51 protein-coding genes and 1 pseudogene (1 of these 52 only partly in view) are annotated in these 56,844 nt (G+C 71.9%); 14 read left to right on the top strand and 38 right to left on the bottom strand.

Annotation, left to right across the window (positions count from 1 at the left end; genetic code table 11):
• Positions 1-1,225 carry the 3' portion of a M1 family metallopeptidase gene (locus M1E25_RS24135; RefSeq protein ID WP_251419164.1) on the top strand. Its footprint begins 173 nt before the window's first position, so 1,225 of the gene's 1,398 nt are visible here — the last part of the coding sequence; the start codon falls outside the window, past its left edge; its stop codon occupies positions 1,223-1,225.
• Between the two features lie 10 nt (positions 1,226-1,235).
• Here the strand turns inward: M1E25_RS24135 and M1E25_RS24130 are convergent, their stop codons facing one another.
• The 6 genes from M1E25_RS24130 to M1E25_RS24105 form a co-directional block, all read right to left on the bottom strand.
• Complete coding sequence (locus M1E25_RS24130) at positions 1,236-2,018, bottom strand: class I SAM-dependent methyltransferase (RefSeq protein ID WP_251419163.1); 783 nt, start codon at positions 2,016-2,018, stop codon at positions 1,236-1,238.
• A gap of 104 nt (positions 2,019-2,122) precedes the next feature.
• On the bottom strand, positions 2,123-2,617 hold the full coding sequence (locus tag M1E25_RS24125; RefSeq protein WP_251419162.1) for a hypothetical protein: 495 nt from the start codon (positions 2,615-2,617) through the stop codon (positions 2,123-2,125).
• A complete protein-coding gene (gene ilvD / locus M1E25_RS24120; protein ID WP_251419160.1) occupies positions 2,610-4,463 on the bottom strand; it encodes a dihydroxy-acid dehydratase in 1,854 nt (617 codons plus the stop codon). The genes M1E25_RS24125 and ilvD overlap by 8 nt, the downstream gene beginning before the upstream one ends.
• Before the next feature lie 233 nt (positions 4,464-4,696).
• Positions 4,697-5,314: a TetR/AcrR family transcriptional regulator gene (locus tag M1E25_RS24115; protein ID WP_251419157.1), complete on the bottom strand. Its 618-nt coding sequence runs from the start codon at positions 5,312-5,314 to the stop codon at positions 4,697-4,699.
• A complete protein-coding gene (locus M1E25_RS24110; RefSeq protein ID WP_251419155.1) occupies positions 5,311-6,153 on the bottom strand; it encodes a sugar phosphate isomerase/epimerase family protein in 843 nt (280 codons plus the stop codon). The genes M1E25_RS24115 and M1E25_RS24110 overlap by 4 nt, the downstream gene beginning before the upstream one ends.
• A gap of 186 nt (positions 6,154-6,339) precedes the next feature.
• Positions 6,340-7,269, bottom strand: coding sequence for a Ppx/GppA family phosphatase (locus tag M1E25_RS24105; RefSeq protein ID WP_251419153.1), 930 nt, complete (start codon positions 7,267-7,269; stop codon positions 6,340-6,342).
• A gap of 175 nt (positions 7,270-7,444) precedes the next feature.
• On the opposite strand from M1E25_RS24105, the gene M1E25_RS24100 reads away from it, so the two are divergent.
• Both M1E25_RS24100 and M1E25_RS24095 read left to right on the top strand, forming a co-directional pair.
• Positions 7,445-8,197 carry a DUF3109 family protein gene (locus tag M1E25_RS24100; protein ID WP_251419189.1) on the top strand — a complete coding sequence of 251 codons (753 nt, stop codon included), beginning with the start codon at positions 7,445-7,447 and terminating at the stop codon, positions 8,195-8,197.
• A 230-nt stretch (positions 8,198-8,427) separates the two neighbouring features.
• Entirely contained in the window at positions 8,428-9,201 is a 774-nt protein-coding gene (locus tag M1E25_RS24095; protein ID WP_251419151.1) for a hypothetical protein, read from the top strand.
• Between the two features lie 99 nt (positions 9,202-9,300).
• Here the strand turns inward: M1E25_RS24095 and disA are convergent, their stop codons facing one another.
• The gene (gene disA / locus M1E25_RS24090) at positions 9,301-10,446 is read right to left on the bottom strand and encodes a DNA integrity scanning diadenylate cyclase DisA (RefSeq protein ID WP_251419149.1); all 1,146 of its coding nucleotides are present in this window, start codon (positions 10,444-10,446) and stop codon (positions 9,301-9,303) included.
• A gap of 115 nt (positions 10,447-10,561) precedes the next feature.
• Positions 10,562-12,004, bottom strand: a complete 1,443-nt coding sequence (gene radA, locus M1E25_RS24085) for a DNA repair protein RadA (protein ID WP_251419147.1) — start codon at positions 12,002-12,004, stop codon at positions 10,562-10,564.
• 168 nt (positions 12,005-12,172) lie between these two features.
• On the opposite strand from radA, the gene M1E25_RS24080 reads away from it, so the two are divergent.
• Entirely contained in the window at positions 12,173-13,798 is a 1,626-nt protein-coding gene (locus tag M1E25_RS24080) for a BACON domain-containing protein (protein WP_251419145.1), read from the top strand.
• A 236-nt stretch (positions 13,799-14,034) separates the two neighbouring features.
• The gene (locus M1E25_RS24075) at positions 14,035-14,934 is read left to right on the top strand and encodes an iron-sulfur binding domain-containing protein (RefSeq protein WP_251419143.1); all 900 of its coding nucleotides are present in this window, start codon (positions 14,035-14,037) and stop codon (positions 14,932-14,934) included.
• A gap of 73 nt (positions 14,935-15,007) precedes the next feature.
• On the opposite strand, the gene M1E25_RS24070 is transcribed toward M1E25_RS24075, so the two are convergent.
• Positions 15,008-16,585 carry an MDR family MFS transporter gene (locus M1E25_RS24070; protein ID WP_251419141.1) on the bottom strand — a complete coding sequence of 526 codons (1,578 nt, stop codon included), beginning with the start codon at positions 16,583-16,585 and terminating at the stop codon, positions 15,008-15,010.
• 164 nt (positions 16,586-16,749) lie between these two features.
• Here M1E25_RS24070 and M1E25_RS24065 point away from each other — a divergent pair, with 164 nt between their 5' ends.
• A complete protein-coding gene (locus M1E25_RS24065; RefSeq protein WP_251419139.1) occupies positions 16,750-17,334 on the top strand; it encodes a TetR/AcrR family transcriptional regulator in 585 nt (194 codons plus the stop codon).
• A gap of 35 nt (positions 17,335-17,369) precedes the next feature.
• Here M1E25_RS24065 and M1E25_RS24060 read toward each other — a convergent pair whose 3' ends face one another.
• Positions 17,370-18,095 carry a M23 family metallopeptidase gene (locus M1E25_RS24060; RefSeq protein WP_251419137.1) on the bottom strand — a complete coding sequence of 242 codons (726 nt, stop codon included), beginning with the start codon at positions 18,093-18,095 and terminating at the stop codon, positions 17,370-17,372.
• Between the two features lie 812 nt (positions 18,096-18,907).
• Between M1E25_RS24060 and M1E25_RS24055 the strand changes: the two genes are divergently transcribed.
• Positions 18,908-19,912: a zinc metalloprotease gene (locus tag M1E25_RS24055; protein WP_251419135.1), complete on the top strand. Its 1,005-nt coding sequence runs from the start codon at positions 18,908-18,910 to the stop codon at positions 19,910-19,912.
• 76 nt (positions 19,913-19,988) lie between these two features.
• Here the strand turns inward: M1E25_RS24055 and M1E25_RS24050 are convergent, their stop codons facing one another.
• The 4 genes from M1E25_RS24050 to M1E25_RS24035 all read right to left on the bottom strand — a co-directional run bounded on the left by M1E25_RS24050 (position 19,989) and on the right by M1E25_RS24035 (position 24,907).
• Entirely contained in the window at positions 19,989-22,514 is a 2,526-nt protein-coding gene (locus M1E25_RS24050) for an ATP-dependent Clp protease ATP-binding subunit (RefSeq protein ID WP_251419133.1), read from the bottom strand.
• A 982-nt stretch (positions 22,515-23,496) separates the two neighbouring features.
• Positions 23,497-23,832: a histone-like nucleoid-structuring protein Lsr2 gene (locus M1E25_RS24045; RefSeq protein WP_251419131.1), complete on the bottom strand. Its 336-nt coding sequence runs from the start codon at positions 23,830-23,832 to the stop codon at positions 23,497-23,499.
• A 142-nt stretch (positions 23,833-23,974) separates the two neighbouring features.
• Positions 23,975-24,493: an amino-acid N-acetyltransferase gene (locus M1E25_RS24040; RefSeq protein ID WP_251419129.1), complete on the bottom strand. Its 519-nt coding sequence runs from the start codon at positions 24,491-24,493 to the stop codon at positions 23,975-23,977.
• Positions 24,494-24,502: 9 nt separating this feature from the next.
• Positions 24,503-24,907, bottom strand: coding sequence for a BlaI/MecI/CopY family transcriptional regulator (locus M1E25_RS24035; protein ID WP_251419127.1), 405 nt, complete (start codon positions 24,905-24,907; stop codon positions 24,503-24,505).
• A 169-nt stretch (positions 24,908-25,076) separates the two neighbouring features.
• On the opposite strand from M1E25_RS24035, the gene M1E25_RS24030 reads away from it, so the two are divergent.
• Positions 25,077-25,256 carry a hypothetical protein gene (locus M1E25_RS24030; protein ID WP_251419125.1) on the top strand — a complete coding sequence of 60 codons (180 nt, stop codon included), beginning with the start codon at positions 25,077-25,079 and terminating at the stop codon, positions 25,254-25,256.
• A gap of 34 nt (positions 25,257-25,290) precedes the next feature.
• Here the strand turns inward: M1E25_RS24030 and M1E25_RS24025 are convergent, their stop codons facing one another.
• From M1E25_RS24025 to M1E25_RS24000, 6 genes are all read right to left on the bottom strand, one after another.
• Positions 25,291-26,058, bottom strand: a complete 768-nt coding sequence (locus M1E25_RS24025) for a hypothetical protein (protein WP_251419123.1) — start codon at positions 26,056-26,058, stop codon at positions 25,291-25,293.
• Positions 26,059-26,198: 140 nt separating this feature from the next.
• Positions 26,199-26,996 (bottom strand): type III pantothenate kinase, encoded by a 798-nt coding sequence (locus M1E25_RS24020; protein WP_251419121.1) that lies wholly within the window; start codon positions 26,994-26,996, stop codon positions 26,199-26,201.
• Positions 26,996-28,045 (bottom strand): carboxylating nicotinate-nucleotide diphosphorylase, encoded by a 1,050-nt coding sequence (gene nadC, locus M1E25_RS24015; protein WP_251419119.1) that lies wholly within the window; start codon positions 28,043-28,045, stop codon positions 26,996-26,998. The genes M1E25_RS24020 and nadC overlap by 1 nt, the downstream gene beginning before the upstream one ends.
• Positions 28,042-29,886 (bottom strand): L-aspartate oxidase, encoded by a 1,845-nt coding sequence (locus M1E25_RS24010; protein ID WP_372501390.1) that lies wholly within the window; start codon positions 29,884-29,886, stop codon positions 28,042-28,044. Before M1E25_RS24010 ends, nadC begins: the two co-directional genes overlap by 4 nt.
• Positions 29,883-30,752, bottom strand: a complete 870-nt coding sequence (gene panC / locus M1E25_RS24005; protein ID WP_372501389.1) for a pantoate--beta-alanine ligase — start codon at positions 30,750-30,752, stop codon at positions 29,883-29,885. Before panC ends, M1E25_RS24010 begins: the two co-directional genes overlap by 4 nt.
• Positions 30,749-31,660 (bottom strand): Rossmann-like and DUF2520 domain-containing protein, encoded by a 912-nt coding sequence (locus tag M1E25_RS24000; RefSeq protein ID WP_251419117.1) that lies wholly within the window; start codon positions 31,658-31,660, stop codon positions 30,749-30,751. Before M1E25_RS24000 ends, panC begins: the two co-directional genes overlap by 4 nt.
• A gap of 277 nt (positions 31,661-31,937) precedes the next feature.
• Here M1E25_RS24000 and M1E25_RS23995 point away from each other — a divergent pair, with 277 nt between their 5' ends.
• Positions 31,938-33,179 (top strand): threonine aldolase family protein, encoded by a 1,242-nt coding sequence (locus M1E25_RS23995; protein WP_372501388.1) that lies wholly within the window; start codon positions 31,938-31,940, stop codon positions 33,177-33,179.
• 18 nt (positions 33,180-33,197) lie between these two features.
• Here the strand turns inward: M1E25_RS23995 and M1E25_RS23990 are convergent, their stop codons facing one another.
• Together M1E25_RS23990 and M1E25_RS23985 are read right to left on the bottom strand one after the other, a co-directional pair.
• On the bottom strand, positions 33,198-33,890 hold the full coding sequence (locus M1E25_RS23990) for a response regulator transcription factor (RefSeq protein ID WP_251419115.1): 693 nt from the start codon (positions 33,888-33,890) through the stop codon (positions 33,198-33,200).
• A complete protein-coding gene (locus tag M1E25_RS23985) occupies positions 33,875-35,149 on the bottom strand; it encodes a sensor histidine kinase (RefSeq protein WP_251419113.1) in 1,275 nt (424 codons plus the stop codon). Before M1E25_RS23985 ends, M1E25_RS23990 begins: the two co-directional genes overlap by 16 nt.
• Positions 35,150-35,281: 132 nt before the next feature.
• Here M1E25_RS23985 and M1E25_RS23980 point away from each other — a divergent pair, with 132 nt between their 5' ends.
• Together M1E25_RS23980 and M1E25_RS23975 are read left to right on the top strand one after the other, a co-directional pair.
• The gene (locus M1E25_RS23980) at positions 35,282-36,331 is read left to right on the top strand and encodes an SAM-dependent methyltransferase (protein WP_372501385.1); all 1,050 of its coding nucleotides are present in this window, start codon (positions 35,282-35,284) and stop codon (positions 36,329-36,331) included.
• A 163-nt stretch (positions 36,332-36,494) separates the two neighbouring features.
• Complete coding sequence (locus tag M1E25_RS23975) at positions 36,495-37,637, top strand: NADH-quinone oxidoreductase subunit D (RefSeq protein ID WP_251419109.1); 1,143 nt, start codon at positions 36,495-36,497, stop codon at positions 37,635-37,637.
• 117 nt (positions 37,638-37,754) lie between these two features.
• Here M1E25_RS23975 and M1E25_RS23970 read toward each other — a convergent pair whose 3' ends face one another.
• The 4 genes from M1E25_RS23970 to M1E25_RS23955 all read right to left on the bottom strand — a co-directional run bounded on the left by M1E25_RS23970 (position 37,755) and on the right by M1E25_RS23955 (position 41,351).
• Positions 37,755-38,738 carry a hypothetical protein gene (locus tag M1E25_RS23970; protein WP_308290474.1) on the bottom strand — a complete coding sequence of 328 codons (984 nt, stop codon included), beginning with the start codon at positions 38,736-38,738 and terminating at the stop codon, positions 37,755-37,757.
• Between the two features lie 133 nt (positions 38,739-38,871).
• Positions 38,872-39,846: an ABC transporter substrate-binding protein gene (locus tag M1E25_RS23965; RefSeq protein ID WP_251419105.1), complete on the bottom strand. Its 975-nt coding sequence runs from the start codon at positions 39,844-39,846 to the stop codon at positions 38,872-38,874.
• Between the two features lie 31 nt (positions 39,847-39,877).
• The gene (locus M1E25_RS23960) at positions 39,878-40,609 is read right to left on the bottom strand and encodes an ABC transporter permease (protein WP_251419103.1); all 732 of its coding nucleotides are present in this window, start codon (positions 40,607-40,609) and stop codon (positions 39,878-39,880) included.
• A gap of 4 nt (positions 40,610-40,613) precedes the next feature.
• Complete coding sequence (locus M1E25_RS23955) at positions 40,614-41,351, bottom strand: ABC transporter permease (RefSeq protein ID WP_251419101.1); 738 nt, start codon at positions 41,349-41,351, stop codon at positions 40,614-40,616.
• 197 nt (positions 41,352-41,548) lie between these two features.
• Here M1E25_RS23955 and M1E25_RS23950 point away from each other — a divergent pair, with 197 nt between their 5' ends.
• Positions 41,549-42,718, top strand: coding sequence for an ABC transporter ATP-binding protein (locus tag M1E25_RS23950; protein WP_251419099.1), 1,170 nt, complete (start codon positions 41,549-41,551; stop codon positions 42,716-42,718).
• A 3-nt stretch (positions 42,719-42,721) separates the two neighbouring features.
• On the opposite strand, the pseudogene M1E25_RS23945 reads toward M1E25_RS23950, so the two are convergent.
• The 12 genes and pseudogenes from M1E25_RS23945 to dacB form a co-directional block, all read right to left on the bottom strand.
• Positions 42,722-43,420, bottom strand: a pseudogene (locus M1E25_RS23945) (nucleotidyltransferase domain-containing protein); the annotation flags it as partial.
• A gap of 98 nt (positions 43,421-43,518) precedes the next feature.
• Positions 43,519-44,004 carry a DUF3180 domain-containing protein gene (locus M1E25_RS23940; protein ID WP_251419097.1) on the bottom strand — a complete coding sequence of 162 codons (486 nt, stop codon included), beginning with the start codon at positions 44,002-44,004 and terminating at the stop codon, positions 43,519-43,521.
• Between the two features lie 72 nt (positions 44,005-44,076).
• A complete protein-coding gene (gene folK / locus M1E25_RS23935) occupies positions 44,077-44,670 on the bottom strand; it encodes a 2-amino-4-hydroxy-6-hydroxymethyldihydropteridine diphosphokinase (RefSeq protein WP_251419095.1) in 594 nt (197 codons plus the stop codon).
• Positions 44,667-45,026, bottom strand: coding sequence for a dihydroneopterin aldolase (folB, locus tag M1E25_RS23930; protein ID WP_251419093.1), 360 nt, complete (start codon positions 45,024-45,026; stop codon positions 44,667-44,669). The genes folK and folB overlap by 4 nt, the downstream gene beginning before the upstream one ends.
• Positions 45,027-45,275: 249 nt before the next feature.
• Entirely contained in the window at positions 45,276-45,749 is a 474-nt protein-coding gene (locus M1E25_RS23925) for a nuclear transport factor 2 family protein (protein ID WP_308290473.1), read from the bottom strand.
• Entirely contained in the window at positions 45,746-46,600 is an 855-nt protein-coding gene (gene folP / locus M1E25_RS23920; protein WP_251419091.1) for a dihydropteroate synthase, read from the bottom strand. Before folP ends, M1E25_RS23925 begins: the two co-directional genes overlap by 4 nt.
• 85 nt (positions 46,601-46,685) lie before the next feature.
• Entirely contained in the window at positions 46,686-47,291 is a 606-nt protein-coding gene (gene folE / locus M1E25_RS23915) for a GTP cyclohydrolase I FolE (protein WP_251419089.1), read from the bottom strand.
• A gap of 104 nt (positions 47,292-47,395) precedes the next feature.
• Entirely contained in the window at positions 47,396-49,408 is a 2,013-nt protein-coding gene (gene ftsH, locus M1E25_RS23910; RefSeq protein WP_251419087.1) for an ATP-dependent zinc metalloprotease FtsH, read from the bottom strand.
• 260 nt (positions 49,409-49,668) lie between these two features.
• On the bottom strand, positions 49,669-50,208 hold the full coding sequence (gene hpt / locus M1E25_RS23905; RefSeq protein ID WP_251419178.1) for a hypoxanthine phosphoribosyltransferase: 540 nt from the start codon (positions 50,206-50,208) through the stop codon (positions 49,669-49,671).
• 89 nt (positions 50,209-50,297) lie between these two features.
• Entirely contained in the window at positions 50,298-51,341 is a 1,044-nt protein-coding gene (tilS, locus tag M1E25_RS23900; RefSeq protein ID WP_251419085.1) for a tRNA lysidine(34) synthetase TilS, read from the bottom strand.
• A 234-nt stretch (positions 51,342-51,575) separates the two neighbouring features.
• Entirely contained in the window at positions 51,576-52,712 is a 1,137-nt protein-coding gene (locus M1E25_RS23895; protein WP_251419083.1) for an Rv3626c family coenzyme F420 biosynthesis-associated protein, read from the bottom strand.
• Positions 52,713-52,782: 70 nt separating this feature from the next.
• Positions 52,783-54,273: a D-alanyl-D-alanine carboxypeptidase/D-alanyl-D-alanine endopeptidase gene (gene dacB / locus M1E25_RS23890; protein WP_372501380.1), complete on the bottom strand. Its 1,491-nt coding sequence runs from the start codon at positions 54,271-54,273 to the stop codon at positions 52,783-52,785.
• Between the two features lie 86 nt (positions 54,274-54,359).
• Here dacB and M1E25_RS23885 point away from each other — a divergent pair, with 86 nt between their 5' ends.
• Both M1E25_RS23885 and M1E25_RS23880 read left to right on the top strand, forming a co-directional pair.
• Entirely contained in the window at positions 54,360-54,854 is a 495-nt protein-coding gene (locus M1E25_RS23885) for an inorganic diphosphatase (protein ID WP_251419174.1), read from the top strand.
• 191 nt (positions 54,855-55,045) lie between these two features.
• Positions 55,046-56,764, top strand: coding sequence for a threonine/serine exporter family protein (locus M1E25_RS23880; protein ID WP_372501378.1), 1,719 nt, complete (start codon positions 55,046-55,048; stop codon positions 56,762-56,764).
• Positions 56,765-56,844 lie beyond the last annotated feature (80 nt).

Raw genomic sequence — 56,844 nt, 5'->3', positions numbered from 1 at the left:
CCGCCTCCGGCTGGCCTACGACCCGCACTCCGGCCGGCTGGACGCCTCTGCAGTGATCACCGCAGAGGCCCGGCGGACCCTGCGCACGTTCGGCCTCGACCTCTCCGGGCTGACCGTGCGCCGGGTCACCGTGAACGGCGCCGCGGCCCGGATCCGGCGGGTCGGCGACAAGCTGACCGTCCGGCCGGCCCGCCCGGCCGCCGCAGGGCGGGAGTTCACCACGCGGGTCGAGTACCGCGGTAAGCCGCGGGCGATGACCGACCCGGACGGCTCGACGGAGGGCTGGGTGCGCACCGACGACGGCGCCCTCGTGGTCGGCCAGCCGGCCGGTGCGATGACGTGGTACCCGGTGAACAACCATCCGGCCGACAAGGCCTCCTACGACTTCCGGATCACCGTCCCGCAGGGGTACTCGGCCGTGGCCAACGGCGAACTGCGAGATCGGCGGACCGCACGCGGCCGTACGACGTTCCACTGGCGCAGCGCGGAGCCGGTGGCGAGCTATCTGGTCACGTCCACCATCGGGAGGTTCCGGCTGAGGGAGTCGCGGACGCCCGGTGGCGTGCGCCTCTACACGGCAGTGGACCCGCGGGAAGCGGCGGCGAGCCGGGACGCGCTGGACGGTCTGGGCGGGATCGTGGACTGGGGGACCAGGATGTTCGGCCCGTATCCGTTCTCCTCCGCCGGCGCGATCGTGGACCGCGGCCCGCGGAGCATCGACTACGCGCTGGAGACCCAGACCAAGCCGGTCTTCCCGGGGCCGCCGGACCGGCTGACCCTCGTCCACGAGGTGGCCCACCAGTGGTTCGGCAACTCGGTGACCCCGAGGACCTGGCGGGACCTGTGGCTGAACGAGGGGTTCGCCACCTACGCCGGGTGGTTGTGGTCGGAGCAGCACGGCGGGCCGGATGCGCAGCAGGCGTTCGACGACGCGTACGCCGGGCGCGGCGACGGCTTCTGGAACCACCCGCCCGGTCGTCCGCGCCCCACGACGGTCTTCGGCGACCCGGTGTACGAGCGCAGTGCGATGCTGCTCCAGCAGCTGCGCCGGGCGGTCGGCGATACCGCGTTCTTCCGGATCCTCAAGGGCTGGCCGGCCCGGTACCGGCACCGGAACGCGGCCACGGCGGACTTCGTGGCCTATTGCGAACGGGTCACCGGCAAGGAGCTGAGCGAGCTGTTCGACGTGTGGCTGTACGCGGAGCAGCGGCCCGCCGTGCGCTGAGGGGCCGTCGTCAGCCGGCGGTGTCCGCAACGGCGGCCCGCGGCCGGCGGGCCACCACGAGCTGCAGGACGTACGGCTCGTCGAGCATCCCGTCGGGGAACTCCGCGAGCAGCACGGCCCGCTCGTCGCGCAGGATCTCCGCGGCGCCGTCGTCGCCGAGCATCGCGATGAACGAGTGGCTGGAGAGGCATTCGAGGTGCTGGTCGATCGTGATCCGCCGGGACCACCTCACCGAGCGGGTCGCGATCCGCAGCCCGAAGGGGGCCAGCAGGCCGGGAACGGTGTCCGGGAAGCCCGACGGGCGGTAGGTCGCACACCGCTCGGTGAGCCGTCGTTCCTGCTCGGCCACCCACTGGTGTGCGAGATCGGGCACGTTCCACCACAGGGCGAGCGCGCCGCCGGGACGCAGCACGCGCAGGGCCTCGGGGACGGAGCGAGCCGGGTCGGTCCAGTGCCACGCCTGGGCGTAGGTGACGAGGTCGGCGCTCGCGTCGCGGAACGGCAGGGCGTTGCCGTCGGCCCGCACCACGGGGACGTCCGGCTGCGCGGCCCGGAGCCCGGCGGCCATGCCCGTCGTGGGTTCGGCCGCGGTGACGCGGGCACCGCGCTCCCGCAACAGGGCGGTGGCGATGCCGGTCCCGGCGCCGACGTCGACGACGTCAGCCCCGGCGAGCGGCCGCCCGGTCAACTCCTCGACTGCGTCGAACAGTTCGGTGGGGTAACCGGGACGGGACGCGGCGTACTGGTCGGCGACCGCGTCGAAGGAGAGGGCCTGCGCTGATGACGGCGTCATGGCTCCATGGTGCCGTGGCCGTCGGGGAGAAACGAGGTCTTTCCGAGACCTCGGGCCGGGCCGCACGCATGCGCCGTACCGGGCGGCCGTGCCCGCCCGGTCGGTCAGCGTCGTTTGCGACTGCGGACGGCCGGGTTGCCTGCGCGGGAGACCCGGCGGCGGGTGTGCAGCTCCCGCTCCCGGTCGTACGCGGCGCGATGCAGCTTCTCACCCGGCGCCTCGACGAAGCAGCGGACGAACCAGGCGAGCAGGACCCCGAGGAACCCGATGGTCCGGACACTGGCCATGGACCGCTCCACGGACGCGTCGGCCGGCTCCGGACGGCGGCCGAACCCCTCCCAGGTGCGGCGGAAGGCGAGCGCGCTGCACGCCGCGAACATCACCACCACGAGCATGCTGACCAGACCGCCGACGGCGGCGATGGCCAGACCCTCGTAGGCGAGGCGCAGCAGAAACGCTCCCGCGGCCGCGGCCAGCAGGGACCCGGCCGCGACGACGACGCGGCGCAGCGCGTACGTGCCGCCGCGCTCGACCCAGGTCGTACCGAAGAAGCGCAGCGGTTCCGGCGCCGGCCCGGTGTCCGCGTCGACGTCAGCCATCGGCCCTGCTGACGTCCCGGACAGCGCCCTTGTCGGCACTCGTCGCCATGGCGGCGTACGCGCGCAGCGCGAGCGACACCTTGCGCTCGCGGCCGGCGGGACGGTAGCCGCCGAGGTTCTGTTCCAGCTCGGCCCGGCGGTCGTGCAGTTCCTCGGACGACACGTCGAGGCTGATGGTGCGGTTCGGGATGTCGATGGAGATCCGGTCGCCGTTGCGGACCAGCGCGATGGCACCTCCGGACGCCGCCTCGGGGGAGACGTGGCCGATGGACAGGCCCGAGGTGCCACCGGAGAAGCGTCCGTCGGTGATCAGCGCACACTTGGCGCCGAGCCCGCGGCCCTTGAGGAAGGCCGTCGGATAGAGCATTTCCTGCATGCCCGGGCCGCCCTTGGGGCCCTCGTAGCGGACGACCACGACGTCGCCCTCCTTGACCCGCTTGTTGAGGATCGCGTCGACGGCCTCCTCCTGGGACTCGACGACCACGGCCGGGCCCTCGAAGACCCAGATCGACTCGTCGACGCCCGCGGTCTTCACCACGCAGCCGTCCTCGGCGAGGTTGCCGTACAGCACCGCCAGGCCGCCGTCGGCCGAGTAGGCGTGCGCGGCGTCGCGGATGCAGCCGTTCGCCTCGTCGGTGTCCAGGGACTCCCACCGCTCGGACTGGGAGAAGGCGGTCGCCGAGCGGACGCAGCCGGGGGCCGCGTAGAACATCTCGAGGGCCTCGGGGGAGGGTGAACCGCCGCGGATGTCCCAGCTCTTGAGCCACTCGGCGAGCGAGTCCGCGTGGACGGCGTGCACGTCCTCGTGCAGATGGCCCGCGCGCTGGAGCTCGCCGAGGATGGCGGGGATGCCGCCGGCCCGGTGGACGTCCTCCATGTGGTAGTCGCCGTTCGGGGCGACCTTGCAGACGCAGGGGACGCGGCGGGAGACGGCGTCGATGTCCGCCATGGCGAAGTCGAGCCCGGCTTCCTGGGCGGCGGCGAGCAGGTGCAGCACGGTGTTGGTCGAGCCACCCATGGCGACGTCGAGGGCCATGGCGTTCTCGAACGCCGGGCGGGAGGCGATGCTGCGGGGCAGGACCGTGTGGTCGTCCTGCTCGTAGTGACGCTTGGTGATCTCGACGACCGTGCGGCCCGCAGCCTGGTAGAGCTCCTTGCGGGCGGTGTGGGTGGCGAGGACCGAGCCGTTGCCGGGCAGGCCCAGTCCCAGCGCCTCGACCAGGCAGTTCATGGAATTGGCGGTGAACATGCCGGAGCAGGAGCCGCAGGTCGGGCAGGCGGCCTCCTCGATGCGCATCAGGTTCTCGTCGGACATGGTGTCCGAGACCGACTCGGACATGGCGTGCACCAGGTCCAGGTTCGAGCGGACCGTGCCGTCGACCAGGGTCGTCTTCCCGGCCTCCATCGGGCCGCCGGAGACGAAGACCACCGGGATGTTCAGGCGCAGCGCGGCCATCAGCATCCCGGGGGTGATCTTGTCGCAGTTGGAGATGCAGATCAGCGCGTCGGCGCAGTGCGCCTCGGTCATGTACTCGACGGAGTCGGCGATCAGGTCACGGGAGGGGAGCGAGTAGAGCATGCCGCCGTGGCCCATGGCGATGCCGTCGTCGACCGCGATGGTGTTGAACTCGCGGGGGATGCCGCCCGCTTCCTTGATCGCTTCGGAGACGATGCGGCCGACCGGCTGGAGGTGGGTGTGCCCGGGGACGAACTCGGTGAAACTGTTGGCCACCGCGATGATCGGCTTGCCGAAGTCGTCACGCTCCACGCCTGCCGCGCGCAGCAGTGCGCGGGCGCCTGCCATGTTGCGGCCGTGGGTAACGGTGCGGGACCTCAGCTCGGGCACGATGGTCACTCCCTCGGTTCGTACGCGGCGTACGGCGCCGGCCCCGGTGGTGCCCTCGCAAGGGGCGGCCGTACAGGGACGGGCTCGTGTCGAGCGTACGCTGCGGCTCCAGGATCCGGACATCCTGTCCGGCATTCGGGACGTCGATCTCACCCCCGGGTGGCTTCGGTGCGAAGGCCGGTTCGAGCCCGTGAGCCCGGCGTGCCGGTCCCGGCGCGCGGGTGCGCGGAGCGTCAGTCCCGGCTCGGCTCCAGGTGACGCTGCACCGCGGGCGCGGCAATCGCGACGACCTGCTCGGGGTCGGCCGACGCGATCGGTTCGATCCGGATGACGTAACGCAGCATCATCACCCCGACCAGCTGCGCCGCGGCCATCTCGGCCCGAAGTTCCCGGTCGCCCCCCTCCAGTTCGTCCGCGACCCTGCGCAGCAGCTGGACCGTGACGAGTCTGCGGAACACTGCGGCGGCCGTCTCGTTGGCCACCGCGGAACGGACGACGGCCAGCAGCGGCTGGCGCGAGACCGGGTTTTCCCAGATGCCGAGGAAGAACCGCGTGAGCCGCTCACCCATGTCGCCGGCCGCGCTCCGGGCCACCACGTCCGGCAGGTCGAGCGCGGGGGCGAAGACCAGCTCGACGGCGGCCTCGAAGACCTGGTCCTTGGGTCCGAAGTAGTGATGGACGAGCGCGGCGTCGACTCCGGCGGCCTTGGCGATACCGCGGATGGACGCCTTGTCGTACCCGCGCTCGGAGAACTCGGTGCGGGCTGCGGCGAGGATGCGTTCGCGGGTGGCGGGGTCACCGGACCGGGCGCCGGCGGGCCGTCCGCGTCTGCGGGGCTCCGCAGCGCTCACGTCCGGGGCACCTTCCGCTCGTCGCCCGCTGCGCGGGACGCGGCGAGATGGCGGCGGGTGAAGGCCAGGGCCTCGGCCAGATCGGCTTCGCGTTCGGCCGCCGACAGGGCACGACGGGTGTTGACCTCGACCACCACGTGCCCGTCGAAACCCGAGCCGGCGAGCTTCTCCAGCACCTCGGCGCACGGCTGGTTGCCGCGGCCCGGCACCAGGTGCTCGTCCTTGCCCGAGCCACTGCCGTCGGCGAGGTGGACGTGCGCCAGCCGGTCGCCCATGCGATCGACCATGGCCAGTGTGTCGCTGCGGGAGGTCGCCGTGTGCGAGAGGTCGACGGTGAAGTGGCGGTAGTCGTGGTTGGTGACGTCCCAGTCCGGGGCGTAGGCGAGCATCTCGCGGTCGCGGTAACGCCACGGGTACATGTTCTCGACGCCGAACCGGACATCCGTCTCCCCCGCCATCCGCCATAGCCCGTTGACGAACTCGCGCGCATATCCGCGCTGCCAGCGGAACGGGGGGTGCACGACCACCGTGGACGCTCCCAGCCGCTCGGCCGCCGACCGGGCCCGCTGCAACTTGACCCACGGGTCGGTGGACCAGACGCGCTGGGTGATCAGCAGACACGGCGCGTGCACTGCGAGGATGGGCACGCCGTGGTGGTCGGACAGTCTGCGCAGCGCCTCCACGTCCTGGCTGACCGGGTCCGTCCAGACCATGATCTCGACACCGTCGTAGCCGAGGCGTGCGGCGATCTCGAAGGCCGTCGCCGTCGACTCCGGGTACACGGAGGCGGTGGACAGGGCGACCTTCGCTTCCGGGATGCGCACCACTGGTTGAGCCACGGGGAACAGCGTACGGCGTGTCACACCCCGTCCCGGGGGAGGCCGCCTGCCCTCCGGCGTCCGAAACACCAGGCCGGGGCGGGCGTTGGCGCCGGAATGTGAGATGGGCTACGCCGCGTGCCCGGCGGGACGGGACGTGCGGGCCCCGGCCCCGGCGGGGCGCGCCCAGGCACCGGGGCCCATGGCTCAGTCCGGGAGCTGGTCCAGACGGCGCAGGATGACGCCCTCACGCAGCGCCCAGGGGCAGATCTCCAGCTCGTCGACGTCGAACAGGTCCATCGACGCCTCCGCGACCAGGGCCCCGGCGAGCAGCTGGCCGGCCCGGCCCTCGGACACACCGGGCAGCTCGCGGCGCTCGGCCACGGTCATCGCGGCGAGCCGCGGCACCCACTCCTCGAGCGCCTTCCGGGTCAGCACCCGCTGGACGTAGAGGCCCTCGGCCGAGCGGGCCGCTCCGCCGATCCGCGCGAGCTGGCGGAAGGTCTTGGACGTCCCCACGACATGATCAGGCGACCCCATACGGTTGAACTCGCCCACGATGCGGGCTATTTCGGCGCGCACATGACGGCGCAGCGCCTTGACCGCGGCCGGATCCGGGGGATCCCCCGGCAGCCACGCGCTGGTCAGCCGCCCGGCTCCGAGCGGCAGCGAAACGGCCCGGTCCGGTTCCTCGTCGAGCCCGTACGCGATCTCCAGCGACCCGCCCCCGATGTCGAGCACCAGCAGCCGTCCGGCCGACCAGCCGTACCAGCGCCGGGCGGCGAGGAAGGTGAGCCGCGCCTCCTCGTCGCCGTCGAGCACGGCCAGCTCGACTCCGGTCTCGGCAGCGAGCCGGGCCAGCACCTCGTCGGCGTTGGCCGCCTCGCGCACCGCGGAGGTCGCGAACGGCAGGACGGCCTCGACTCCCTTGTCCTCGGCCGCCTCGAGCGCGTCCCGGACGGTGGCGACGAGCCGGTCGACGCCCGACGTGTGGATGGCGCCGTTGCCTTCGAGGAGCTCGGCAAGGCGCAGCTCGGCCTTGTGCGAGTGGGCCGGCAGCGGGCGGGCTCCGGGGTGCGCGTCGACCACCAGCAGGTGGACCGTGTTGGACCCCACATCGAGGACACCGAGTCTCATAGGAAGCACGCTACTGCGGTCCGTCGGCGCTCACGTACGTACCGGTCCCGCATACGCTGGGGGCGTGGCAGAGACGAAGAACGTGAACCAGGACAACCCGGATGCCGTCGGCGCGGACCCGGTGGATGCCAAGTACCAGGTCGATCCGGATGCCCAGCCGCCGGTACGGGGTCCCGTGCCCGCCACCGACGAGACCGGCATGGACTTCACCCGGGCCTGGGTCGAGTTTCCCGACCCCGCCGACGACGAGCAGGTCTTCCGCTGCGACCTCACCTGGCTGACCTCACGCTGGAACTGCATCTTCGGCCACGGCTGCCAGGGCATCCAGGCCGGACGGGCGAGCGACGGCTGCTGCACGCTCGGCGCGCATTTCTCCGACGAGGACGACGAGCGGCGCGTCGCCGAGCACGCCGCCCGGCTGACGCCCGAGACCTGGCAGTTCCACGACGTGGGCACCGGGACGGGCTGGGTGGAGAAGGACGAGGACGGGGAGCGGCAGACCCGCCGCCACCACGGCGCCTGCATCTTCCTCAACCGGCCCGGCTTCCCCGGCGGCGCCGGCTGCGCCCTGCACACGCTCGCCCTGAAGGAGGGCCGCGAGCCGCTGGAGACCAAGCCGGACGTCTGCTGGCAACTGCCGGTCCGCCGCACCTACGACTGGGTGGACCGGCCGGACGACACCCAGATCCTGATGATCTCGATCGGCGAGTACGACCGGCGGGGCTGGGGCCCGGGCGGGCACGACCTGCACTGGTGGTGCACGTCCGCCGCGTCCGCGCACGGGGCCGGCGACCCGGTCTACGTCTCCTACCGGCCGGAACTCATCGAACTGATGGGCAAGCCTGCCTACGACGAGCTGGTCGGCCTGTGCGAGGCCCGGATGGCCTCCCTGCTCCCGATGGCGCCGCATCCGGCGGACCCGGCGTAGCTCTCTCGGTGCGTCCCTGCCCGACGGGCCCCAGGGGGCGCTCGTGTCGTGGACGGACCAGGTGAAATCCACTGATGGTCCGTCATCGGGAGCCTTCGTACGCCGTGGAACGACGAACCGGCAGGCGTCTGCCCGCCGGCCCGGCTTCCGGACTGATCATCAGCAAAAGTTGGGCCGGACGGCGGCGGGTACTGCCCTGAACGTGCCTCGTTCTCTCGTACAGTTTGCGCGTGGGATCACTGCGCAGACCGGTCGGACCTCTCCCCTCCTCCATCTACTGGCGGCGGAGAGCGGTCGCGTTGTGCGTGCTCGCGCTGGTGACCCTGCTGGCCGTCTGGGCGGTCGGTCTCGGTGGGGCCGGCGGGAAGCACGACGAGGGCGGCGGCTCGAACGGCGATCGCCCCGCGCCGTCCATCACCCCGGGACCCTCCGGTTCCGGTCCCGCCATCAGTTCCCGCCCCGGAGGCCGTGACGAGACCGGAGACGGGGGCACGGGCACCGGCGGTACGGGGGGCGAGGAGTCGGCCGGCGGATCGGGAGCCGCGTCGGGATCCGGTGGCGGCGGTGGCCGTGGCGCCGGGACGCCGGCCGGGCGGAACCTGCCGGACTGTTCGTCCTCGGGTGTCGTGCTGAGTGTGCGCAGCGCCAAGAACTCCTACGCCCCGGACGAGAAGCCGGAGTTCCGGATCGTCGCCGAGAACTCCTCGGGCACCGCCTGCAAACTGGACTTCACCCGGAAGGCAGCGTCGCTCACCATCACCTACGCCGGGGACGACCAGGAGATCTGGGCCTCCGGGGACTGCCCACGGGACACCGGCCAGTTGCTGCTCGCGGTGCCCGCCGGCGGCGAGGCCGCGCAGAAGGTGACATGGGACCGCAAGGCGAGCGAGCCCCGGTGCTCGACACCGCGCGCCGGGTCGGCCGACCCCGGCACCTACCTGGTGGAGGCCCGCGCCGACGGTCTGCGGACGGCCCGGGTGTCGTTCTCGCTGAAGAAGGACTGAACGGGCCGGACCTCGTCGCCCGCCCGGGCAGGGGGCGGGCCGATCAGCGGCACCGGCCGTCCCGCCGGCGGGCACGGACCGTACGCACCGCCGGAACGGTCAGACGTACCGCTCGAGGATCGAGGACTCCGCAAGCCGGGACAGTCCCTCGCGGACCGAACGGGCCCGGGCCTCCCCCACGCCGTCCACCATCTGCAGGTCGTCGACGCTTGCCGCCAGCAGCTTCTGCAGCCCCCCGAAGTGCTCCACGAGCCGCTCGATGATCGTGTTGGGGAGTCGCGGGACCTTCGCGAGCAGACGGTAACCGCGCGGCGAGACCGCCGAGTCGAGCGTCTCCGGTGCCCCGGTGTGGCCGAGGGCCCGGGCCACGGTGGACAGCTCGAGCAGTTCGGAGTGGGTCAGCCCGTCCAGCTCCGCCAGCGCCTCGGAGACGGAGCGGGAGCGCTTGGCGGTCGGCTCCGGCACGTAGTCCCTGATCACGAGCTCACGCTCCGGCTCGACACCTGCGATCAGCTCGTCCAGCTGGAGCGAGAGGAGCCGGCCGTCGGTGCCCAGCTCGACCACGTACTCGGCGATCTCCGCGGCGATCCGCCGGACCATTTCCAGCCGCTGGGCGACAGCCGTGACGTCCCGGACCGTGACCAGGTCCTCGATCTCCAGCGCCGACAGCGTCCCCGCCACCTCGTCGAGGCGGAGTTTGTAGCGCTCCAGCGTCGCCAGCGCCTGGTTCGCGCGGGACAGGATGGCTGCGGAGTCCTCGAGGACCCGGCGCTGGCCGTCCACGTAGAGGGCGATGAGCCGCATCGACTGGCTGACCGAGACCACGGGGAAACCCACCTGCCGGCTGACGCGGTCCGCGGTGCGGTGCCGGGTGCCGGTCTCCTCGGTGGCGATCGTGGAATCGGGGACGAGCTGTACGCCAGCGCGAAGGATCTTGGTGATGTCCTTGTCGAGGATCAGCGCGCCGTCCAGTTTGCACAGCTCACGCAGCCGGGTTGCGGTGAACTCGACGTCGAGCACGAATCCGCCGGTGCACAGCGACTCGACGGTCCTGTCCATACCGAGGACGATCAGCCCTCCGGTGTTGCCGCGGAGGATGCGCTCGAGACCATCGCGCAGGGCCGTACCGGGCGCGACCGCGCTCAGCGAGGCGCGCATCAGGCTGTCGGCCCCTCCGAGGTCCCTGCGGGAGGGGAATCCCCAACCGGACTTGCCGGGAGCTGCTGCCCGGTCGTTGGATGCCACTGCACTCCTCCGGTCGCGGGGTTTTCGAGTGCCCGGGTGCGTACGTACGGGCGAGACCAGGGCAAAGTCTACCGGCGGTCGCGCCCGTCGTGCGGGGCCTCTCCCCCGGGTCCCGTCAGCGGTGCTCACCGCCGGGTCCGGACACGGCGGCCTCCGGCTCGCCCCGGGGGCGCTCGCGCGGAGCCCTGCGCGGCAGCACGCGCAGGGCGTCCCCCACGTTCGCCACCTCGGTCACCTTCATGCCCGAGGGAACCCGGCCCGGATCGGCCGGGACGAGGGCCTGCGTGAAGCCCAGCCGGGCCGCCTCCGCCAGCCGCCGCTGCACGCCGGTGACCCGCCGGACCTCGCCGGCGAGACCGACCTCGCCGATGGCGACGAGGTTCTTCGGCAGCGGGACGTCACTGGCCGCGCTGGCCAGGGCCAGGGCCACCGCGAGGTCCGCGGCGGGCTCGGTCAGCTTCACCCCGCCGACCGTCGCGCTGTAGATGTCGCGCTTGCCGAGCTGCGAGATCTTGCCGCGCTGCTCCAGGACGGCCAGCATCATCGAGACCCGGGACGTCTCCAGGCCGGACGTCGTCCGCCGTGGCGAGGGAATCTGCGAGTCGACGGTCAGCGCCTGCACCTCGGCGACGAGCGGCCGCCGCCCCTCCAGCGTGACGGTGAGGCAGGTGCCGGGGACGGGCTCGTCGCGACGGGTGAGGAAGAGGCCCGACGGGTCGGCGAGCCCGGTGATCCCCTCGTCGTGCAGCTCGAAGCAGCCCACCTCGTCGGTGGTGCCGTAGCGGTTCTTGACCCCCCGCACCAGGCGGAGCCGGGCATGCCGGTCGCCCTCGAAGTGCAGTACGACGTCCACGAGGTGCTCGAGCAGACGCGGGCCGGCGATCGCCCCGTCCTTCGTCACGTGGCCCACCAGGATGGTGGACATCCCTCGCTCCTTGGAGGCCCGGATCAGGGCCCCGGCGACCTCGCGGACCTGGGCCATCCCGCCGGGCGCGCCGTCGATCTCCGGCGAGGCCACCGTCTGCACGGAGTCCAGGACGAGCAACGACGGCTTGACGGAGTCCAGGTGCCCGAGGACCGCGGAGAGGTCGGTCTCGGCGGCGAGATAGAGGTGGTCGTCGAGGGCGCCGATCCGGTCGGCCCGCAGCCGCACCTGACTCGCCGACTCCTCGCCCGTGACGTAGAGCGTGCGCTCCTGTTCGCTCGCCGCCTTGGCCGCGACGTCCAGCAGGAGCGTGGACTTGCCGACTCCCGGCTCACCGGCGAGCAGCACGACGGCGCCCGGGACGAGCCCGCCGCCGAGCACCCGGTCGAGTTCTTCGACGCACGTGGTGCGGGCGGTGGCCCGGCGTCCGTCGACCTGCGCGATGGGCAGTGCAGCGGACGTCACCCGGCCGGGAGCCGTGGTCCGGACGGCGGGTGCGCCGCCGAACTCCTCGACCGTGCCCCACGCCTGGCATTCGGGGCACCGGCCGAGCCACTTGGCGGTGGTCCAGCCGCACTCGGTGCAGCGGTAGGAGGGACGGTCCTTGGCGGACGTACGGGAGCGGGCAGCCATGCGCCACACCGTAGCGGGGGGCTCCGACAGCGCCCCGGCGCGTCCTCGGCGCACCCCGCGGGACCGCAGCCCTTCTGTCCCCTTACGAGGGAGATGGTCACCCGTATGGGTTAAACCTTCCCGAGCGGTGGCAGCAAAGCTCCATCATCCGCCTACGGTCACCGAGTGATGAGCAGCAGGCGCGAGCACCCCACGCACACCACCGGCGCACACCGGGCGCACCGCCGGGCGCAGCATCCGGCTCCCGCCGCGCCCCGGCAACCGCCGGCGCGCTACGAGCCGTACCTGGACGGCCTGTTCACGTACTGCTTGTCCGTGCTGTGCGAGCACGACGCGGCCACGGCGGCGCTCGGGGAGGTTCTGGCCTTCGCCGAGCGCCGCAAGGGCCGCGGGCCCGCCGACGCCCGTCGGCTCCGTCCCTGGCTCTACGCGCTCGCCCGCTGGTCCTGCCGGCGAGCGCTTGCCCGCCGGCACCGGCCGGTGGGCACCCCGGGCCACGCCGAGCAGGGCCCGGTCCCGGCCGAGGAGCGGCGGCGCGAACTGGCGGCGCTGGCCTGGCCGGAGGCCGCGGGCACGGCGCCGGCACAGCGCGAGGCGCTGGAACTTTCGGCCCGTCACCAGTTGCCCACCGACGAGATTGCCGAGGTTCTGGGCCTGGAACAGGAGGAGACGCGCACACTGCTCGCCGGCGCCGCATGTGAGGTGGAGCGGACCCGGGCGGCGCTCACCGTCGTCCAGCACGGAGCCTGCCCGGTCGTTGCCCGGCTGACCGGGGACGAGCAGGTGCTGCTGGGCCCGGCGCTGCGCCGGGAACTCGTCCGGCACGTCGACGACTGCGCGGGCTGCCGGCGGGTTGCCGAGCGCGCCACGGCCGGCGGGCCGTGGCCGGGCAGCGCTTCCGCACCGGGCCTGCTGCCGGTGCTCGCGGCGCCCCGCGCGGAGGTTCACGCGGTGATGCTGTCCGTACAGCGCACCGGTCCGGCGGGCGGCGGCCCGGGGCCGCGCTTCGACCGCAGCGGCTTCCCCGTCGACCCCAAGGACCACGCGGCGCGGCGGCGCCGGATCGGCAGCCGGGCGATGACCTCCGCCGTCGTGGCGACGGTGGTGGCGGCTCCGGTGCTGGCGCTCTGGGCGACGTACCGCGGGGCGCCGCTCACCGGCGAGACGGAGGGTTCGAACCCGGTGACCGCTTCGGACACGGACGGGCTGCGCGACCGCCACTACGAGAATGCGGGCAATGCGGAGGTGGGCCCGCACCCGGGTTTCGGCGACGCGAGCGGGGCGCCGGACGTCTCGGTGGAGGTCGTCGACGGGGAGGGCCGGAAGGGGTCCGGGCCGCCCCGGGCCGGCCACCCGGACGAGGACGGCCGCCCGAGCCCGAGCCGCGGCCCCGGGCGGATCACCGTGGCCGCCCATCCCCGCGGGGACACGACCGTCATCATCCTGACCGCGTCGGGCGGTTCGCCGGTCTCCTGGTCCGCGGTGGCCGGCGCGCCGTGGCTCCGGCTCAGCCAGTCGGCGGGCCGGCTGAGGCCGGGCGATTCCGTGACGATCACGGTGACGGTCGACCATGGCCGGGAGCCCGAAGGCCCGTGGCGTGCCCGGGTGTCGATCGCGCCCGGTGGCGTGACGATCTCCATCGAGGGTCGCGGGGCGCAGCCCTCGCCGACGCCGACCGAGCCATCGCCGAGCCCGAGCGATCCGTCGCCGACTCCCACGCCGACGCCGACCGGGCCGGGCCCCGAACCCTCGGACAGCGCGCCGCCGGAGTCGGCGACGCCGTCCGGCAGCTGACGGTCCCGGGACCGCCGCCGGACCGCTTGGCCGCGGGGAAGCGGCTGCTGCCGCGGGGCGGGCCGGCCGCGGGGAGCCTGTGGCAGGCGGTGCGGCGGTCGTGACGCCGGACCCGTCCGGGTCTCTTCAGGACGCGGTCTTAGGCCGTATGCGCCCCGCCCCAGGGGGCCTGACGCGGTCTCTCCGGCGCGGGGGCACGCCACCCCGCGCCTCGGCGTGCCAGGATCGGGGGTGCCATGACTGCGACCACGAGCACCCCAGCCCCCCGTACCGTCCTCCACACGCCCGTCATCGAGTGGTTCGAGGAGCACGCCCGCGACCTGCCCTGGCGCCGTCCCGAAGCCGGCCCCTGGGGCGTCATGGTCAGCGAGTTCATGCTCCAGCAGACCCCGGTCAACCGCGTGCTGCCCGTGTACGAGCAGTGGCTCGCGCGCTGGCCCAGACCGGCCGATCTCGCTGCCGAGACTCCCGGCGAGGCCGTCCGCGCCTGGGGCCGCCTCGGCTATCCGCGCCGGGCTCTGCGGCTGCACGCGGCCGCGTCCGCGATAAAGGAGCGTCACGGTGGTGACGTGCCGCGTGACCACGCCAAGCTGCTGGCCCTGCCCGGAGTCGGCGAGTACACCGCGTCGGCTGTGGCGTCCTTCGCGTACGGCCAGCGACATCCGGTCCTCGACACCAACGTCCGGCGGGTGTTCGCCCGGGCCGTGACCGGCACGCAGTATCCGCCGACCGCGACCACCGCCGCCGAACGCCATCTCGCGCGGGCTCTGCTCCCGGAGGACCCGCAGTCCGCCGCGCGCTGGGCCGCGGCGACGATGGAGCTCGGTGCGCTGATCTGCACGGCCCGCTCGCCCGACTGCGGGAGCTGCCCCGTCGCCGAGCAGTGCGCGTGGCGGCTGGCGGGCTCGCCGGCGCACGAGGGCCCGGCGCGCCGCGGCCAGACGTACGCCGGCACCGACCGCCAGGTGCGCGGAAAGCTGCTGGCGGTGCTGCGCGAGGCTCACGATCCGGTGCCCCAGTCCCAGTTGGACGCGGTCTGGCACGACCCCGTCCAGCGGGCGCGGGCCCTCGACGGACTGGTGTCGGACGGACTGGTGGAGCCGCTGGCGGGCGGGATGTACCGGCTGCCGCACTGAGCGCTCCGCCCGGAACGCACCGAGGCCNNGGCCTCGGTGCGTTCCGGGCAGGGGACGAGCGCCCGCGGCCGGGTCAGACCGGCTCGGCCACCGCCGCCGCGTCCGCCGGGGTACCGCCCTCGCCCTGCTGCCCTCCGCGCAGCGGGACCTCCTTGACGAACCAGGCGGCCAGGAAGCCGATCACGGCGATCGCCGCTCCGGCGAGGAACACGCCGTGGGACCCGTTGGCGACCGCGTGCTGGTAGGCGTCCTTCACCTGAACGGGGAGCCGGGCGAGGCTGTCCGCGTCCAACTGCACGGCACCCTCGGACATCCGCGATGCGGCGGCTCCGGCCCGTTCGGTCATGGTGTCCTGCACCCGGTGGGTGAAGAGCGCACCCATGATCGAGACGCCGAAGGAGCCGCCGATGGTGCGGAACAGGGTGGACGTCGAGGACGCGACGCCCATGTCCTTCATCTCGACGCTGTTCTGGGCGATCAGCATGGTGATCTGCATCAGGAAGCCCATGCCGGCGCCGAGGACCGCCATGTAGACGCCCGAGGTGAAGCGGGTGGTCGTGGTGTCCATCAGGGACAGCAGGAACAGGCCGACGACGATCAGGCCCCCGCCGATGATCGGGAAGATCTTGTAGCGGCCGGTCCGGGTGGTGACGCGTCCGGCGATGAGGGAGACGACCATCATCGAGAGCAGCATCGGCAGCAGCAGCAGCCCGGAGTTGGTGGCCGTGGCCTCCTGGACGGTCTGCTGGTACAGCGGCAGGAAGGTCATCGCGCCGAACATCACGAAGCCGACCAGGAAGCCGATCAGGGTGATCAGGGCGAAGTTGCCGTTGCGGAAGATGCTCAGCGGCAGGATCGGCTCGGGCACCCGGCGCTCCAGGACCAGGAAAGCGGCGGTGGCGGCCAGAGCCAGGACCCCGAGACCGACGATGGCACCGGAGTCCCAGTCGTACTCGGTGCCGCCCCAGGTGGTGACCAGCACCATCGAGGTGATGGCGGTGGTGAGCAGGACCGCGCCGAGGTAGTCGATGCGGTGCTCGGAGCGCTTCTTCGGCAGATGCAGGACCGTGGTGACCATGAAGAGGGCGACGGCGCCGAGCGGCAGGTTGATGTAGAAGCTCCAGCGCCAGCCGAGGTGGTCGGTGATGGTGCCGCCGACGAGCGGTCCGCCGATCATGGCCAGAGCCATCACGCTCGCCATCATGCCCTGGTACTTGCCGCGTTCCCGGGGCGGGATGAGGTCACCGATGATCGCCATGACGCCGACCATGAGACCTCCGGCGCCGAGCCCCTGGACGGCGCGGAAGGCGATCAGCTGGCCCATGGTCTCCGACATTCCGGAGAGGGCCGAGCCGATGAGGAAGATCACGATCGACGTGAGGAAGATGCCCTTGCGGCCGTACATGTCGCCGAGCTTCCCCCACAGGGGTGTGGAGGCGGCGGTGGCCAGGGTGTACGAGGTCACGACCCACGACAGGTGGGCGAGTCCGCCGAGGTCGCCGACGATGGTCGGCATCGCGGTGCCGACGATCATGTTGTCGAGCATGGCCAGCAGCATGGCGATCATGAGCGCCAGCAGCACCACCCGGACACTGCGCGACTGTGGCTCCGGCTTCGTTGGCGTCTCGACCTGTGGTTGGCCCTGGGACATTGGCCGCTTCCCCCGTGCTGGAGATGGAGACCAGGGGCACTTACCTGCCGCCCGGCCAGTTGGTTACACTCCGAAGGTAAGGCGACACTAGCCGGTCGTCAAGTAAGTTTGTCGGCCACCGGTCGCGGCCACGGCGGTCCGGGGCCGGCCCAACGCTGGAGAGCATGATGGGCACATCGAGAACCCGAGGCGGGGACACCCGACGGCGCATCCAGGACGTCGCCCTCGAGCTCTTCACCGAGCACGGCTACGAGAAGACCTCGCTGCGCGAGATCGCCGAGCACCTCGAGGTCACGAAGGCTGCGCTGTACTACCACTTCAGGACCAAGGAAGACATCGTCATCAGCATCTTCGAGGACCTCGACCGTCCTCTGCAGGAGCTGATCGCGTGGGCCGGGGAACAGCCCCGCACGCAGGCCACCCGGCAGGAGCTCGTACGCCGCTACAGCGAGGCCCTCGACGGCGCGCGGCCCCTTTTCCGGTTCATCCAGGAGAACCAGGCGACGGTGCGGGAGTTGAGCATCGGCGAGAACTTCAAGGAGCGGATGTTCTCGATGTTCGACCTGGTCAGGGATCCGGACGCGGAACTCGTCGACCAGGTGCGCTGCATCAGCGCACTGTTCACGATCCACGCCGGAATGTTCGCCCTGCGGGACATCGAAGGCGACCCCGAGGACAAGCACAGGGCCGTCCTCGAGGTCGCCTCGGATCTGGTGGCGTCAGCGCACCACGGGGATGCGGCGGGCTGACGCACACCGGTGCGCGCGGTGCGGCGCGCGGCGGATCACAGCTTGATGCCGTGATTGTGCATGGCCTTCACCGGGTCGGTGGCGTGGCCGTAGACCGGCTGGGTGCGGGTCTCGAAGTGCAGGTGCGGACCGGTCGAGTTGCCGGTGCTGCCGGACTTGCCGATCTCCTGCGCGGTGTTCACCTTGTCACCGACCTTCACGTTCAGTTTCGACATGTGGCCGTACTGGGTGTACGAGTTCGGGCCGTGCTTGATCACCACGTTGTTGCCGTAGGCCCCGCCCCAGCCCGCCTCGACGACGGTGCCGGTGTGGGCGGCCTTCACGGACGTGCCGGTGGGCACGACGAGGTCCTGGCCGCTGTGGTTGTGGGACCAGCGGTCACCGGCGATGCCGAAGGTCGAGCCCAGCTCGTACTTGTCGACCGGCTTCACCCAGGATGCCTGGAGTTTCTTGAAGTCCTCGCGCTTCTTGCGGTCGGCGGCGGCCTTGGCGGCCGCGCGCTCCTTGGCGTCCTCGACGGCCCGCTTCTCGGCGGCGGCCTTGGCCTCGGCGGCCTTCTGCTGGCCCTCGGCCTGGTCCTTCACGGCACCGGCCAGGGAGTCGGCGGTCGAGGTCGCGAAGACGTCGGTGCTGGGGGAGTCCGCGGCGAGAGCCACGCCGGTTCCCAGCGCGACCGAGACGCCCATTCCTGCGGCCAGAACCGTGGCGCGACGACGCAGGACGGAACGGGTCGGGGTGCTGGACTTGGCGCGCTTCGTCATAGGGCAGTTCCTCCAAGAAGTGAACGCTTACCGGACTTCTGTCCGTGTTGGCCACTCCTTGGTAACCGCGCTCCCGATATGCGACAAGCACCCCTTCTACTACACGATTACGTAGAATGCGGCAGGGCGCAGGGCCCGCGGGAGGCCGTGCGAGGGGCACCGCGCAGACAGTCGCGCGCCGCTGGCTCCCGGCATGACCCCCTGGCCGCTCGGGAGCGGCCCGACGGGGGCGGGACCGGACGGGGGCACCGTCTCGTCCGCAGCCTTCATGCCGAACGTCCCGGACCCCCATGGCCGGAAGTCCCGGCCGCACCGGGCCCTTGCTGCTAACCGTTGTAGTAAGTGAGCCGGGCCACGTGCGGCACGTCACTCGCACATGAACCCTGAATGCAGTCGGGCGGGCATTCGGGATGTCCGTTCAGGGACCAAAGACCCTCCCGACAGCGTCCCGCAGATCCGGATGTCTGAGGCCGGGTCGCGCCCCCGGGCGCATCCGCAGTCCGGCAGCCGTCGGACCGAGGAGCGATTTCCGGCCACCCCTCGGGAGGCGGCCGGCAACCCCCCTCGGCCACACCCGCCCCCTCCGGCCCTCCTGGCCGAAATCCGATGGCCTCACAACGGGATAAGCTCCCGCCAATCGCCCTGCGTGGAAGGCTTCGGAGGAGGCTTTACAGCGGCGAACCTCCGATATGCACCCGGTTCCACCGGCGCGAATTGGGCTGGAACCGCGCTCCCCTAAATCTGACATGCCCACGTAATCTCCCCGCGGTGGCGGGGAAGCGCTCCTCGCCTTCGATGCGCGAGGAGAGCACATGCTTCGTCATGCCCGAATAGCCACCCCGCTCCGCAGGCGCCTGCTCGGGGGTGCGGTGATGGCCGGAACGCTCGCTCTGGCCCCGGTGTCGTCCCCGGTCCACGCGGCCCCGGCCGACACGGGCAGAGCCGTGAAGGCCACCGCCTGCGTCGACGGCTCCGGCAGTCACGACGCTGCCGCTCGGGTGGCCGCCCCCCACGCGGCGTCCGGCCGAGCCCACGACCCCAACGCCGTCAGCGAGAAGCAGGCCGCGGCCATCGACGCGGCCATGGCGAAGAGGCTCGACAAACTGCGGAAGGCCGGCGACAGACGGGTCTCTGCGGCCGCCACCACCATTCCGGTGTACTTCCACGTCATCCACGACGGGAGCACCGGCAAGCTCACGTCGACGGACATCTCGGCGCAGATGTCGGTGCTCAACGACGCCTACGCCGGTCAGGGCGACGGGAACACCGCCTCGCCGTACCAGTTCTCGCTCGCCGGAACCACGTACACCGACAACGCCACCTGGTACCACGGCCTCTCCCCGGACTCGGCCGAGGAGCAGGACATGAAGAGCTCGCTGCGCCAGGGCGGAGCAGGGGCGCTCAACGTCTACACCGCCGATCTCGGCCAGAACCTGCTCGGCTGGGCCACCTTCCCGGACTGGTACGAGTCCGACCCCGACGACGACGGCGTGGTCCTCCTCGACGCCTCGCTCCCGGGCGGCTCGGCGGCCAACTACAACGAGGGCGACACCGCCACGCACGAGGTCGGCCACTGGATGGGCCTCTACCACACCTTCCAGGGCGGCTGTGGCGGCAAGGGCGACTACGTCGACGACACCCCCGCCGAGAAGAGCCCGGCGTACGAGTGCCCCGTCGGCCGGGACACCTGCCGCGCCGAGGGCCTCGACCCGATCAAGAACTTCATGGACTACACGTACGACTCCTGCATGACCCAGTTCACCCCGGGCCAGGTCGCCCGGATGAACGACTTCTGGGCGGCCTACCGCGCCGGCTGATCCTCACCGCCTGCAAGAGGGCCGGCCCCGGAACCGTCAGTCGGTTCCGGGGCCGGCCCTCTCGTACGTGCGCCACTCAGTCCTTGGTCAGGTTCGGGCCCGAGCCGCCCGCCGTGGACTCGATCGGCGGGACGTCCGGCAGCGCGCTCTTCTCCTCACCGCGGAAGGTGAAGGTCTTCTCGTCGCCCTCGCCCTCGGTGCCGACGACCACGATGTGACCGGGGCGCAGCTCGCCGAAGAGGATCTTCTCCGACAGCACGTCCTCGATCTCGCGCTGGATGGTCCGGCGCAGCGGCCGGGCGCCCAGCACCGGGTCATAGCCCTTCTTGGCCAGCAGGCTCTTGGCCTCGCTGCTGAGCTCGATGCCCATGTCGCGGTCCTTGAGCCGCTCGTCCACCTTGGTGACCATGAGGTCGACGATCTGGATGATGTCTTCCTCGGTGAGCTGGTGGAAGACCACCGTGTCGTCGACACGGTTCAGGAACTCCGGGCGGAAGTGCTGCTTCAGCTCGTCGTTGACCTTGGCCTTCATCCGCTCGTAGTTCGTCTTGACGTCGCCGCTGGCGGCGAAGCCCAGGTTGAACCCCTTGGAGATGTCCCGGGTGCCGAGGTTGGTCGTCATGATGATGACCGTGTTCTTGAAGTCCACGACCCGGCCCTGGGAGTCGGTCAGACGACCGTCCTCCAGGATCTGCAGCAGCGAGTTGAAGATGTCCGGGTGGGCCTTCTCGACCTCGTCGAACAGGACGACCGAGAACGGCTTGCGGCGCACCTTCTCGGTGAGCTGGCCGCCCTCCTCGTACCCGACGTAGCCGGGCGGGGAGCCGAACAGCCGCGAGACGGTGTGCTTCTCGCTGAACTCCGACATGTCGAGGGAGATCAGCGCGTCCTCGTCGCCGAAGAGGAACTCCGCCAGCGTCTTCGACAGCTCGGTCTTACCGACACCGGACGGGCCGGCGAAGATGAACGAGCCACCGGGACGCTTCGGGTCCTTCAGGCCGGCACGGGTACGGCGGATCGCCTGCGACAGCGCCTTGATGGCGTCCTTCTGGCCGATGACGCGCTTGTGGAGCTCGTCCTCCATGCGCAGCAGCCGCGAGGACTCCTCCTCGGTGAGCTTGAAGACCGGGATGCCGGTGGCGGTGGCCAGGACCTCGGCGATGAGCTCCTCGTCCACCTCCGCGACGACATCCATGTCGCCGGCCTTCCACTCCTTCTCGCGCTTCGCCTTCGCGGACAGGAGCTGCTTCTCCTTGTCGCGCAGGGAGGCCGCCTTCTCGAAGTCCTGCGAGTCGATCGCGGACTCCTTGTCCCGGCGGACCCCGGCGATCTTCTCGTCGAACTCGCGGAGGTCCGGCGGCGCGGTCATGCGGCGGATGCGCATCCGGGAGCCGGCCTCGTCGATGAGGTCGATCGCCTTGTCCGGCAGGAAGCGGTCCGAGATGTAGCGGTCCGCCAGAGTGGCGGCCGCCACCAGGGCGGCGTCGGTGATCGAGACGCGGTGGTGCGCCTCGTACCGGTCGCGCAGGCCCTTGAGGATCTCGATGGTGTGCGGCAGCGACGGCTCCGCGACCTGGATCGGCTGGAAGCGGCGCTCGAGCGCGGCGTCCTTCTCCAGGTGCTTGCGGTACTCGTCGAGCGTCGTGGCACCGATGGTCTGCAGCTCACCGCGGGCCAGCATCGGCTTGAGGATGCTCGCCGCGTCGATCGCACCCTCGGCGGCGCCCGCGCCGACCAGGGTGTGCAGCTCGTCGATGAACAGGATGATGTCGCCGCGGGTGCGGATCTCCTTGAGCACCTTCTTCAGGCGCTCCTCGAAATCACCGCGGTAGCGGGAGCCGGCCACCAGGGCGCCGAGGTCGAGGGTGTAGAGGTGCTTGTCCTTGAGGGTCTCGGGCACCTCGCCCTTGACGATGGCCTGGGCCAGGCCCTCGACGACCGCCGTCTTGCCGACGCCGGGCTCGCCGATGAGGACCGGGTTGTTCTTGGTGCGGCGGGACAGCACCTGCATGACCCGCTCGATCTCCTTCTCGCGCCCGATGACCGGGTCGAGCTTGGATTCGCGGGCGGCCTGGGTGAGGTTGCGGCCGAACTGGTCCAGGACAAGGGAAGTCGAGGGGGTGCCCTCGGCGGGGCCACCGGCGGTGGCCGCCTCCTTGCCGCCGGAGTAGCCGGACAGCAGCTGGATGACCTGCTGCCGAACCCGGTTCAGGTCGGCGCCCAGCTTCACGAGGACCTGGGCGGCGACGCCCTCGCCCTCGCGGATCAGGCCGAGCAGGATGTGTTCCGTGCCGATGTAGTTGTGGCCGAGCTGAAGAGCCTCGCGGAGCGAAAGCTCCAGGACCTTCTTCGCACGGGGGGTAAAGGGGATGTGCCCGGACGGGGCCTGCTGGCCCTGTCCGATGATCTCCTCCACCTGCTGGCGGACCGCCTCGAGCGAAATCCCGAGGCTCTCCAGGGCCTTAGCGGCGACACCCTCACCCTCGTGGATCAGGCCCAGGAGGATGTGCTCGGTGCCGATGTAGTTGTGGTTGAGCATCCGGGCTTCTTCCTGAGCCAGGACGACAACCCGCCGCGCACGGTCGGTGAACCTCTCGAACATCGTTAATCGCTCCTCAGAGCGGTCAGGCAGATCGGGGACGGTCCCCTCCCTGTCCTTCCGCATGCTAGTCCCGCAACACGGGACAGCTCATTCCAACTGCCGACACCCGTCCTTGGCCTCCTGCCCCGAACTGTCGACAACAGCTCCAACTCAAGCGTGGAAGACGATGTTCCCGCAGGCCAGGCGTACGCACTCGTTACCACTACGCCGATGGCGAACGCCCGCCCGCCCGACACACCTTCCATCGCCGGGTCCCGCCGGATCACAGCCCTTCCCATGAGGGGAAGTCCTACCCCTCGAGACTGACACTCCATGCGGCGCGCACCCCGGTCCATCCGCTACGGGCGAACACCCGAACACCCCTGTCACACGCCTTCACGCCCCGCACGTACCACAAAGAGTACCCGTGCCACAACCGATGGTAACCAGGCGGCTCGGGGCGATGACCGCGCTTCCTCCTCGTCGGACGGAGCGGGCCTGCCGAGTGGACGGAACCTTAAATCCGGGGCATCACGGGGGCCATCGGGGGCACGCCCACGCTCCCCGGCCGGGCCGGGGCGGCCCGGCGAGGACCAAAGGCGGCGGGGATCGCCGGAGCGGTCCGCCCGGTGCGGACAGCAGTCGGCCGGCCGGACCCTGCCCGGCCGGCCCGAACACACGAAAGCGCGCCCGCTTCGGGCGGCCTTCGACGGCTGCCCCCGGCCTCGAGCGGGTCCGTGAACCCGCGCCGAAGGGCGCCCGAGACCACTCGGCGCCAAAACGGACCGGTGAGTGGCGATGCGATCTCCCAACGCGCAGGCGGAGAGAGCCGGCACCCGTCCGCTGCTCCTGCCGCGCCCCCTGACCGGTGGTGCGGGGCCGACGGAACGCCGACGATGCGGGCACGCGAGGAGAGGGATCAGGGCGAGCGGGACGGCCCGGTCCCCCTACGGCTCATGCCACGGCGGCAAACGTGCGCCGCCGTGCCCTGCGGGCTGCGTCGTCAGCCGTTGGCCTTCTCGTACGCCTCACGCACGGTCGCGGGAACACGACCCCGGTCGTTGACCTCGTAGCCGTTCTTCTTCGCCCAGGCGCGGATCTTCGCGGTGTCCGGGCTGCCGCCGGAGGACGCCCGCGACTTGCCGCGGCCGCCTGCGGCACGGCCGCCGGTGCGGCGTCCGCTCTTGGCGTACGGCTCGAGCAGGCCGCGCAGCTTGTCGGCGTTGGCGGTAGTGAGGTCGATCTCGTAGGCCTTGCCGTCGAGCGCGAACGTCACGGTCTCGTCCGCCTCGCCGCCGTCGATGTCGTCAACAAGAAGGACCTGGACCTTCTGTGCCACCGGATTTCCCTTTCATCGAAATTGCTGTACGACGGAAAGCAAAGCGCCTTTCTTGGAAAAACACAAACCCTCGGACGAGGAACGCGGGCCACCGGCTCGTTAAAGGTGCGCGTATCGGACATAGGACTCTCCGTCCCCACCATCACAGCCGAAGAAGCATCCGGCTGTTGCCCAAGGTGTTCGGCTTCACTCGTTCGAGTCCCAGGAACTCCGCGACACCCTCGTCTTTGGAACGCAGGAGCTCGCTGAAGACATCACCGTCCACAGGAGTCTCACCGATCTCGACGAAGCCGTGCCTGGCGAAGAAGTCCACTTCGAACGTGAGACAGAAAACCCGCCGCACGCCGAGCCATCGAGCAGTCTGCAGCAGCTTCCCGAGCACCCGATGTCCGAGACCGGTTCCTTTGAGCGAGGGGTCGACGGCAAGAGTGCGCACCTCGGCCAGGTCTTCCCACATGACGTGCAGCGCACCGCAGGCGACGACCGCCGCGTCCGAGTCGCGTTCGGCAACCCAGAACTCCTGGATGTCCTCGTAAAGGGTGACGGTGTCTTTGTCGAGCAGGATTCTGTCGCGTGCGTACCCGTCGAGGAGGCCGCGGACCGCGGGCACATCACTCGTCCTCGCCCGGCGGACGGTGACCTCATTTGAAGCTGGGGACATATGCGGACGCTATCGCTCGACACCTTCCGCGTCCTCATTGGGGCCGTCCGGTGCATCGAGATGCACGACCCGCATGGCATCCCGCAGCGCCTCGCGCTGTTCCGCGGACATCATCCCGAAGAAGGCGACCAGAGCGGCGGCGGGGTTGTCACTCGTGGCCCAGGCGTCGTTCATCAGTGCGGCCGAGTAGGCGGCACGAGTGGAGACGGCTTGATATCGGTACGCCCGCCCTTCCGCCTCGCGGCGCACCCAGCCCTTCTGATGGAGATTGTCCATGACGGTCATGACCGTCGTGTAGGCGATGGAGCGTTCCTTCTGGAGATCCTCCAAAACCTCCCGGACCGTAACCGGGCGGTTCCACTCCCACACGCGCGTCATCACCGCGTCTTCCAGGTCACCCAATCGTCGAGGCACGCAGAAATACTAGTCCCAGATGTCAGCAATGCTGTTGGATTCGGCGAATTGAGGGGCCGGAAAGCCCGATGCCCGGGCGTCGCCCCCCCGGGGCAGCCGGCCGGTGCGAGCGGGCCCGTACGGGCACCCGGAGCCCGGGTCCGGCCGGGGCGCTGGCTACCCTGAGGGCATGGAATACCTCTCCGCGCTGCTGCCCTCCGCGGTCATGGCCGTCGCCTTCACCGCGCTGATCGTGACGATCGTGAAGAGCCAGGGCGGTGCGAACAAATCCAAGGAGGACGCCGCGGTGGACGCTGCCGCGGCCCGCACCGAGGGCGCACCGACCGCTCCCGGCACGTCCCGGGGCTGACCCGCACGCACATCCCCGCCTCCCCGGCCGACGGCTAACCGACGGCCCGCTCCTCGGGCCCCGCGGGACGGTCGGGGACGCTGCGACGCCTCGGCGGGAAGACCTCCGCCGGGGTGGGCACCGGTCGGCCGGGACCATGCCCCGGCGAGCCGCCCGGAGCCGGCTTCGGGCCGGGCTTCTCCCGCGGCTGCCGTGACGGCTCCGCCGGCTTCTCCTCTGCCGCGCGTCCGCCCGGCAGCGCGGTGAGCCGGGCGGCGCACCCCTCGGGTGAGGGCGACGGCAGGAGCCGCGCGAGCGTCGCCTCCGGCTCGGAGTCGCACTCCCGCGCCCGCTGCGCGAGCCGCTCGCGCACACACTTCTCGGCGAGTTCCTCACAGCGGCGCAGGAGGACTGCGCGGCATTCCGCTTCCCGCGACCCCACCGGAGCGGCGGACAGCGCGCGCAGAGCCGCTAGGTCCTCCGGACCTGGGATGCAGCCCTCGGCAAGGGCCTCCTCGAGCCGGTCCAGATACCCCGTGGCGGCGCCCGGAAGAGCCGCGCGATAGCGGGCAAGGTCCGCGAGGAGGAATGCGCGCAGCCGGCCGGCCTCCCGGACCGCCTCGTCCAGGGATTCCGTGAGAGCCAGGAGTTCCTGGACCTCCTGGGCCCGGCCGGTACGGCCGGAGCCGGGACCCGCCGGCGCCGGGACGGAGGGCGGTGCGGCCGGGTGCGGCCGCAGGGCGAGAGCGAGGGCACGGCGCAGAATGCGCAGCTCGTCGGCGCTGAACGCCATGGCGCCGCGGGAACCGTATGGCGTGGGCATGGACTGACTTTAAGTGCTAAACAGACAAAATCAACTCATATCGTTCATCGGGCGTGCCGTGACGCGGCACCGCGGACGATTCGGCACACCACCGTGCCGCGGATATCGCCGCACCGAAATGCCCCGGCCCCGTGCCTGCCTCAGCCGCGGTCGACATTCCGCTCGTAGACCAGCCGCAGGCCGATCAGCGTCAGCCACGGCTCGTGCTCGTCCACGACCGCCGACTCCCCCAGCACCATCGGCGCAAGGCCGCCGGTGGCGATGACGGTGACGTCGTCCGGGTCGTCGGCGAGTTCCGCCGCCATCCGGTTGACCACGCCGTCGACCTGGCCGGCGAATCCGTAGAGAATGCCGGACTGCATGGCTTCGACGGTGTTCTTGCCGATCACGCTGCGCGGCCGAGCGATCTCGATCTTGCGGAGCTGCGCGCCCCGCATGCCCAGGGCGTCGACCGAGATCTCGATGCCGGGCGCAATGACGCCACCCACGTACTCGCCCCGCGCGCTCACCGCGTCGAACGTCGTGGCCGTACCGAAGTCGACGACGACGCACGGGCCGCCGTACAGCTCGACGGCCGCCAGCGCATTGATGATCCGGTCGGCGCCGACCTCCTTGGGGTTGTCCATCAGGATCGGCACCCCCGTCTTCACCCCGGGCTCGACCAGCACGGCCGGGACGTCGCCGTAGTAGCGACGGGTGACCTCACGCAGCTCGTGCAGGACGGACGGCACCGTCGAGCAGATCGCGATGCCCTCGATGCCGTCGCCCAGTTCGTCGCCGAGCAGCGGATGCATCCCCATCAGACCGTTGAGCAGCACGGCGAGTTCGTCGGCGGTGCGGCGGGCCTCGGTGGAGATCCTCCAGTGCTCGACGATGTCCTCGCCGTCGAACAGGCCGAGGACGGTATGGGTGTTGCCGACGTCGATGGTGAGCAGCATCAGCCGGCCCCCTCCTCGCCCGCGCGCAGGTCCAGCCCGATGTCCAGGATCGGCGAGGAGTGGGTGAGCGCACCGACCGCCAGGTAGCGGACCCCGGCCTCGGCGTACGCGCGGGCCACGTCCAGGGTCAGCCGGCCGGAGGACTCGAGCTCGGCCCGTCCCTGGACCAGGGCGACCGCCTCGCGGGTCTGCTCGGGCGTGAAGTTGTCCAGCAGGACGAGGTCGGCGCCCTCGGCGAGCACCGGCGGGATCTGGTCCAGCCGGTCCACCTCCACCTCGATCGGCACGCCGGGGAACTCCTCGCGGACGGCCTTGAACGCGGCTGCCACACCGCCGGCGGCCACCACGTGGTTGTCCTTGATCAGCGCTGCGTCGGAGAGCGACATGCGGTGGTTGACGCCGCCGCCGCAGCGGACCGCGTACTTCTCCAGGGCGCGCAGACCGACCGTGGTCTTGCGGGTGTCGCGGACGTCGGTGCCGGTGCCCTCGAGGGCGTCGGCCCAGGCTCGGGTCGCGGTGGCGATGCCGGACAGCCGGCACAGCAGGTTGAGGGCGCTGCGCTCCCCGGTGAGCAGGTCGCGGGTGCGGGTGCGGACGGTCAGGAGCTTCTGACCGGGCTCGACCCGGTCGCCGTCCTCGACGTGGCGCTCGACCTCGAACTCGTCGGTGCACACGACCGAGAGGACCGCCTCGGCGATGCGCAGGCCCGCGACCGTGCCGGACTCGCGGGCGGTGAAGTCGCCGGTGGCGAACGCTTCCTCGGGGACGGTCGCGACGGTCGTCACGTCCGTTCCGTTGTCCAGGTCCTCCTCGATTGCCAGGTGGGCGATGTCCTCGACCTGCACCGGGTCGAGACCGGCGTCGGCGAGCAGCGCGGCGAGATCCGGATCGAGGCCGCACTCCATGGGGTCGATGTCGTAGGCGTCGCCGGCACCCGCGTCGCCGCAGCCGCAGGCGTCGCCGCAGCCGCCGTCAGCGGGCCCGGCGGCCGGGCCGCCGATCCGGAGCAGCGGGAGGTCCACGGGCACGGGACGGTCAGAGGTGGTCACGAGCTCTCCTCGGGAGCAGCGGTACGGGTGGTGACGGACGCGACCGTGCCGGCCTCGTCCGCCGGGTCCTGCAGCGCGGCCGTGGCCGTGGTGCGGAGCAGGAGTTCGCGGTCGCCGGAGAGGCGGCCGATCAGATGCCGGCGCCAGCGGTCGTCCCGGTCCGGCCGGTCCTCGCGCCAGTGGCAGCCCCGGGTCTCCTCGCGTTCGAGGGCCGCCGCGACCAGGAAGCGGGAGACGAGCAGGAGGTTGGTCGCCTCCCAGGTCTCGACACACGGCTCGGCGGTGCAGCCGTTCTCCCGGAGTTCCCGGGCGGCAGCGCTCTCCAGGGCCTCCAGGGCCGCTGCGGCCTCGCCGAGGCTCCCGGCGGAGCGCAGCACTCCGGCGCCGCCGGTCATGATGCGCTGGATCGCCGACCGTGCGGCGTGCGGCTGGAGCGGCTCGCCGGAGGGCCGGTGGGCGGGCGGCACCGGGCGGGCCGCCGGGGTGGCGCCGGTGGTGATGTCCTCGGCGATCCGCTCGGCGAAGACCAGCCCCTCCAGCAGGGAGTTGGACGCGAGACGGTTGGCGCCGTGGACTCCGGTGCAGGCCACCTCGCCACAGGCGTAGAGGCCGGGGACGCCGGTGCGCCCGTACAGGTCCGTGCGCACCCCGCCGCTGGCGTAATGGGCCGCGGGTGCGACGGGGATCGGCTCGGTGACCGGGTCGATGCCGTGCGCGCGACAGGCGGCGAGGATGGTGGGGAAGCGGAGCGCCCACATCTCTGCGCCGAAGTGCCGGCCGTCGAGGTACATGTGGTCGGCGCCCTGCTCCCGCATGCGGCGCATGATGCCCTTGGCGACGATGTCGCGCGGGGCCAGTTCCGCCAGTTCGTGCTGTCCCACCATGAAGCGCACCCCGCCGGCGTCCACGAGATGCGCGCCCTCGCCACGGACCGCCTCCGACACCAGCGGTTGCTGGCCCTCGGCGTCCCGCCCCAGGTAGAGGACGGTGGGGTGGAACTGGACGAATTCCAGGTCGCTCACCTCGGCCCCGGCCCGCAGCGCGAGCGCGACGCCGTCGCCGGTGGAGACCTCGGGGTTGGTGGTGGCGGAGAACACCTGGCCCATGCCGCCGGTGGCGAGCACCACGGCCGGTGCGTGGACGGCTCCCACACCGTCGCGCGCGCCCTCCCCCATCACGTGCAGCGTCACTCCGGCGGTGCGGCCTTCGGCGTCGGTGAGCAGGTCGAGGACGAGGGCGTTCTCGATGGTCTCGATCGTCCCCCGGCCCGCTGCGCCGGAGGCCGCCGGGCGCCCGGGAGCACTGCCGGAGGTGTGGCCCGTCCCGGCCTCGTGGACGGCTTCGACGAGCGCCCGCGAGATCTCGGCGCCCGTGGCGTCGCCGCCCGCGTGCGCGATACGGCGGCGATGGTGGCCGCCCTCGCGGGTCAGCAGGATCTCGCCCGTCGCACTGTCGGTGTCGAAGCGCGCGCCGGTGCCGATGAGGCGGCGCACGGCGTCCGGGCCCTCGGTGACGAGGAATCCCACGGCCTCGTCGTCGCACAGGCCGGCGCCGGCGACGAGGGTGTCCTTTCGGTGCTGCTCGGGGGTGTCGCCCTCGCCGAGCGCTGCGGCGATGCCGCCCTGCGCCCAGCGGGTGGAACCGGCGTCGAGCCGGGCCTTGGTGACGACGACGGTGCGGTGTCCGGCGGCCGCACAGCGAAGGGCGGCCGTCAGTCCGGCGACGCCCGAGCCGACGACGACCACGTCCGCCTCGATGGCCCAGCCCGGTGCGGGGGCGCGCAGGGTCGGGCGCGGTGCCGGGACGGGTATGGCGGGCGCACCCCCCGCGCCGGCGGTCACCGGGCGGCTCCGAACCGGATGCGGACGTTGTCGATCAGGCGCGTGCTGCCGACCTTCGCGGCGACGGCGAGGACGGCCTCACCGGTGAAGCCGTCGGGGACGTCGGTGAAGTCGGCGGCGTCGACGAGCGCGAGGTAGTCGAGCACGACCGGGGGCTCCATGGCCGCCGCGTGATCGAGGACCGCACGGGCAGCCCGTACGACGGCCTGCGGCCCCCGGGAGGCGGCCTGCCGACCCGTGAACAGGGCCCGCGAAAGCTCGCCCGCCGAAACCCGCTCGACCCCGGAGAGATAGCGGTTGCGGCTGGACAGGGCCACGTTGTCGCCCTCGCGAACCGTCCCCACACCCACGATCTCGACGGGGAAGTTCAGGTCCCGCACCATGCGGGTGATGACCGCCAGTTGCTGCGCGTCCTTCTGCCCGAAGACCGCGACGTCCGGCCGGGTCAGGTGGAGCAGCTTGGCGACGACCGTCAGCACGCCGTCGAAGTGGCCGGGGCGGGAGGCGCCTTCGAGGCGTCCGCCCATGGGGCCCGCGGTGATCCGCACCTGCGGCTCGCCCCCGGGGTAGACCTCGTCGGTGCTCGGCGCGAACACGGCGTCCGCACCGGCCTTCTCGGCAACGACGAGGTCGGCGTCGAGGGTGCGCGGGTAACGGTCGAGATCCTCGCCCGCGCCGAACTGCAAGGGGTTGACGAAGACCGTGACGACGACCTGGCCGTCCGGGCCCACCCGGTCACGGGCGGTACGGATCAACGCGGCGTGGCCCTCGTGCAGGGCGCCCATGGTCATGACGACGGCGCGCTCGCCCTCCCCGCGGGGCAGGGCGAGCAGTTCGTCCGCGGTGCGCGGGAGCTGGGTGATCACTGGCGTCCTCCGTCGGCGAGGACACCGAGCAGTTCCTCCGCCAGTTCCGGCTTGAGCAGGCCGTGCGCAAGCGCGCGGTCCGCGGTCGAGCGGGCCATGGCCAGGTAGCCGGCCACGGTCTGCGGGGAATGCTTGCGCAGCTCGGCGACGTGGGCCGCGACCGTACCCGCATCACCGCGGGCGACGGGTCCGGTGAGGGCGGCGTCTCCGGAACGCAGGGCGTTGTCGAGGGCCGCACCGAGGAGAGGCCCGAGCATCCGGTCGGGGGCGGTGACGCCTGCGGTGCGCAACAGCTCCATGGACTGGGCGACCAGGGTCACGAGATGGTTCGCACCGAGGGCGAGAGCCGCGTGGTAGAGCGGCCGGGCCGACTCCTCGATCCACTCGGGCTCGCCACCCATTTCGATGACGAGGGCCTCGGCGGCGGTGCGCAGTTCCTCGGGCGCGGTGACCCCGAACGAGCAGCCGGCGAGCCGCTGGACGTCCACCGCGGTACCGGTGAAGGTCATGGCCGGGTGCAGGGCGAGCGGCAGGGCGCCGGCTCGCCGCGCGGGGTCCAGAATGCCGGTTCCGTAGCGCCCGGAGGTGTGCACCAGCAGGCGTCCGGGACGTACCGCGCCGGTCTCGGCGAGGCCCGCGACCAGCTCGGGCAGCGCGTCGTCGGGGACCGTCAGCAGCACCAGCTCGGCGCGCTCGAGGACTTCGGTGGGGGTGACGACCGGGACGTCGGGCAGCAGGGCCGCGGCCCGCCGCCGCGAGGCGTCGGAGACGCCCGAGACCGCGACCGGGCGGTGTCCGGCGAGCTGCAGGGCGGCGGCGAGCACGGGGCCCACGCGGCCCGCGCCGACGACCCCGACGGTCAGCCGGGCGGGGCGGTCCTTCGGGTCCGGGAGTTGTGGTGCGTTCACGCGGCGACGGCCTTCCGTTCCAGTCCTGGGGCTGCCCCGTGCCGGGGGATCCCCGTGCCGCAGCCAGGGGACCGGCCGTGAGCGGGTACCGGACGTGTCCCGGCCATGCTACCCGGGGCGGTTGGGCCCCGGGCCGGGGCCGACGGACCGTGGCCGGACGGCTCTCGGTGGGCTGCGGGGATCCGCCTGCCCGCAGGGCCGCCTCGCCGAAGCGCCTGCACCGGGACCGGCGGTAAAAGCGGTACTCCCGCGGGGCGGTCTGAGTCATCATCGCCGCATGACGGACCACAGCGCGGACGACGGCAGCCCCGGCGCCCTCGACGAACCCGGCGCCGGCAGCATGGCGAGCGGGACGGGCGGCGAGGGCACCGGCCCCGGGCAGCAGCGCTCGCGCCGATCGGCCGCATGGCGCGGCTGCGACCGGGTACTGGACCGCCCGGCGTCCGCGGCCACGCTCGGTGAGCAGCTGCGCCGGCTCTCGGAACTCGCACCGGACGCCCACGACCTCGACACCCCGGTGGACCTGTACGGCGACGGCGTCGTCGAGGAGCTGGAACAGCGGGTCGGCTCCCTGCTGGGCACGGAGGCGGCGGCGTTCTTCCCCACCGGCACCATGGCCCAGCAGGTGGCCCTGCGCTGCTGGGCGGGCCGGACGGGCAACCCGGCGGTGGCGCTGCATCCGCTCGGGCACCCGGTGGTCTGGGAACGCGACGCGCTGTCGGTCGTGAGCGGGTTGCGGACCGTCCGGCCGACCACCGCGCCACGGCTGCCGACCGCCGAGGAGGTACGCGCCCTGGACGAACCGGCCGGCACGCTGATGCTCGAACTCCCGCTGCGGGAGGCCGGGTTCGTCCTCCCGTCCTGGGAGGAGCTGACGGACGTCGTGGCGGCCGCCCGGGAGAGCGACATGGTGGTGCACGTCGACGGCGCCCGGCTCTGGGAGTGCACTCCGCACTACGGACGCGAGCTGCGGGAGATCGCCGGGCTCGCCGACAGCGTCTACGTCTCCTTCTACAAGTCGCTCGGCGGAGTGTCGGGGGCCGCGCTGGCCGGGCCGGAGAGTTTCGTCGCCGAGGCGAAGGCGTGGCGCCACAGGTACGGCGGCCTGCTCTTCCAGCAATGGCCGGCGGCGCTCGCGGCACTGATCGGGCTGGACCGCGAACTGCCCCGGCTGCCCGCGTACGTGGCGCATGCCTCCACGGTTGCGCGGGCGCTGCGCGAGGCGCTGGCGGCCTCCGGCGTGCCCTGGTTCCGGGTGCACCCGGAGGAGCCGCACACCCACCAGTTCCAGGTGTGGCTGCCGTATCCGGCCGACGACCTGAACGAGGCGGCCGTCCGACAGGCCGAGCAGACGCGGACCGCACTGTTCCGCGTGTTCACCGAGCCGGGGCTGCCGCCCGGCCTTTCGATGACGGAGCTGACCGTCGGAGCCGCCGGGCTGGACTGGGATGCGAGCGACGTCGCCGAGGCGCTCGACGGTTTTCTGGCCGTCCTCGGCACGGTACGCGCGGAGATCTGACCGGCCCCTGGCAGTCCCTCACGTCCGGCGGCCGCTCCCGGCTCGCAGCAGACCCGACTCGTAGGCCAGGACCACCACCTGGACCCGGTCGCGAAGGTCCAGCTTGTGGAGGATGCGCCCGACGTGGGTCTTGACCGTGGCCTCGGAGAGGACCAGGCGGGCCGCGATCTCGCCGTTGGACAGACCCTGCGCCACCAGCAGGAACACCTCGCGTTCGCGCCCGGTGAGGCGGGCGAGTGCGGTCCGGCCGCGCTCACCGCCGGCCTCCTCCGCCGGCATCAACGTGGTGAAACGGTGGAGCAGTCGGCGCGTGGTGCTGGGGGCCACCACCGCGTCACCGCTGTGGACGGCCCGGACGGCGGCGACCAGTTCGTCCGGCGGGACGTCCTTGAGGAGGAAGCCGACGGCCCCGGCCCGCAGCGCGGCGAAGGCGTACTCGTCGAGGTCGAAGGTGGTGAGGATCAGCACCTTGGGCGCGTTCGCCGCGTCCGGGCCGCCGCAGATCCGGCCGGTGGCCTCCACGCCGTCCATCCGCGGCATGCGCACGTCCATCAGCACGACGTCGGCCTCGGTCGCGCGCAGCACCTCCAGGGCCTCGGCACCGTCGCCGGCCTCGGCGACCACCTCCAGGTCGGGCTGCGCCTCCAGCACCATGCGGAACCCGGCTCGCAGCAGGGCCTGGTCGTCCACGAGCATCACACGGACCGGCATCCGGACCTCCCGTCGTCGTTGCGGTGGCCCACCGGGGGGCGTGCGTCCCGCGGGCCGGTCTCCTGCGACGCCGCACCGAGCGGGAGCACGGCAGCGACCCGGAAGCCTCCGCCCGGCCGGGGGCCGGCCGTCAGCCGGCCGCCGACCATTCCGACCCGCTCCCGCATGCCGATCAGACCCTGCCCGAGGCCGTCCGCGCCCCCGGCGGCCGGGGGCGCGGCGGAGTCGCCCCGGCCGTCGTCCTCGACGAGCAGATCGAGGGCCGTCCTGCGGTAGGTGAGCCGGACCCGTGCGCCCGCCTGCGGCCCGGCGTGCTTGCGGGTGTTGGTCAGCGCCTCCTGGACGATGCGGTAGGCGGTCAGCTCGACTCCGCTGGGCAGCGGCCGTGAGCTGCCCTCGACGGCGAACCGCACCGGCAGCCCGGCCTCACGGACCCGGGCGATCAGCTCCTCGAGCTGGCCGACGCCCGGCTGGGGAAGGTACGTGTCAGTGCCCGGCGGCTCACCGGAGCGCAGTACGCCGAGCAGCCGGCGCATCTCGGCGAGCGCCTGCCGGCCGGTCTGCGAGATGGTCCCCAGGGCCTGCCGCGTCCGGTCGGGAGCAGTGTCGAGCACGAACGCGGCGCCGTCCGCCTGGACGACCATCGCGGACACGTTGTGCGCGACGACGTCGTGCAATTCCCTTGCAATCCGGGCCCGTTCGGCGGCAACGGCGACCTTCGACTGCGCCTCCCGCTCCCGCTCCAGCCGGGCGGCCCGCTCCTCCAGCTGGGCGTAGTACGCACGACGGGTGCGCAGCGAATCGCCGAGCACCCATGCCAGGGCGAACGGCACCGTCATGAAGGCGGTGTAGACGACCCACGTCCAGCCGTTCCCGTTCTCCGGCGGCCAGCGCAGGGCGGCGATCGTCGGAGCGCACAGCCCACCGGCGAGGGCGACCCGTGAGGCCCAGCGGGCGCCGATGGCCCCGACCGTGAACACGATCACCAGCAGGGCGAAGTCGGCCGGGTTGGTTCCGATGTCGAGCACCAGCTGAGCGACACCCACCGCAGCCGCCAGCAGCAGCATCCGCTCGGGGAGCCTCCGGCGCAGCGCTATCACCGTACCCAGGGCGAGCGTCACCGGGATCGCCGCGATACGCCTGCCGGGCTCCAGCTCTCCGGAGAAGATCCACAGGCCGGCGAACCCGGCCGTCACGACGGCCCAGAAGGTGTCGACGCCGGTCGGATGCCTGCGGAGGAACTCGTAGAGGCGCTGCACGTCACCCAGCGTAGAAAGCGCGCAGCACCCCGGGAGTCCCCCGAAGGTCCGATCCCGCCGGTATCCGCCTACTCCGCTGGGGGGAGGGGGCGGCCCGGCAGGCCGTTCCGAGCGCCCGCTGCCCCGTCTACGGTGGAGCCCGTGAACGACGAACCGGGCCGCCGACGGCCCTGGCGGGAGGCCGCCGAGCAGGCCCTCTACGGGCCCGACGGGTTCTTCGTCCGCGAACGGCCCGCCGACCACTTCCGCACCTCGGTGCACGCCTCCCCGCTGTTCGCCTCGGCCGTCGCCGCGCTGCTGTCCCGGGTCGACGAAGCCCTGGGACGGCCCGGCGAACTCACCCTGGTCGACGTGGGAGCAGGGCGCGGCGAGCTGCTCGTCCATGTCCTCCGGACGGTCGCCGGACCGGACGGTGACCCGGGGCTGGCGGCCCGGCTGCGCCTGTGCGCCGTCGAGCGCGCCCCCCGCCCGGACGGCCTGGACGACCGGATCCGCTGGACGGCCGGACTGCCGCAGCCGGCCACGGTCACCGGCCTGGTGCTCGCCAACGAGTGGCTGGACAACGTTCCGGCGGACGTGGTCGAGACCGACTCCTCCGGCACGTTCCGGCTGGTCCTCGTCGGGCCCGACGGCACGGAGCGGCTCGGCCCGCAGGTGACCGGTGCGGACGCGCAGTGGCTGGAGGAGTGGTGGCCGACGGCCGGTGAGCCCGGCCTGCGGGCCGAGATCGGCCGCCCCCGTGACCAGGCATGGGCGCAGGCGGTGCGTTCACTGCGCCGCGGGCTCGCGGTCGCCGTCGACTACGCGCACCACCGGACGGCCCGGCCGCCGTTCGGCACCCTGGCCGCCTACCGGGACGGTCGCGAGGTGCGGCCCGTCCCGGACGGCAGCTGCGACCTCACCGCACACGTGGCCCTCGACGCCTGCGCCGCAGCAGGGGCCCGAGCCACCGCCCAGCCGTCCGGCGAGCCGCTGCTGCGGTCCCAGCGGGACGTACTGCGGGCGCTGGGCCTGACGGGGCGGCGTCCGCCACTCGCCCTCGCGACGAGCGACCCGGCCGGTTATCTCCGTGCCCTCGGTACGGCCGGTGAGGCAGCGGAACTCATCGACCCGGCGGGCCTGGGCGCCTTCGGCTGGCTGCTCCAGCCCGTCGGCACGGACGCGGTTCCGCTGGGGTCTTAGCCGCCCGGAATGCCGGGGCAGGCGATCCCGGTACGCAGGTCCCGGTGCACGGCCGGTCGCCGGGCGCCGAAGCCGGACGGCCTCCCCGGCACGCACCCGGGGGTGCGGGCTGTGCGGGCCACCACCGGCGCGGTTCCCCGGCCCCAGCTGCAAGACTGTTCCCATGACGGAGACGACAGTCGGTATCGGTGGTGCGGCGGAGAGCACGGACATGGTGCTCAACATCGGGCCGCAGCACCCATCGACGCACGGCGTGCTGCGCCTGCGGCTCGTCCTCGACGGCGAGCGCATCACGTCGGCGGAGCCGGTCATCGGTTACATGCACCGCGGCGCCGAGAAGCTCTTCGAGGCGCGCGACTACCGGCAGATCATCGTGCTGGCCAACCGTCACGACTGGCTGTCCGCCTTCTCCAACGAGCTGGGCGTCGTCATGGCCGTGGAGCGCATGCTCGGCATGGAGGTGCCGCAGCGAGCGGTGTGGACGCGCACTCTCCTGGCCGAGCTGAACCGGGTGCTCAACCACCTGATGTTCCTCGGCTCCTACCCCCTCGAGCTGGGCGGTATCACTCCCGTCTTCCACGCCTTCCGCGAGCGCGAGGAGCTCCAGACCGTCATGGAGGAGGTCTCCGGCGGCCGGATGCACTACATGTTCAACCGGGTCGGCGGCCTCAAGGAGGATCTGCCCGCGGGCTGGCTCGGCCGGGTGCGCACCGCCGTCGCCGACGTCCGTTCCCGGATGGACGTCTACGACCGTCTGGTCCTCGGCAACGAGATCTTCCGCGGGCGCACCCGCGGCGTCGGCGTGCTCTCCGCCGAGACGGTGCACGCATACGGGGTGAGCGGGCCGATCGCCCGGGCATCCGGCGTGGACTTCGACCTGCGCCGCGACGAGCCGTACCTGGCCTACGGCGAACTCCAGGACGTGCTGAGGGTCGTCACCCGCGAGGAGGGGGACTGCCTGGCGCGGTTCGAGTGCCTGCTCGAGCAGACCCATGTGGCACTGGACCTCGCCGACGCGTGTCTCGACCGGCTGGCCGGACTGCCGCAGGGGCCGGTGAACCAACGGCTGCCCAAGGTGCTCAAGGCACCCGAGGGACACACCTACGCGTGGACCGAGAATCCGCTCGGCCTGAACGGCTACTACCTGGTCTCGAAGGGCGAGAAGACGCCGTACCGGCTGAAGTTGCGCTCCGCGTCGTTCAACAACATCCAGGCACTGACCGAGTTGCTGCCCGGCACGCTGGTGGCCGACATGGTGGCGATCCTCGGATCGCTGTTCTTCGTCGTCGGCGACATCGACAAGTAGCGGCGACCGCGACGCCCCCGTGGCGTGCACCCGAGGGCCCTCTCCCGGTGCCGTCGGCCGCGCGGCGGACGGTCCCGCCCGCATCCGGCCACCGACGACCCGGACACGGAGGCCGGTTCAGGAGGAGTGGACCCGCAGCTCGCGCATGTCGAGCGGCTCGGTCTCGTCGTGCTCGGTCAGGTCGATGACCTCGTCGACCGTCTCGCGTTCCGCCTCCGCGGATGCCCGGTGCTGCTCCTGCCGGGCCTCGTACTCGGCGAACGCCTCGGCGCCGACGACATCGGCGAGATCGTCCTCCGGCACGGCGGCCGGAATGCTGTCCGTCCGAAGCGGACCCTCCGGGGCCGGCAGGCCCTGGGTGCCGAAGAAGTCGAAGCCTCCTTCGACTCGCTTCGGAAAGCGGCGGTCCGGAGCGACGGCTGTCGCGGCGGGCGCCGTGCGCCGGCCGTGCGCGGAGGGGCCGGAGGTCGCGGCGGCCGTACCGGGCTCATGCTCCCCGGCGGCCGCCGGGAGCTTCCCCGCCGCCTCCTCCGCCTCCTGCTGCGCCTCGCGCCGGCGTGCCTCCTCGATGGTCCGCTTGATCTCCTGCCGGGCGCCGTTGCGCACAAGGTTGCGCAGGGCCGTATGCGCTCGCCGGTACCCGGCCGGGCCCAGCCCACCGGGGGTGGGCGCGACCGACCGACCGGTGCCCGCGGGCAGTTCGCGCACCTCCTGAGGGGCCCCGAGGCTCAGCAGCCGGCGGCCCTCCAGGGCGCTGGCCCGCTGGGTCTCCGCATTGGCGTAGCGCCGGAGCAGGGTCGCGTGCTCGTTGCGGAGCCGGGACAGTTCGGCCCGCTTCGCGCGCAGCTTGGTGTCCAGCGACAGGCGCAGCTCGCGGGACTCCTCCAGGTCGGTCTCGAGTTCGGCGATGCGCTCGTCCGTCCGCCACTCGTCCCGCACCCGTGCCTTGGTGACCTCGGCGACGCGCTTGCCCGCCGCCCGGTCCCAGGCGCGCATGATGACGGCACCGGTGACGGCCGTCGCGGCCGAAGCCGCCACCAGCAGCCGGAGCACCAGCACGTTGCCGCTCACGGCGGCGACAACGGCGCAGACAAGTGACACACCGACAACCGTGGCGGGCGAAAGGAGCCTGTGCAGGGGTGGGGAATGGCGGTGTCGTCCTCGTGGCATGGCCAGAAACCTACCGTGCGTGCGCTGGACGTGGGGACCCGGCCGCCCAGTTGTTTTCGGCCGGTTACTTTGTGATCAATCCCTTCGACTCCAGGTACTCGCGCGCGACATCCGCGGGCTTGCGGCGTTCGGCGTCGATGCTGCGGTTGAGCTCCACCAGATCCCGGGTCGTCAGGACCTTCGTCAGCTTGCCGAGCACGGCGCGGACGTCCTTCCCGCCGGCCGATTCGGCGTTGGCCACCGGCAGGACGTTGTCGGCGTTCTGGAGTTTCTTGTCGTCCTCGAGAAGGACCAGCCCGAAGTCCCGGAGCGTGGCGTCGGTGGTCGTGGTCAGCACCATCTGATCGGTGCCGTCCTTGACGGCCTGTTTGGCCGGGGTGGTGCCCACGCCCTTCGGGTCGACGGAGGAGATGCTGATGCCGTACTTCTTCTCCAGACCGGGCTTGCAGAAGGGCCGGACGCTGCACTCGTCACCGGCGGCGAGTTCGATGTCCAGGCCCGAACGGCCAAGATCCGAGAGGGTTTTGAGCTCGTGCTTGCGGGCGAATTCCTTCGTCACCGCGAACGCGTTCTGATCGACCGCTTCACCGGCCGGCAGGACTTCCAGGCCCCGCGGCTCGGCGAACTTCTTCAATGCCGCGACCGTGGCCGCCACATCACTGGACGCGACGGGCTTCGCCTTCTGACCGTTCTCCTTCACGTTCAGGAATTCCGCGAGCGTGGCCGCGTATTCCGGGACGATGTCGATCTGCCCCTTCTCCAGGGCGGGTTCGTAGAGCTCGCGGTTCTTCAGCGTCCTGACCGACGTCGTGTACCCGGCGTCCCGCAGCAGCTGTGCGTAGAGCTGGGCCATCAGCGTGGACTCCGTGAAACCGGCCGAACCGACGACCAGTTCGCCCTTGCCGCCGCCGGACGAGCCCGGCTGTTTGCTCTCCAGGCTCTCCCCGCCGCAACCGGCGAGGCCCGCCGTCAGCGCCGCGACGGCCAGCACCGCGCTCGCCGTCCGTACCGTGCGCGATCCACCCGCAGTGTTGTTCATCCGGATCACCATCCATCCAACCGATCGTTGTTCACGCCGCTTCTGCCGGGACGGCGCCGCCCCGGGTTCCGGCAGGATTCGCCCGGGCCGGCTGCCGGGGACGCCGCCGCAGGGGGTCACACAGCCACTGCGCGGCGGCCAGGGACGCCTCGACCAGCAGCGCGAGCGCAGCGACCAGGACGGCCCCCGCGACCACCTTCGGGGTGTCGTAGGTGTTGAATCCGGCGGTGATGATCCGCCCCAGCCCGCCGCCGCCGACCGGGCCCGTGAGGGTGGCGGTCGCGACGAGCTGCACGGCCGCGGACCGTATCCCCGCCATGATCAGTGCGAAGCCGAGGGGCAGTTCGACCCGCCACAGCAACTGCGCGCCGGACATGCCCATCCCCCGCGCCGCCTCCACGACCGCCGGGTCCGCCTCACTGATGCCCACACAGGCGTTGGTCAGCAGCGGCGGGAGGGCGAACAGCACCAGCGCCACGACCGTGGGCAGTTCTCCCTGCCGGCCGAGCGGCGTCAGCATGAGCAGCACCAGGACGGCGAGCGTCGGCACGGCGCGCCCGGCGTTCGAGACGTTGACGGCCAGCGCCCCGCCCCTGCCGGTGTGCCCGAGCCACAGGGCGGCCGGCAGCGCGATCAGGCAGGTGAGCACCAGGCACACCAGGGAGAGTTGGACGTGCTCCGCCAACCGCTGCCAGGCCCCCCCGGGGCCCGCCCAGTTGGCGGCCGTCGTCAGCCAGGTCCACGCCTGCACCACCGCGTCCACGGCCTCAGCCCGCCTTCGCTGCCGGGCCCGGGGCCGCTCGCCACAGCCGGACGGGCCACCGCCGGCGGGCACGGGCACCGGTACGCGCCCAGGGCGTCAGCAGCCCCTGCACGCCGAGCAGCAGCAGGTCCGCCGCCACGGCGAGCAGCACGCACAGCACCGACGCGGTGAGGACCTGGGCCTTGAAGTAACTGTCCAGGCCGCCCAGAACGAGGTTGCCGAGACCCCCGTAATCCACGAGCGCACCCACGGTCGTCAGCGAGATCGCGGAGACCGCGGCGATCCGCACCCCCGCCATGAGCGCCGGGAGGGCGAGCGGGAGTTCGACACCGAACAGCAGCCGCAGCGGACCGTAACCCATGCCGCGCGCCGCCTCCCGGGCCTCCTCCGGCACCGACTCGAGCCCCGCCAGGATGTTCCGCACCAGCAGGGTGAGCGAGTAGAGGACCAGGCCCGTCACCACCACCGAGGCCGAGACGCCGAGCAGCGGCATCAGCAGCGCGAACATGGCCAGCGACGGCACGGTGTACAGGATCGTGGTCAGGCCGAGCACCGGACCACGCCAGCGTTCCCGGCGGCGTGCGAACAAGGCCAGGGGGAAGGCGACGAGGAGGGCGATCACCACCGAGAGGGCCGCGATCCAGACGTGTTGCAGCGTGGCATCCGTCAATTCCTGGCTCCGGGTGCGGAGGTACTCACCGCAGATCCACTCGTTGGCCGTCAGACAGCTCCTGCCGTTCACGGCGTCCGCCTCCCCCGCCCGGTCCGTTCCATGCCCCGTCCCCGCGTCCGATCCGCACGGCCGGTCGCCGTCCGCCGACGGCTCTCCGCCGACCGCCTGCGACCCTACCCACCGGCACCGACAACGACCGGAAGTGCCGCAGGACAGCAATACGTTCTTCACACGCACCCCGCCGGGTGCCGTCACCATGGAGAGCAATGATCCGCTTCGAGAACGTCACCAAGCGCTACGCCGACGGCACCACCGCCGTGGACGGCCTGTCCTTCGAGGTGTGCCGGGGCGAACTGGTCACCCTCGTGGGGCCGTCCGGCTGCGGCAAGACCACCACCATGAAAATGGTCAACCGGCTGACCGAGCCCACATCCGGAAGGATCCTGCTGGACGGTGAGGACATCGCGACCCTCGACCCGGTCCGGCTGCGCCGCCGGATCGGCTACGTCATCCAGCAGGTGGGCCTGTTCCCGCACAAGACGGTGCTCGACAACACCGCCACCGTCCCGCATCTGCTCGGCTGGCAGCGGGCCAGGGCCCGCAAGCGGGCCGCGGAACTGCTCGAACTGGTGGGCCTCGACCCGTCGGTCCACGGCGAGCGGTACCCGGACCAGCTCTCCGGCGGGCAGCGGCAACGCGTGGGCGTCGCCCGGGCGCTGGCGGCGGATCCGCCCGTGCTGCTGATGGACGAGCCGTTCGGCGCCGTCGACCCGGTCGTCCGCGAGCGGCTCCAGAGCGAGTTCCTGAAGCTCCAGGAGACGGTCCGCAAGACCGTCCTCTTCGTCACGCACGACCTGGAGGAGGCGGTGCGGCTCGGTGACCGGATCGCGGTGTACGGCCGGGGCCGGATCGAGCAGTTCGACTCGCCCGCGGCCGTGCTCGGCGCGCCCGCCACCCCGTACGTCGCCGACTTCGTGGGGTCGGACCGGGGCCTGAAGCGGCTGTCGGTCACGCCGGTCGAAGCGGGGGACCTGGAACAGCCGCCGGTGGTCGGGGCCGCCGACCCGCTGGGCCGGGCAGCCGGACAGCTGAAGGCCGAGGGGGCACGATGGGCGGTCGTGCTCGACGGTTCCGGCAGCCTGCACGGGTGGATTCCCGCCGACGCCGGGGCCCCTGCGGACGGGGCCGCCGGGGGAACGGTGGGCGAGCATGCCCGCCGTATGGCGGCCTGGGTCCCCGTCGGCGCCTCGCTCCGGCAGGCGTTCAGCACCATGCTGCAGCACGACGCCGGGTGGGTCGCTGTCCTCGACGGCGAGCGCTTCCTCGGGGTTCTCACCCCGGCCCGGCTGCACGAGGCCCTTCGCCGCTCGATCGACGCCGACGCGAACGCAACGTCCCGGGATGCGGTCGACCTGGAGACGGTGCCGGGGGCCTGAGCCCGGCCGGGGACCGAGGCCCGAGAGGAACCCGTCGATCCCCCGCAGCCCGGCCCGGTCCAGCAGCTCCTTCTCGTTGGTGACCCAGTCGCCCCGGGCCGCCAGCACCCCGTGCGCCGCCTCGCATGCGGCTCGCGCGACCGCACCGGCACAGTCCGCGAGATGTCCCCGCCCGGCATGGGCGCTGCGGGCGTACCCGAGGGTGAGCCGGGCCGCGCCCCACCACTCCGCCGAGGCCGTGCGGCGCAGGGCCGCCGGGTAACCGGGGCGCGGCAGCCGCCCGTGCAGGACCCGGTTGACCGCGAGCTCGGCGACCACCAGGTACGTGGGCACACCCGCCAGGTGGAACATCAGCCGCTCGATCGCGAACCGGCCCTCGCGGGCCTCGGCCAGCCGGTACCCGACGTCGGCGAGGTCCCGGTAGTGGACGTCGACCCGGCGGCCGTCCACCTCGAGCCAGGCCCCGCCGTTGAACACCCCTCCGCCCCAGCCGCCGATCTCGGAGACCTCGCCCGGCCAGCCCAGCGCCCGCAGGCCGGCGGGCGAGAACCCGCCCCGGTAGTAGACGGCGAAGTCCCAGTCGCTGTCGGGACGGTGGGTCTGCGTGGCCCGCGATCCGCCCAGCGCCACCGCCTCCACGTGCTGCAGGGACGCGAGGCGGCCGGCGACGGATCGGGCGAAGGCTTCCTGGTCCGGTTGCATGCCGCCGAGGATGGCAGAACGGCCGGGGGGCCGGCCCGGGAGTCCCCGGAAGATGCCCGAGTGCTGTCCCCGCTGCGGCCGTCCGGCCCGGCGCCGCCCTACTCGCGCGACGCCCCGGGCGGTTCGTCCTCGTCCTCGGGCAGCTTGCAGACCCGCTCCAGGAACAGGGCGGCCGCCACCACCGCCACTCCCGCCACGACCGAGGCGCCCGAATAGATCGCCTGGTCCCTGCGCGGCCCGGCGTCGAGGCCGTCGATCAGCAGGAAGACGCCGACCCCGGCGTAGATTCCGGAGACCAGGGACGCCACCAGCGCACTCGCCTGGCCGAAGACGACGGCCCGCGCGGCCTGCATCGGATCGACACCCTTGGCGTCCGGCTCACGATTGCGCTGGGCCTTCAGCCGCGCCCGCAGCGACAGCGCGGTCGCTGCGAGGACGGTGGCGATCACCGCCAGCACGATGGGGGCGGCCACCGGCACTCCGGGAAGCGTGCCGAAGGAATCCCACAGTCGTGCGGCGGCCCAGGACAGAATCCCCGCCACCACGAAGATCCCGACGAGGACCCTGATCCGAAGTTGCCTCACCGAGCGTCCGCTCCTCTTCGCGCCCTACGCATGCTGCCGGTCTCCGGCCGGAGCTCCCGGTCCGTCCAACGACTACTCGGGCAGCCGGAGTTCCAGGTCCTCGCGGACCTCCACACCGGTACGGCCGAGCGCCGCGAGCAGTTCGGCCACAGCTCCCCGGCCCGGAACCTCGGCCTCGGGCTCGATGTCGTGCCACGGCACCAGGACGAAGGCGCGCTCGTGCGCCCGCGGGTGCGGCAGTGTCAGCGTCGGATCGTCGGAGACCACGTTCTGGTACGACACGATGTCGACATCAAGGGTCCGCGGGCCCCAGCGCTCGTCCCGCACCCGCTCGAAGGCCTCCTCGATGGCGTGGCTGCGCTCCAGCAGGGAGGACGGCGGAAGCGTGGTCTTCACCAGCACCACCGCGTTGAAGTACGAGGGCTGCGAACCGGGGTCGACACCCCACGGCTCCGTCTCGTAGACCGGCGAGACGGCCTTCACCCGCACGCCCGGGGTGTCCTCCAGGGCGTCGATCGCCCCCTGCAGCGTCTCCAGCCGGTTGCCGACATTGCTCCCGAGGGCGATCACCGCCCGTTTCGGGTTGCTCAGCGTCGTGTCGGCAGCGTCCACCTGCGCCACAACGGCGGCGGGAACCGGCTGCATGGTCGGGTCACTCGTCGTCATACTCGGCTCCGGCTGATGGTGACGGTCACATCGTCGAACGGGACGGCGATCGGGGCGTCCGGCTTGTGCACGACCACCTCGACCTCCTGCACGACCTCGTGTTTCAGGCAGCTGTCGGCGATCCGCTGGGCGAGCGTCTCGATCAGGTCGACCGGCTCGCCGGACACGACCGAAGCCACCTCTTCCGCGACGACACCGTAGTGCACCGTCCGGGTGAGGTCGTCGCCGTCCGCGGCGGGTCGGGTGTCGAGGCCCAGCACGAGGTCGACGACGAACGTCTGGCCCTTCTCACGTTCCTCGGGGAACACCCCGTGATGGCCACGGGCCCTCAGGCCACGCAGTGCCACGCGATCCACGCGAATCACTCCTGCCAGATCTCCGGCCGAACGGCCGGGCCGACGACTGCCGGCGCTGCGTCCCGTTCGAAGCTGCCGACGGAAACCTACCGCCCCCGCCGAGGAGGCCCGGCGCGCCGGGGCACAGCCGGTCGCACGCGGACCGCGCTCGGTCCGCCTACCCGTTTTAGCGGTCACGCATTCACCTCCGGAACCCGACGTGGCTCGAACGGTGGCCACACGGTGGCCGAAACTGTCCGGGCCACCCTCTCAGATTCCGGAGCGCCCGCCGTCCCCGTTGCCGTCCTCGTCCTCGTCCTCGGATGTCTCGGTGAGCACCGGCGACCCGTGGTGGGACCAGATGCGCCAGCCGTCGCCGGTGCGGCGGAACACGTTCGTGGCGACGACGAGCTGGCCGACGAGCGGCCCCAGCTCGCCCTCCTCCTCCGCAGGACCGCCGCTGAGGATGTTCTCCGTGCACGTGACCAGGGCCGTGTCACCCTCCACCGAGACCTCGACATCCGTGAGGAAGAACTGGATGTAGTCGGTGTTCGCCATGATCAGCGCGTACGACCGCAGCACCTCGCCGTTGCCCCGCAGCAGCGGCCAGCCGGGGTGCACGCAGCTGACGTCCCCCGGCAGCCACAGGGCGGACAGAGCCTCGAAGTCGCCCTGTTCCATGGCCTCGTAGAGGGCGGTGTTGGCCATCTCCACCTGCTCGCTGTCCGTCAGCGCCGCGCTCACACTGCCCCCTCGACGGCGCGCGCCACCCGCACGGCGTCAGCGCTGGCCCCGACCTCGTGCACACGCACAGCCCAGGCACCGGCACGGGCTGCGAGAGCGGACACCGCGGCCGTCGCCGCGTCCCGCTCGCGGGCCGGCGGCGGGGTACCGTCGGGGCCGGCGAGCACCCGCCCCAGGAACCGCTTCCGCGACGCGGCGACCAGCAGCGGCCTGCCGAGCCCGCGCAGCACGTCCAGCCGGGCGACGAGCGCCAGGTCGTGCTCGGCCTCCTTGGCGAAGCCCAGCCCCGGGTCGAGGACGATCCGCTCGGGGGCGACACCACCCGAGACGACGGCGTCCATCCGCCGCTGCAGTTCGCCGACGATTTCGGGCACCACGTCGCCATAGACGGCGCGGCTGTTCATGTCCGCGCTGAAGCCCCGCCAGTGCATGACGACGAACGGCACTCCGGCGTCCGCCACGACGGGCACCATAGCCGTATCGGCGAGCCCTCCGCTGACGTCGTTGACCAGCCGGGCACCTGCGGCGACCGCCTGCTCGGCGACCGCGGCCCGCATCGTGTCGACGCTGACGACCAGTCCCTCGGAGGCCAGTTCCCGCACCACGGGAACCACCCTGCGCAGTTCCTCCGCCTCGTCGACCCGGGACGCCCCGGGACGCGTCGACTCGCCGCCCACGTCCACCAGGTCGGCGCCCTGGGCGACCAGGTCCAGACCCCGTTTGACCGCGGCTTCCGTGTCGAACCAGCTGCCGCCGTCCGAGAAGGAGTCGGGCGTCACGTTCACGACGCCCATCACCGCGCAGCGGTCCCATTCCGGCAGACCGGACACCCGGCCGCGCAACGTACTCATGCCTCCACCCTAGGCCGATTCGGCGAAGCCGCGATCCAGTCGGCCGCCTTCCCGCCCCGCTCGCGGGACCCTGCGACCTGCCGGATCAGCGCGCCATGATCAGGCTCATCGCCTCGGAGCGGGTCGCCGAGTCGCGCAGCTGACCCCGGACCGCCGAGGTGGTGGTCTTCGCTCCGGGCTTGCGGATGCCGCGCATCGACATGCACATGTGCTCGCACTCCACGACGACGATCACGCCGCGCGGCTCCAGGATCTCCATCAGCGAGTCGGCGATCTGTGTGGTCAGCCGCTCCTGGACCTGCGGACGGCGGGCGAAGACGTCCACGAGACGGGCGAGCTTGGAGAGGCCGGTGATCTTGCCGTCGGCGGACGGGATGTAGCCGACGTGGGCAACGCCGTGGAACGGCACGAGGTGGTGCTCGCAGGTGCTGTAGATCTCGATGTCCTTGACCAGGACCATCTCGTCGTGGCCGAGGTCGAAGGTCGTGGTCAGGACGTCCTCCGGCCTCTGGCGCAGGCCGGCGAATATCTCCTTGTAGGAACGCGCCACGCGGGCCGGCGTCTCCAGCAGCCCCTCACGATCGGGGTCCTCGCCGATCGCGATGAGGAGCTCGCGGATGGCGTTCTCTGCGCGCTTCACGTCGAAATCGCCGACAGTGTTCGCATCCACCAGGGTCACCGGGTCGGTCATCTGTGCCTCGATCCTGTTCCGTACGTGCCGCCCACACGGCCGCACCCCCTCAGGCTAGAACCCGAGGGGGTGCGGCGTGATTCCGGGGAGGCGGCCCCGAGCGGTCAGCTCTCGGTGGGCTCCTCGGGGACCTCCGCCTTGTCGGACTTCGTCATGCTCGTCCGGGGCGCGTTCTGCCCGTTGGCCGAGAGCAGCTCCTTGGGCGACAGCACCGGCGGACGGGTCGAGGGGGTACGCCGCGACGAGCCGGTCCACGCCGGACGGGCCGGGCGCTTCACGACCGTCGAGAAGACCTCCGCGATCTCCTCCTTGCCGAGCGTCTCCTTCTCGAGGAGTTGCAGCACGAGGTTGTCGAGGACGTCGCGGTTCTCGACCAGGATCTCCCAGGCCTCGTTGTGCGCCGCCTCGATCAGCTTCTTGACTTCCTCGTCGACCAGCGCGGCGATCTCCTCGGAGTAGTCGCGCTGGTGCGACATCTCCCGGCCGAGGAAGGGCTCGGCGTTGTCGGAGCCGAACTTGATCGCACCGAGCCGCTCGGTCATGCCGTACTGCGTGACCATCGCGCGGGCCGTGGCGGTCGCCTTCTCGATGTCGTTGGCCGCACCCGTGGTCGGGTCGTGGAAGACCAGCTCCTCCGCCGCACGGCCGCCCAGCATGTACGCGAGCTGGTCGAGCATCTCGTTGCGGGTGGTGGAGTACTTGTCCTCCTCGGGGAGGACCATCGTGTAGCCGAGGGCGCGGCCACGGGACAGGATCGTGATCTTGTGCACCGGGTCGCTGTTCGGAGAAGCCGCCGCGACCAGGGCGTGACCGCCCTCGTGGTAGGCGGTGATCTTCTTCTCCTTGTCGCTCATGATCCGGGTCCGCTTCTGCGGTCCGGCCACGACGCGGTCGATCGCCTCGTCCAGGAAATGGTTGTTGATCAGCTTGGCGTCGCTGCGGGCCGTGAGCAGCGCGGCCTCGTTGAGGACGTTGCTCAGGTCCGCGCCCGTGAAGCCGGGGGTCCGGCGGGCGACGGCGCCCAGGTCGACGTCCGGGGCGACCGGCTTGCCCTTCTGGTGGACCTTGAGGATCTCCAGCCGGCCCTGCATGTCGGGGCGGTCCACGGCGATCTGCCGGTCGAAGCGGCCCGGGCGCAGCAGCGCCGGGTCGAGGATGTCCGGCCGGTTCGTGGCGGCGATCAGGATGACGCCGCCCTTGACGTCGAACCCGTCCATCTCGACGAGCAGCTGGTTCAGCGTCTGCTCGCGCTCGTCGTGGCCGCCGCCGAGACCCGCACCGCGGTGCCGGCCGACGGCGTCGATCTCGTCCACGAAGACGATGGCCGGGGCGTTGGCCTTGGCCTGCTCGAACAGGTCGCGGACCCGGGAGGCACCGACACCGACGAACATCTCGACGAAGTCGGAACCGGAGATCGAATAGAACGGGACGCCCGCCTCACCGGCCACGGCACGGGCGAGGAGCGTCTTGCCGGTTCCGGGCGGGCCGTAGAGCAGCACGCCCTTGGGAATCTTGGCGCCGACGGCCTGGAACTTGGCCGGCTCCTGCAGGAACTCCTTGATCTCGTGGAGCTCCTCGACCGCCTCGTCCGCACCCGCCACGTCGGTGAACGTGGTCTTGGGCGTGTCCTTGGTGATCAGCTTGGCCTTCGACTTCCCGAAGTTCATCACCCGGGAGCCGCCGCCCTGCATCTGATTCATCAGGAACAGGAAGACGACCACGATGAGGACGAAGGGAAGCAGGGACAGCAGGACCCCCAGGAACGGGTTCTGCTTGGACGGCGAGACGGTGTAGCCGTCCGGAATCTGCTTGTCCTGGTACTTGGCCTGGAGGTCCTGGGCCAGCTGGACGCCCTGGTCGCCGATGTAGCTGGCCTGCAGCTTGTTGCTGCCCTGGACCTTGGTGCCGTCCTTGAGTTCGACCTTGATCTTGGTTTCATCGCCGGTGGTCAGCTCGGCGGACTTGACCTTGTTCTCGGCGATCGATTTGACCACCTGGCCGGTGTCCACCGTTTTGTAGCCGCCGGACGAACCGACGACCTGCATCAACACGACCACGGCGAGGACGGCCAGCACGATCCACATGACCGGCCCACGGAAGTAGCGCTTCACGTCCATCCATACGGGGCGCGTGCGCCCCGTCCCTCCTGCCACAGTGAGGCACGTCGGTCCCGGTTCTCCGGAACCCTCGGTGCGTACGGTGTATTACTCGGCCTTGAAAGACTGACCTTCGGACGGTACCCCAGCATTGTCCTGCAAGGCTGCCCCGGAAGTCACGAATCTGCCTTCCCCTGCTCCAACGGCGGGTGGGAGCCGGGGGTTCCCGCCGTCCGCGCGGCCGGCGGCGTTGCGCCGCCGCCCGGACGGGCGCACCCCGGTCATCCGCCGTAGACGTGGGGCGCCAGGGTGCCGACGAAGGGCAGGTTCCGGTAACGCTCGGCGTAGTCGAGGCCGTAGCCCACGACGAACTCGTTGGGGATGTCGAAGCCGGTGTACTCCACCTCGAGGTCCACCTTGGCAGCCTCCGGCTTGCGCAGCAGCGTGCAGACCTTCAGCGACGCGGGACCCCGGGAGCTCAGGTTCGACAGCAGCCAGGACAGCGTGAGACCGGAGTCGATGATGTCCTCGACGATCAGCACGTCGCGACCGGCGATGTCGGTGTCGAGGTCCTTCAGGATCCGGACCACCCCGGAGGACTTGGTGCCGGCCCCGTACGAGGACACCGCCATCCAGTCCATCGTCACAGGGGTGGACAGCGCCCGCGCCAGGTCCGCCATCACCATGACGGCGCCCTTGAGGACACCGACGATCAGCAGTTCCCTGCCCGCGTAGTCCGCGTCGATCTTCGCTGCGAGCTCGGCCAGCTTCGCGTCGATTTCTTCTTTGGTGATGAGGACCGACTTGAGGTCGGTTCCCATGTCCTTGTCGTCCACCCGCGTCACTCTCGGTTGATTCGTACCCGGCCGGGTGCCCGCGGGCATTCCGGTCCCCGGTTCGAAGGCTCGGCTCAGTGTTCGGCGGCTGCCTCATCGCGTCGCCGGATAACCAGACTGCCACACCGGCGGTGGACCTCGATCCGTCCGGGCAGGTTGATCACGCCCTGTCCCCGCCAACCGGTGATCAGCCGGTCCACTTCCTCGATGTGCTTGGCGAACAGCGAGCCTGCCGGCGAACCGGCCTCGATGGCGGCCCGGCGCAGCACGCGGCGCCGCACCGCGGGGGGCAGCGCGAAGAGCTTCGCAGCGTCGAGCACGGGGGCTTCGCCGCTGGCGCCGGCGGCGCGGACCGTCTCGCCGACCTCCGCCGCCCAGGCGTCGAGGGCGTCGGCGTCGTCGCGGGAGAGCTGGGCGGTCCGTGCCAGGGCTTCGACGACGCCCTTGCCGAGCGACTTTTCCAGCGCGGGAAGTCCCTCGTGGCGCAGCCGGGACCGGGTGTAGGCGGGATCGGCGTTGTGCGGGTCGTCCCAGACGGGGAGGGACTGGGCCATGCAGGCCTTCCGCGCCGTCTGGCGGTCGATCTGCAGGAAGGGCCGGCGGTAGCGGCCGCGCACCCCGGAGACGGCGGCCATTCCGGAGAGCGAGCGGGTGCCGGAGCCGCGGGCGAGTCCGAGCAGGACGGTCTCGGCCTGGTCCTCGCGGGTGTGGCCGAGCAGGACTGCTGCGGCACGGCGGCGGTCGGCTGTCGCGTCGAGGGCGGCGTAGCGGGCGTCGCGGGCAGCGGCCTCGGGGCCGCCCTGCCGCCCGACGGTGACGGTGACGGCGTCCACGGGATCGAGGCTCATGGTGCGCAGGCGGACGGCGACCTCGGACGCGCGCCGGTCGGAGCCCTCCTGCAGGCCGTGGTCGACGGTGACACCGCCGGCCCGGATGCCGAGCTTGGGGGCCTCGAAGGCGAGCGCGGAGGCGAGGGCGATGGAGTCGGCTCCGCCTGAGCACGCGGCGAGCACGAGAGGTTCGTCCCGGGCGCCGGAGGCCCGGTGTTCGTTGAGTACGTCGTGGAGTACGCGGCGGACCGCCAAACGTATCGCTGCGACCGCGGGATGGGGACCCATGTCCGGTTCCCTTCCTGGAGGAGGAGGTGGGATCGGGGATGCGGACATTGTCGCCGACACCCCGAGTCGTCACGCTGAGTGTGTAGATGGTGACAGAAGTGGGCTGCTCCCCGAGCATCGCACGCCCACCTGTTGCCCACGGTCCCTCGGACGGGTGATTACCGAGGCGTTCGACTGCCGCCGGACGGGGCGTTTTCGACCCCTTCGCCCCATCGCCGCATTCCGGCTCCGGCCTCAGGCACCACCGTGGACCCGCGTGATCCACCGCTCCGGTTCCGCGATCTCCGCCTTGGTGGGCAGGGTGTTCGGCGAGGTCCAGACCCGGTTGAAGTCGTCCATCCCGGTCCGCTCGACCACGGCCCGCACGAAGCGTTCGCCGTCGCGGTACTGGCGCAGCTTGGCGTCCAGGCCGAGCAGCTTGCGCAGCACCTGGTCGAGACGTCCGGCACCACTGGCCCGGCGCTTCTGGAACTTCTCCCGGATCTCCGCGACCGTCGGTACGACGTCGGGCCCGACGCCGTCCATCACGAAGTCCGCGTGCCCCTCCAGCAGGGACATCACCGCGGTCAGCCGGGTCAGGATCTCGCGCTGGGCCGGCGTCTGGACGATTTCGACGAGGCTGCGCCCGCCGTCCCCGTCGGCCTCCGCCCCGCCGCCCCCGGCCAATGCCTGGGCCGCTTCGCGCAGGCGCTCGAAGAGCGCACCGGGGTCGATGTCGGTCTCGGCCAGGAACGCCTGGATCTCACCCTCGATGTGATCGCGCAGCCAGGGCACGGCCGTGAACTGGGTGCGGTGGGTCTCCTCGTGGAGGCACACCCAGAGCCGGAAGTCGTGCGGCTCGACGTCGAGTTCGCGCTCGACATGGATGATGTTCGGCGCGACGAGCAGCAACTGCCCCGTACCGTCCGGGAAGGAGCCCCCGCCGCCCGAGAACGTCTCGAACTGGCCGAGGACCCGGGAAGCCAGGAAGGACAGCAGCATGCCCAGCTCGACGCCGGTGACCTTGCCGCCCACCGCGCCCAGCACGGCACCACCGGGCGAGCCCGCGCGGCGTTCGCTCATCTTGCCGAGCAGCGGTTTCAGGACCTCGCGGAAGCCGGCCACGTTCGCCTTGATCCAGCCGGGCCGGTCCACGACGAGGACGGGCGCGCCACTGCTCCCGGCCCCGCCGGCCTTCGCCTCCGGACCGTGCAGGGCCGCCATCCGGGTGAAGGACCGGACGTGCGTCTCGGCGGACTCCGCGTGCCGGCGCAGTTCCGCCACCACGGCCCGCGCCTCGTCGCGGGTGACCGCGGGCCCCGGCCGTACGAGCCGCGTCGCCGTGGCTGCCGCGAGGTTCCAGTCGACCATCTCCGTGCCACCGATGCTCATGGCTTCACGGTACGTGCTCCGGCGTGCTCGCGGAGCGGTAACGAGCCCCGCGCGAGGCGTGGCCGCGCGGTCAGCGGCAGCCGCAGTTGGCGACCGCCGCCGCCAGTCTGTCGAGCGCGGCCTGGGCGGCGCCCGGGTCCGAGGTCCCGTTGGTCATGAAGGCGAAGACCAGGAGCCGCCCGTCCGCGTCGACCACCGTGCCCGCCAGAGTGTTGACCCCGGTCAGGGTCCCGGTCTTGGCGCGCACCATGCCCCTGCCCGCGGCGGCCTTCTCGTAGCGGCTGCGCAGGGTGCCGCTGAAGCCGGCCACCGGCAGCCCCGTCAGAGCCGGCCGCAGGTCGGCGCGGTCGGGGTCGGCGGCCCGCAGCAGCAACCGCGCCAGGAGGCCGGCGGAGACCTTGTCGCGGCGGTCGAGCCCGCTGCCGTCCTTGAAGTGCGCCCCGCCGACGGGCAGATCGAGCTGCTTCAGCCGGGCGCGCACCGCCTGTCCGGCACCGTCGAAACTCGCCGGCTCGCCCGCCGCGACGGCTGTCTGCCGGGCGAGCGCCTCCGCGATGTCGTTGTCGCTGTTGGTGATCATCCGCTCGACCAGGGCGGAGAGGGGCTGCGAACGGACCGCCGCGACCGGGTCGGCGTCGTCGTCCGCGCTCCGGCGTCCGGGCTCGCCCTTCACCTCGAGGCCCCGCTTCTCCAGCATTCCGGCGAATGCTCGGGCGGCGTCGCGGGCCGGGTCGCCGGAGCGGGGCGCAGGACCGTGTGTGCTGTCGTCGAGCCGGCCCTCGTCGACCATCAAGGGGCTGACCGGGGCAATGTTCTCGTTGAGGCCGATGCGGTGGCGCTCGGGACCGGAGTACCGGGAGACGTCGTAGTCGAGCTCGACCTTCTCGATGCCCTGACGCTCGAGGGCCTTCGCCGTCCGGTCGGCCAGGTCGTGAAGGCTCGCCGGGCCGTGGGCGTCCTTCCGCTTCCCCTCGGTGAGGGTCGGGTCTCCACCGCCGACCAGCACGATCTCGCCGGGCTTGCGGCCCGCGACCACCCGCGTCGCGATGCGGTGGTCGGCCCCCAGGGCGTCGAGGGCGGCCACGGCCGTCGCGATCTTGACGGTGGAGGCGGGGACGGCGGCCCTGCCCTCGCCCGAGCCGAACACCTGCTCGCCGGTGGTGGCGTCCATCACCGAGGCGGTGCGCAGCGGCCCCAGAGCCGGATCCTTCAGCAGCGGGTCGAGGGTGTCGGCGAGGCCGTCCGGCGTGGGCGGCGGGACCGGTCCGGAAGCGGGCCCGGCCCCCGAACCCAGGGCCGCGAGCACCGCACTCGCCCGGACGGACGGGCCGGCCTTCCCGGCACCCCGACCGGCTCCGCCGCCCCGGTGTGCGGCCGCATCCGCGCGCGCTGCCGCCCGCTCCGCCTGGCGCTGGCCGCCCGCCCAGGGGCCCGTGAGGGACACCGCGGCAGCGGCTGCCACCAGGCCGACCACCGCCGAGCCCGCCACCAGCTGCCGCACCGGCCGGCCGAGATACCCCCGAGCCACCGCCCTGAACTGGGACGACCTGTCCTCCGGCACCTCGGACCAGCCCCTTTCGCGATCACACAACAGAGTGAGGGACACTTAATCACCCGAACTGTGTGCTGATCATGGAGGAACCACCCGTGGAGTTCGACGTCACCATCGAGATCCCGAAGGGCTCGCGGAACAAGTACGAGGTCGATCACGAGACCGGTCGTATCCGCCTGGACCGTCGACTCTTCACTTCGACCAGTTACCCTGCTGACTACGGCTTCGTCGAGAACACCCTCGGCGAGGACGGTGACCCGCTCGACGCCCTCGTCATCCTGGACGAGCCGACGTTCCCGGGCTGCCTCATCAAGTGCAGGGCGATCGGCATGTTCCGCATGACGGACGAAGCCGGCGGCGACGACAAGCTGCTGTGCGTGCCCGCATCCGACCCCCGCGTCGAACACCTGCGTGACATCCACCACGTCTCGGAGTTCGACCGGCTGGAGATCCAGCACTTCTTCGAGGTCTACAAGGACCTCGAGCCCGGCAAGTCCGTCGAAGGCGCCAACTGGGTGGGACGGACCGAGGCCGAGGCCGAGGTCGAGGCGTCCATCAAGCGCCTCGAAGCCACAGGCGGCAAGCACTGAACCAAGAGCCTCACGAGGCTCGGGATCGGCTGGTTCGGGCGGCGCACCATAGAGGAACGGTGCGCCGCCCGAACGTGTGCCGGGACCCCGTGTGCCCGGCCGGGGGAATGCCCCTGCCGGTGGCCGGGCACCATTTTTTGTGATCACTGACGAGCGCCTGCAGCAGGGGCGAGAAGGAGAGCGGAACATCAGTGGTGGCGGACCCCAGGCGGAACGCCGGCGGAGCCGGTGCGTCCGCAGGAGCCTCCGGCACGGCCACGGAAGACCGTAAGCCGCTGTCGGACGAGGCGCACAGCGCCTTCACACCGCCGCTCGGCGTCCCACTTCCGCCCCCGCCGGATGAGGACCACCCCACCTCGGAATTCGCCATTCCGGAGGGGGTGCTGCCCGAGTCCCTGCAAGAGGGACCGGAAGGCTCGGCGTTCCTCCCGCCCGGCGGCACCACCGCGCCGCAGGGCCATCAGCCGGCGCCCTTCACCCCGCCGCACGGCATCCCGCCGGTCCGGCTGACGAAGGACGTGCCCTGGCAGGACCGCATGCGCACCATGCTGCGCATGCCGCTGGCCGACCGGCCGGTACCGGAGCGTCCGGAGAAGCACGAGGACGACCCGGGTCCCGCCGTTCCGCGCGTCCTCGACCTCACCCTGCGTATCGGCGAACTGCTGCTCGCGGGCGGCGAGGGGGCCGAGGACGTCGAGGCGGCCATGTTCGGCGTGGCGCACGCCTACGGCCTCGACCGCTGCGAGCCGACGGTCACCTTCACCCTGCTGTCGGTCACCTACCAGCCGTCGCTGGTCGACGACCCGGTGACGGCCAGCCGGACCGTCCGACGCCGGGGCACCGACTACACCCGGCTGTCCGCGGTGTACCGCCTGGTCGACGACATCACCTCCTCCGACGACACGGAGGTGTCGCTGGAGGAGGCGTACCGGCGACTGGCCGAGATCCGGCGTAACCGGCACCCGTACCCCGGCTGGGCCCTCACCGTGGCCGGTGGTGCGCTGGCCGGCGCGGCCTCCACCCTGGTGGGCGGTGGTGTCGTGGTGTTCCTGGCCGCGGCCATCGGCGCGATGCTGGGCGACCGGCTCGCCTGGCTCTGTTCCGGGCGCGGGCTCCCGGAGTTCTACCAGTTCGTGGCCGCCGCCATGCCGCCGGCAGCGATGGGTGTCGCGCTCACCCTGGCGCATGCCGGGGTGCCCGCGTCCGCGGTGATCACCGGTGGGCTGTTCGCCCTGATCCCGGGGCGGGCGCTCGTCGCGGGCGTGCAGGACGGCCTGACCGGCTACTACATCACCGCCTCGGCCCGTCTGCTCGAGGTCGGCTACCTCGTGGTCGGCATCGTCGTGGGCGTCCTGATGGTGCTGTACGGCGGGGTCCAGCTGGACGCCAAGCTCAACCCGGACGCCGGCCTGGGCTACGACTCGAGGCCCCTGCTGCAGATCCTGGCGGCCATGGTGCTGGCACTCGCCTTCGCGGTGCTGCTCCAGCAGGAGAAGCAGACGGTGCTCGCAGTCACCCTCAACGGCGGGGTCGCATGGATCGTCTACGGTGCGCTGGCCGACACGGCGGGCATCTCGCCCGTGGCGGCGACGGCGGTTGCGGCCGGTCTGGTGGGCCTCTTCGGCCAGCTGCTGTCCCGCTACCGGTACGCGTCGGCGCTGCCGTACGTCACCGCGGCGATCGGCCCGCTGCTGCCCGGTAGTGCCACGTACTTCGGTCTGCTCGGCTTCGCGCAGGGGAACCTGGACGCCGGCTTCGCCTCGCTGACGAAGGCGGCCGCTCTGGCACTGGCCATCGCCATCGGCGTGAACCTGGGTGGCGAGATCGCCCGGCTGTTCATGAAGGTGCCGGGGGCCGGCATCGTCGACACCTCCGACCGCCGGGCGGCGAAGCGTACCCGCGGCTTCTGATTCCGGGGTCACCTGCTCCGGGCTGCGGATCCCGGGCCGCGACAAGGGGCCGGTCCGATGCGGACACTGTTGGCGAATGC

It is taken from the genome of Streptomyces meridianus (genome assembly GCF_023703325.1).
Classification (GTDB): domain Bacteria; phylum Actinomycetota; class Actinomycetes; order Streptomycetales; family Streptomycetaceae; genus Streptomyces; species Streptomyces meridianus.
The sequence above is the reverse complement of the archived record's forward strand: the minus strand, read 5'-3'. Positions and strand labels throughout refer to the sequence as shown.

What these genes read in the sequence shown, in the direction of transcription:
- M1E25_RS24130 (WP_251419163.1), bottom strand. Translation starts at nt 2,018, where the DNA reads ATGACGCCGTCATCAGCGCAGGCCCTCTCCTTCGACGCGGTCGCCGAC.
- M1E25_RS24125 (WP_251419162.1), bottom strand. Translation starts at nt 2,617, where the DNA reads ATGGCTGACGTCGACGCGGACACCGGGCCGGCGCCGGAACCGCTGCGC.
- M1E25_RS24105 (WP_251419153.1), bottom strand. Translation starts at nt 7,269, where the DNA reads ATGAGACTCGGTGTCCTCGATGTGGGGTCCAACACGGTCCACCTGCTG.
- radA (WP_251419147.1), bottom strand. Translation starts at nt 12,004, where the DNA reads ATGGCTGCCCGCTCCCGTACGTCCGCCAAGGACCGTCCCTCCTACCGC.
- M1E25_RS24080 (WP_251419145.1), top strand. Translation starts at nt 12,173, where the DNA reads ATGAGCAGCAGGCGCGAGCACCCCACGCACACCACCGGCGCACACCGG.
- M1E25_RS24075 (WP_251419143.1), top strand. Translation starts at nt 14,035, where the DNA reads ATGACTGCGACCACGAGCACCCCAGCCCCCCGTACCGTCCTCCACACG.
- M1E25_RS24070 (WP_251419141.1), bottom strand. Translation starts at nt 16,585, where the DNA reads ATGTCCCAGGGCCAACCACAGGTCGAGACGCCAACGAAGCCGGAGCCA.
- M1E25_RS24065 (WP_251419139.1), top strand. Translation starts at nt 16,750, where the DNA reads ATGATGGGCACATCGAGAACCCGAGGCGGGGACACCCGACGGCGCATC.
- M1E25_RS24060 (WP_251419137.1), bottom strand. Translation starts at nt 18,095, where the DNA reads ATGACGAAGCGCGCCAAGTCCAGCACCCCGACCCGTTCCGTCCTGCGT.
- M1E25_RS24055 (WP_251419135.1), top strand. Translation starts at nt 18,908, where the DNA reads ATGCTTCGTCATGCCCGAATAGCCACCCCGCTCCGCAGGCGCCTGCTC.
- M1E25_RS24050 (WP_251419133.1), bottom strand. Translation starts at nt 22,514, where the DNA reads ATGTTCGAGAGGTTCACCGACCGTGCGCGGCGGGTTGTCGTCCTGGCT.
- M1E25_RS24040 (WP_251419129.1), bottom strand. Translation starts at nt 24,493, where the DNA reads ATGTCCCCAGCTTCAAATGAGGTCACCGTCCGCCGGGCGAGGACGAGT.
- M1E25_RS24030 (WP_251419125.1), top strand. Translation starts at nt 25,077, where the DNA reads ATGGAATACCTCTCCGCGCTGCTGCCCTCCGCGGTCATGGCCGTCGCC.
- M1E25_RS24025 (WP_251419123.1), bottom strand. Translation starts at nt 26,058, where the DNA reads ATGCCCACGCCATACGGTTCCCGCGGCGCCATGGCGTTCAGCGCCGAC.
- M1E25_RS24020 (WP_251419121.1), bottom strand. Translation starts at nt 26,996, where the DNA reads ATGCTGCTCACCATCGACGTCGGCAACACCCATACCGTCCTCGGCCTG.
- M1E25_RS23995 (WP_372501388.1), top strand. Translation starts at nt 31,938, where the DNA reads ATGACGGACCACAGCGCGGACGACGGCAGCCCCGGCGCCCTCGACGAA.
- M1E25_RS23990 (WP_251419115.1), bottom strand. Translation starts at nt 33,890, where the DNA reads ATGCCGGTCCGTGTGATGCTCGTGGACGACCAGGCCCTGCTGCGAGCC.
- M1E25_RS23975 (WP_251419109.1), top strand. Translation starts at nt 36,495, where the DNA reads ATGACGGAGACGACAGTCGGTATCGGTGGTGCGGCGGAGAGCACGGAC.
- M1E25_RS23965 (WP_251419105.1), bottom strand. Translation starts at nt 39,846, where the DNA reads ATGAACAACACTGCGGGTGGATCGCGCACGGTACGGACGGCGAGCGCG.
- M1E25_RS23950 (WP_251419099.1), top strand. Translation starts at nt 41,549, where the DNA reads ATGATCCGCTTCGAGAACGTCACCAAGCGCTACGCCGACGGCACCACC.
- folK (WP_251419095.1), bottom strand. Translation starts at nt 44,670, where the DNA reads ATGACGACGAGTGACCCGACCATGCAGCCGGTTCCCGCCGCCGTTGTG.
- folP (WP_251419091.1), bottom strand. Translation starts at nt 46,600, where the DNA reads ATGAGTACGTTGCGCGGCCGGGTGTCCGGTCTGCCGGAATGGGACCGC.
- folE (WP_251419089.1), bottom strand. Translation starts at nt 47,291, where the DNA reads ATGACCGACCCGGTGACCCTGGTGGATGCGAACACTGTCGGCGATTTC.
- ftsH (WP_251419087.1), bottom strand. Translation starts at nt 49,408, where the DNA reads ATGGACGTGAAGCGCTACTTCCGTGGGCCGGTCATGTGGATCGTGCTG.
- hpt (WP_251419178.1), bottom strand. Translation starts at nt 50,208, where the DNA reads ATGGGAACCGACCTCAAGTCGGTCCTCATCACCAAAGAAGAAATCGAC.
- tilS (WP_251419085.1), bottom strand. Translation starts at nt 51,341, where the DNA reads ATGGGTCCCCATCCCGCGGTCGCAGCGATACGTTTGGCGGTCCGCCGC.
- M1E25_RS23895 (WP_251419083.1), bottom strand. Translation starts at nt 52,712, where the DNA reads ATGAGCATCGGTGGCACGGAGATGGTCGACTGGAACCTCGCGGCAGCC.